This is a genomic window from Neobacillus sp. PVCKKU3 (assembly GCF_058323225.1).
The window spans coordinates 1-47,107 of sequence record NZ_JBLVQN010000049.1 but is presented as its reverse complement, the minus strand read 5'-3'; the positions used below and the strand labels follow the sequence as shown (position 1 = coordinate 47,107).

Annotated in this window: 43 protein-coding genes; 8 read left to right on the top strand and 35 right to left on the bottom strand. The window is 43.0% G+C overall.

The window, feature by feature from the left end; translation table 11 throughout:
- Nucleotides 1–81 precede the first annotated feature (81 nt).
- From ACNQGS_RS24945 to ACNQGS_RS24925, 5 genes are all read left to right on the top strand, one after another.
- The gene (locus tag ACNQGS_RS24945; protein WP_491489682.1) at nt 82–1,065 is read left to right on the top strand and encodes a Gfo/Idh/MocA family protein; all 984 of its coding nucleotides are present in this window, start codon (nt 82–84) and stop codon (nt 1,063–1,065) included.
- A gap of 109 nt (nt 1,066–1,174) precedes the next feature.
- A complete protein-coding gene (locus ACNQGS_RS24940) occupies nt 1,175–1,867 on the top strand; it encodes a response regulator transcription factor (RefSeq protein ID WP_491489681.1) in 693 nt (230 codons plus the stop codon).
- Nucleotides 1,864–2,871 carry a sensor histidine kinase gene (locus ACNQGS_RS24935; RefSeq protein WP_491489680.1) on the top strand — a complete coding sequence of 336 codons (1,008 nt, stop codon included), beginning with the start codon at nt 1,864–1,866 and terminating at the stop codon, nt 2,869–2,871. Before ACNQGS_RS24940 ends, ACNQGS_RS24935 begins: the two co-directional genes overlap by 4 nt.
- A 102-nt stretch (nt 2,872–2,973) precedes the next feature.
- The gene (locus ACNQGS_RS24930; protein WP_491489679.1) at nt 2,974–3,735 is read left to right on the top strand and encodes an ABC transporter ATP-binding protein; all 762 of its coding nucleotides are present in this window, start codon (nt 2,974–2,976) and stop codon (nt 3,733–3,735) included.
- Entirely contained in the window at nt 3,725–5,671 is a 1,947-nt protein-coding gene (locus ACNQGS_RS24925; RefSeq protein ID WP_491489678.1) for an FtsX-like permease family protein, read from the top strand. Before ACNQGS_RS24930 ends, ACNQGS_RS24925 begins: the two co-directional genes overlap by 11 nt.
- Nucleotides 5,672–5,719: 48 nt before the next feature.
- Here the strand turns inward: ACNQGS_RS24925 and ACNQGS_RS24920 are convergent, their stop codons facing one another.
- The 9 genes from ACNQGS_RS24920 to ACNQGS_RS24880 form a co-directional block, all read right to left on the bottom strand.
- Nucleotides 5,720–6,346 (bottom strand): histidine phosphatase family protein, encoded by a 627-nt coding sequence (locus tag ACNQGS_RS24920; RefSeq protein ID WP_491489676.1) that lies wholly within the window; start codon nt 6,344–6,346, stop codon nt 5,720–5,722.
- Nucleotides 6,347–6,366: 20 nt separating this feature from the next.
- Entirely contained in the window at nt 6,367–6,894 is a 528-nt protein-coding gene (locus ACNQGS_RS24915; protein WP_491489683.1) for a DinB family protein, read from the bottom strand.
- 132 nt (nt 6,895–7,026) lie between these two features.
- A complete protein-coding gene (locus ACNQGS_RS24910; RefSeq protein WP_491489675.1) occupies nt 7,027–7,644 on the bottom strand; it encodes a PepSY-associated TM helix domain-containing protein in 618 nt (205 codons plus the stop codon).
- A 97-nt stretch (nt 7,645–7,741) separates the two neighbouring features.
- Nucleotides 7,742–8,995 carry a sensor histidine kinase gene (locus ACNQGS_RS24905; RefSeq protein WP_491489674.1) on the bottom strand — a complete coding sequence of 418 codons (1,254 nt, stop codon included), beginning with the start codon at nt 8,993–8,995 and terminating at the stop codon, nt 7,742–7,744.
- A gap of 9 nt (nt 8,996–9,004) precedes the next feature.
- Nucleotides 9,005–9,676 (bottom strand): response regulator transcription factor, encoded by a 672-nt coding sequence (locus tag ACNQGS_RS24900; RefSeq protein WP_491489673.1) that lies wholly within the window; start codon nt 9,674–9,676, stop codon nt 9,005–9,007.
- An 85-nt stretch (nt 9,677–9,761) separates the two neighbouring features.
- Complete coding sequence (locus ACNQGS_RS24895) at nt 9,762–10,928, bottom strand: ABC transporter permease (protein WP_491489672.1); 1,167 nt, start codon at nt 10,926–10,928, stop codon at nt 9,762–9,764.
- Nucleotides 10,906–11,616, bottom strand: a complete 711-nt coding sequence (locus ACNQGS_RS24890; RefSeq protein ID WP_491489671.1) for an ABC transporter ATP-binding protein — start codon at nt 11,614–11,616, stop codon at nt 10,906–10,908. The genes ACNQGS_RS24895 and ACNQGS_RS24890 overlap by 23 nt, the downstream gene beginning before the upstream one ends.
- A 58-nt stretch (nt 11,617–11,674) precedes the next feature.
- Complete coding sequence (locus ACNQGS_RS24885; RefSeq protein WP_491489669.1) at nt 11,675–12,643, bottom strand: efflux RND transporter periplasmic adaptor subunit; 969 nt, start codon at nt 12,641–12,643, stop codon at nt 11,675–11,677.
- 146 nt (nt 12,644–12,789) lie between these two features.
- Nucleotides 12,790–13,647, bottom strand: a complete 858-nt coding sequence (locus ACNQGS_RS24880) for a YhfC family intramembrane metalloprotease (protein ID WP_491489668.1) — start codon at nt 13,645–13,647, stop codon at nt 12,790–12,792.
- Between the two features lie 171 nt (nt 13,648–13,818).
- Here ACNQGS_RS24880 and ACNQGS_RS24875 point away from each other — a divergent pair, with 171 nt between their 5' ends.
- On the top strand, nt 13,819–14,997 hold the full coding sequence (locus tag ACNQGS_RS24875) for an SLC45 family MFS transporter (RefSeq protein ID WP_491489667.1): 1,179 nt from the start codon (nt 13,819–13,821) through the stop codon (nt 14,995–14,997).
- Nucleotides 14,998–15,147: 150 nt separating this feature from the next.
- Complete coding sequence (locus ACNQGS_RS24870) at nt 15,148–16,119, top strand: NAD(P)H-dependent flavin oxidoreductase (RefSeq protein WP_491489666.1); 972 nt, start codon at nt 15,148–15,150, stop codon at nt 16,117–16,119.
- Between the two features lie 63 nt (nt 16,120–16,182).
- Here ACNQGS_RS24870 and ACNQGS_RS24865 read toward each other — a convergent pair whose 3' ends face one another.
- The 3 genes from ACNQGS_RS24865 to ACNQGS_RS24855 form a co-directional block, all read right to left on the bottom strand.
- A complete protein-coding gene (locus ACNQGS_RS24865; protein ID WP_491489665.1) occupies nt 16,183–16,638 on the bottom strand; it encodes a hypothetical protein in 456 nt (151 codons plus the stop codon).
- 27 nt (nt 16,639–16,665) lie between these two features.
- Entirely contained in the window at nt 16,666–17,160 is a 495-nt protein-coding gene (locus tag ACNQGS_RS24860) for a hypothetical protein (protein WP_491489664.1), read from the bottom strand.
- A gap of 103 nt (nt 17,161–17,263) precedes the next feature.
- Entirely contained in the window at nt 17,264–17,998 is a 735-nt protein-coding gene (locus ACNQGS_RS24855) for a sulfite exporter TauE/SafE family protein (protein WP_464492440.1), read from the bottom strand.
- Between the two features lie 177 nt (nt 17,999–18,175).
- Between ACNQGS_RS24855 and ACNQGS_RS24850 the strand changes: the two genes are divergently transcribed.
- Complete coding sequence (locus tag ACNQGS_RS24850; RefSeq protein WP_491489663.1) at nt 18,176–18,418, top strand: hypothetical protein; 243 nt, start codon at nt 18,176–18,178, stop codon at nt 18,416–18,418.
- 532 nt (nt 18,419–18,950) lie between these two features.
- Here the strand turns inward: ACNQGS_RS24850 and ACNQGS_RS24845 are convergent.
- From ACNQGS_RS24845 to ACNQGS_RS24735, 23 genes are all read right to left on the bottom strand, one after another.
- Nucleotides 18,951–19,520, bottom strand: a complete 570-nt coding sequence (locus tag ACNQGS_RS24845) for an RNA polymerase sigma factor (RefSeq protein ID WP_491489662.1) — start codon at nt 19,518–19,520, stop codon at nt 18,951–18,953.
- A complete protein-coding gene (locus ACNQGS_RS24840; RefSeq protein ID WP_491489661.1) occupies nt 19,486–21,468 on the bottom strand; it encodes a DUF6449 domain-containing protein in 1,983 nt (660 codons plus the stop codon). The genes ACNQGS_RS24845 and ACNQGS_RS24840 overlap by 35 nt, the downstream gene beginning before the upstream one ends.
- A complete protein-coding gene (locus tag ACNQGS_RS24835) occupies nt 21,443–22,342 on the bottom strand; it encodes an ABC transporter ATP-binding protein (protein ID WP_491489660.1) in 900 nt (299 codons plus the stop codon). Before ACNQGS_RS24835 ends, ACNQGS_RS24840 begins: the two co-directional genes overlap by 26 nt.
- A 5-nt stretch (nt 22,343–22,347) precedes the next feature.
- Nucleotides 22,348–22,725 (bottom strand): GntR family transcriptional regulator, encoded by a 378-nt coding sequence (locus tag ACNQGS_RS24830; protein ID WP_491489659.1) that lies wholly within the window; start codon nt 22,723–22,725, stop codon nt 22,348–22,350.
- Between the two features lie 221 nt (nt 22,726–22,946).
- Nucleotides 22,947–23,939 (bottom strand): LacI family DNA-binding transcriptional regulator, encoded by a 993-nt coding sequence (locus ACNQGS_RS24825; RefSeq protein WP_491489658.1) that lies wholly within the window; start codon nt 23,937–23,939, stop codon nt 22,947–22,949.
- A gap of 3 nt (nt 23,940–23,942) precedes the next feature.
- Nucleotides 23,943–25,001 (bottom strand): aldose epimerase family protein, encoded by a 1,059-nt coding sequence (locus tag ACNQGS_RS24820; protein ID WP_491489657.1) that lies wholly within the window; start codon nt 24,999–25,001, stop codon nt 23,943–23,945.
- Between the two features lie 24 nt (nt 25,002–25,025).
- On the bottom strand, nt 25,026–26,507 hold the full coding sequence (gene galT, locus ACNQGS_RS24815) for a UDP-glucose--hexose-1-phosphate uridylyltransferase (RefSeq protein WP_491489656.1): 1,482 nt from the start codon (nt 26,505–26,507) through the stop codon (nt 25,026–25,028).
- Nucleotides 26,500–27,501: a UDP-glucose 4-epimerase GalE gene (galE, locus tag ACNQGS_RS24810; protein ID WP_491489655.1), complete on the bottom strand. Its 1,002-nt coding sequence runs from the start codon at nt 27,499–27,501 to the stop codon at nt 26,500–26,502. Before galE ends, galT begins: the two co-directional genes overlap by 8 nt.
- The gene (locus ACNQGS_RS24805; RefSeq protein WP_491489654.1) at nt 27,498–28,682 is read right to left on the bottom strand and encodes a galactokinase; all 1,185 of its coding nucleotides are present in this window, start codon (nt 28,680–28,682) and stop codon (nt 27,498–27,500) included. Before ACNQGS_RS24805 ends, galE begins: the two co-directional genes overlap by 4 nt.
- 163 nt (nt 28,683–28,845) lie before the next feature.
- Entirely contained in the window at nt 28,846–31,998 is a 3,153-nt protein-coding gene (gene ebgA / locus ACNQGS_RS24800) for a beta-galactosidase subunit alpha (RefSeq protein ID WP_491489653.1), read from the bottom strand.
- A 35-nt stretch (nt 31,999–32,033) separates the two neighbouring features.
- A complete protein-coding gene (locus ACNQGS_RS24795) occupies nt 32,034–32,867 on the bottom strand; it encodes a carbohydrate ABC transporter permease (RefSeq protein WP_491489652.1) in 834 nt (277 codons plus the stop codon).
- The gene (locus ACNQGS_RS24790; RefSeq protein ID WP_491489651.1) at nt 32,867–33,733 is read right to left on the bottom strand and encodes a carbohydrate ABC transporter permease; all 867 of its coding nucleotides are present in this window, start codon (nt 33,731–33,733) and stop codon (nt 32,867–32,869) included. The genes ACNQGS_RS24795 and ACNQGS_RS24790 overlap by 1 nt, the downstream gene beginning before the upstream one ends.
- Nucleotides 33,734–33,856: 123 nt before the next feature.
- A complete protein-coding gene (locus ACNQGS_RS24785) occupies nt 33,857–35,134 on the bottom strand; it encodes an ABC transporter substrate-binding protein (protein ID WP_491489650.1) in 1,278 nt (425 codons plus the stop codon).
- Between the two features lie 210 nt (nt 35,135–35,344).
- A complete protein-coding gene (locus ACNQGS_RS24780; protein ID WP_491489648.1) occupies nt 35,345–36,343 on the bottom strand; it encodes a LacI family DNA-binding transcriptional regulator in 999 nt (332 codons plus the stop codon).
- A 393-nt stretch (nt 36,344–36,736) separates the two neighbouring features.
- Complete coding sequence (locus ACNQGS_RS24775) at nt 36,737–37,921, bottom strand: amidohydrolase (RefSeq protein WP_491489647.1); 1,185 nt, start codon at nt 37,919–37,921, stop codon at nt 36,737–36,739.
- 2 nt (nt 37,922–37,923) lie between these two features.
- Nucleotides 37,924–39,153 carry a Zn-dependent hydrolase gene (locus ACNQGS_RS24770; protein ID WP_491489646.1) on the bottom strand — a complete coding sequence of 410 codons (1,230 nt, stop codon included), beginning with the start codon at nt 39,151–39,153 and terminating at the stop codon, nt 37,924–37,926.
- Between the two features lie 15 nt (nt 39,154–39,168).
- Entirely contained in the window at nt 39,169–40,380 is a 1,212-nt protein-coding gene (locus tag ACNQGS_RS24765; RefSeq protein WP_491489645.1) for a hypothetical protein, read from the bottom strand.
- Between the two features lie 244 nt (nt 40,381–40,624).
- Nucleotides 40,625–41,380, bottom strand: coding sequence for an NRDE family protein (locus ACNQGS_RS24760; RefSeq protein ID WP_491489644.1), 756 nt, complete (start codon nt 41,378–41,380; stop codon nt 40,625–40,627).
- Between the two features lie 354 nt (nt 41,381–41,734).
- Nucleotides 41,735–43,360: an ATP-binding protein gene (locus ACNQGS_RS24755; RefSeq protein ID WP_491489643.1), complete on the bottom strand. Its 1,626-nt coding sequence runs from the start codon at nt 43,358–43,360 to the stop codon at nt 41,735–41,737.
- A gap of 115 nt (nt 43,361–43,475) precedes the next feature.
- Nucleotides 43,476–44,792 (bottom strand): sensor histidine kinase, encoded by a 1,317-nt coding sequence (locus ACNQGS_RS24750; protein ID WP_491489642.1) that lies wholly within the window; start codon nt 44,790–44,792, stop codon nt 43,476–43,478.
- Nucleotides 44,793–44,862: 70 nt separating this feature from the next.
- Nucleotides 44,863–45,537: a response regulator transcription factor gene (locus ACNQGS_RS24745; protein ID WP_491489641.1), complete on the bottom strand. Its 675-nt coding sequence runs from the start codon at nt 45,535–45,537 to the stop codon at nt 44,863–44,865.
- A gap of 171 nt (nt 45,538–45,708) precedes the next feature.
- On the bottom strand, nt 45,709–46,368 hold the full coding sequence (locus tag ACNQGS_RS24740; RefSeq protein ID WP_491489640.1) for a PspA/IM30 family protein: 660 nt from the start codon (nt 46,366–46,368) through the stop codon (nt 45,709–45,711).
- A gap of 1 nt (nt 46,369) precedes the next feature.
- Nucleotides 46,370–46,816 carry a hypothetical protein gene (locus ACNQGS_RS24735; RefSeq protein WP_491489639.1) on the bottom strand — a complete coding sequence of 149 codons (447 nt, stop codon included), beginning with the start codon at nt 46,814–46,816 and terminating at the stop codon, nt 46,370–46,372.
- Between the last annotated feature and the right edge of the window lie 291 nt (nt 46,817–47,107).

The following is a 47,107-nucleotide window of genomic DNA, read 5'->3' as shown; positions in this document are numbered from 1 at the left end:
CTCATTTCATGCCTGATTTGGCAAGTTCGCCAAAATACTTTATGATGTTAGAAGTATTTTGTTATTGGAGGAATTGAGCATATGAATATTGCTACTGTTGGAACGGGTTCGATTGTGGATACCTTCCTTTCTGCATTAAATAATATAAAAGACGCCCAATGTGTGGCGATGTATTCCAGAAAACAGGAAACTGCCCAACCGTTAGCCGAAAAATATCAAATCCCTGCTATCTACACCGACATCGAAAAAATGTACCAGGACCCAGGCATTGACTTTATTTACCTGGCTTCCCCAAACAGCCTGCATTACGAACAGGCAACACAGGCTCTCCAGCATGGAAAACATGTCATATGTGAAAAACCATTCACCTCGACCGTCGCAGAACTCGAAAGCTTGATAGCACTCGCCAAACAAAAAAAGTTAATGCTGTTTGAGGCCATCACAACGATTCACCTGCCCAACTACCAACTTATTAAAGATAACCTGCCGAAGTTAGGGCAAATAAGAATGATTCAATGTAACTACAGCCAGTACTCAAGCAGATATGATGCCCTGCTCGCCGGAGAGATGCCGAATGTGTTTAATCCGAAATTTTCCGGAGGGGCGCTTGTGGACATCAACATTTATAACCTCCATTTCGTGATGAATCTGTTCGGGACGCCGGAAACCATCCGCTATACAGCCAACAAGCACCCAAGCGGGATTGATACTTCTGGGGTTCTCGTTCTGAAATATCCTGACTTTATCGCTGAGTGTGTAGGCAGCAAGGATACACAGGGTCTCAATTTTGTCCTTATCCAAGGTGAAAAAGGATATATCCATGTTGAAAACGGGGCGAACGGTTGCCAAAATGTCATCTTACATACCGCTGGAACAACTGTCACCTTAAATGAGCAGACCAACACGAATAAGCTATATTATGAGCTACTGGCCTTCAAAGACATCTTTAAAAATCAAAACTTTGACCGCTGCTATGAACTGCTTGATTACAGTTACTCGGTTATGCAGGAGCTAGTCGAAGCCAGAATGGATGCCGGCATCAAATTCCCAGCCGATCAGCTATAATCTAGAAAAGAGCCAGTTAAAAAAACAGCCGGCTCTTTTTTTTAATAGATAAAAGGAAATTTTTGCTATATTATGAAATAGAGAAAACCGAAATAAGTTGGTGTAACCAATGTTCAAACTCTTATTAATTGAAGATGATGCCACACTATTCAACGAGGTAAAGGAACGGCTTACCGGCTGGTCCTATGATGTGCATGGAATTACAGATTTTAGCCAAGTCATGCAGGAGTTCACCACCATCAAGCCGGATTTAGTCATCATTGACATCCAACTCCCTAAATTTGACGGATTCCATTGGTGCCGGATGATTCGCTCCCATTCGAGCGTGCCGATTTTGTTCTTATCGTCACGGGATCATCCTTCCGACATGGTCATGGCAATGCAGCTTGGTGCGGATGACTTTATCCAAAAGCCTTTCCATTTCGATGTCCTGATTGCCAAAATCCAGGCGATGCTGCGCCGGGTTTATGATTACAGCAGCGACAGCCAAATTGAACTCAAGACTTGGTGCGGAGCGACAATTGATTATCAAAAAAATACAGTCACTAATAACGCTGGTGCTATCGAGCTGACCAAAAATGAGATGTTTATTTTAAGAGTGCTTATTAATCAAAAGAATAAAATCGTTACGCGCGAAGCGTTAATTAAAAGCTTGTGGGACGACGAGCGGTTTGTCAGCGATAATACCCTAACGGTCAACGTCAACCGGCTCCGCAAAAAACTTGATGAGATTGGAATTGGCCACTTTATCGAAACAAAGGTGGGACAAGGCTACATGGCGGTCGAGGTGCAGCGGCCATGATCAAAAAGTTTTTACTGGAACGGCTAAGCTGGATTTTGTTTATTCTTGCCTTGGAGTTTCTCGTCATGTCGATTTCCTTCCTTGATTCAGCAATCCCGTTTTTACCTGTTCTATATATTGTTTTTCTATCGCTCATCATCTTTGCCATTTTTTTAGCCGTACGTTATCACCACGAGACGAAATTTTATAAAGGACTGGCAGATTGGGAAAACAGCCTTGATTTAACAGGCTTTCCAGCCGCAAAAAGCCCTTTTGAAAAAATGATTGAAAGAAGTGTCACCAACCAAACAGAGTCCCTTAAAATAGAGGCGTCTGCCAACCGGACGATGCTTGAACAGGAAAAGGATGAACTGTTATCCTGGATTCACGAGGTCAAAACGCCGCTGACAGCGATGTCGTTAATGATTGACCGGATCGAAGACACCGAGCTTCAGGCCAATTTAAAATATGAATGGCTGCGCATTCATCTTCTGCTTGACCAGCAGCTCCATCAAAAGCGGATTCCGTTTATGGAAAACGACCTGTATATTGAAAATGTAAATTTAAAGGACATTATTTTTAAAGAGATTAAAGCATTGCAATCCTGGTGCATGCAAAAAGGGATTGGCTTTGAGGTGGAATTGGCGGCTGCCGAAGTATGCAGCGATGCGAAGTGGCTGGCGTTTATCATCAGGCAGCTGTTAACCAATGCCGTTAAATACAGCGGCTCCTCAGATATCCAGATTCGCAGCAGCTATGAACGGGATGGACGGACGATTCTGGAGGTAGAGGATTTCGGACGCGGCATCGACCAGAGGGATTTGCCCCGCATCTTTGACAAGGGCTTTACCTCAACAACCCAACATCAAGACAGTGCCGCAACCGGCATGGGGCTATATCTCGCAAGACAAGCAGCCAAGCCGTTGTTGATTCAATTTGGTGTGCACTCCAAACTAGGTGAAGGAACAACGTTTACATTAATCTTCCCAAAACAAAATGAATTTGTCCGGATTACAGGCATGTGACAAAAACGTCACATGCTTTCCTTTATTTGTTCGGTGAAACGAAGGAAGCAGCCCGCCCCCCAGCCCTATAATGAAGCTATCGAAATAAGGAGTGTGTCGATTATGCCTATTTTAGAAGCTAGCAAAATTGATAAAAGCTACGGTAACAAGTGGAATAAGCAGGATGTGTTAAAGGGGATTGATTTAAGTATTGAAAAGGGGGAATTTGTCAGTATTATGGGGGCTTCAGGCTCTGGAAAAACAACGCTGCTGAATGTTCTTTCCTCGATCGACAAAGCAAGCAACGGTTCCATCAAAATTGAAGGAAACGAAATCACCCGGATGAAGGAAAAGCAGCTGGCAGAATTCCGGAAACACCATTTAGGGTTTATTTTTCAGGAATACAACCTGCTGGATACCTTGACGGTTAAGGAAAATATTCTTCTTCCCTTGTCGATCACGAAAATGCCAAAACAGGAAGCCGATCAAAAATTTGCGGCGGTGGCCGAAGAGCTGGGAATTTACGAACTCAAGGACAAATATCCAAATGAAATTTCCGGCGGGCAGAAGCAGCGGACTTCAGCAGCGCGGGCGTTTATCCATGAACCGAGCATAATTTTTGCCGACGAACCGACTGGTGCGCTCGATTCCAAATCTGCTTCGGACTTGCTAAATAAGCTTAGCGGATTAAATCAAAAGCGAAATGCCACCATTGTGATGGTCACCCATGATCCTGTTGCCGCAAGCTTCAGCAGCCGGGTCATATTCATTAAGGACGGGCAGATTTATACCCAATTGAACAAGGGCGAACAATCCCGGCAGTCGTTCTTTCAAGATATCATGAAAACACAAGCGGTATTGGGCGGTGTTCAATATGAGCATTAAACACCTCATCCTTCGCAACCTGAAAAAGAATATAAAGAATTATTATTTGTACGTGTTTGCGTTGGTCTTCAGCGTCGCCCTTTACTTCTCCTTTGTCACGCTGCAGTATGACCCGGCGATGACGGAGGCGAAGGGTACTATCAAAGGGGCTGCCGCCATTCGGACCGCTTCGATTTTGCTTGTTGCTATTGTTTCCATCTTTTTGCTGTACGCCAATAACATTTTCATTAAGCGGCGCAGCAAGGAAATCGGTTTGTTCCAATTGATTGGGATGACCAAAGGGCGGATATTCCGGATTCTCAGTGCCGAGAACTTCATTCTTTACTTTGGGTCGCTCGTGGTTGGCATCTTTCTCGGATTTTCTATTTCACGCTTGATTCTGATGATTCTATTTAAAATTACCGGTGTTGACGCAGTCGCCAGCCTCCATTTTTCAACCCAGGCGCTCGTACAGACCATCATTGTTTTTATGGTGATTTACCTGTTTATCATGTTAATGAATTTTATTTTCATCAAAAGGCAAAGTATCTTGGCATTGTTCAGGGTCATTTCCTCAACAGAAGGAAAAGCACAAAAACTATCGACGGTCGGAAACATCATCGGCATTCTCGGTTTGTTGTTGATTGCCACTGGCTATTATATCTCATCAAAGCTATTCAGTGGTGATTTCACCACCATGCCGGCACTGTTTGCGGCGATGACAGGGATTCTCGGATCGGTCATTATCGGAACGTATTTGTTTTATAAGGGTTCGGTGAGTTTCATTTTTCAACTCATCCGCAAACGGAAAAACGGTTATTTGACCATTAAAGAAGTGATGTCACTATCCTCCATCATGTTCCGGATGAAATCGAATGCCTTGTTACTATCGATTATTACTACTGTATCAGCGCTGGCCATCGGATTATTATCACTCTGCTACATCTCCTATTATTCTGTTGAAAAAACAGCCCAGAATAATGTAGCCGCCGATTTTGCTTTTGTAAACGAAGGGATTGCAGAGAAATTTACAAACGCACTGGGTGCAGAGGGAATTAACTACCGTGAAAAAAGGATTGAGGTACTTCAGGTCAGCGCAAACTTAAAAAACCTCCTGGAACGGGATTTGGAAGGAATGATGGTAGACCCTGCCGATATGCCAATGTCGGTCATCAGCGAGAGGTCTGTAAAAGATGTCGATGTAGCCCCTGGGGAAACTATATTTACCGGCTATAACGATCTTCTCCAAAAATTTATGGGTTTAAAGGAGTCTGGAACGTTTCAATTAAAGGGACAAAATGAAGTGATTCCGCTAAAATACACGGGCCTGAAAAAGGAGTTCGTCATTTCCTGGTATTACACAGCAGGCGGTTCCCCCACTGCGATTGTTGATGATGCCGTGTTTCAGCGGCTTAAGCAAGACTTGGATCCAAAGATTCAACAAGACTCTTCCCTTTTTATCGGCATTAATTTAAAAACCGAGGAGCAGCTTGAAAAAGCAAATAAGCTATTCACCGATTTGGATTTTAGCAGGGAGCATGGGAATGATTCCCGCCTTGACCTTATCAATAAGCAGAAACAGTCAATGGGGCTCGCCATGTTTATCGTGGGCTTCTTGGGATTGACTTTCCTAATCACTTCTGGCTGCATTCTTTATTTTAAACAGATGGGTGAAAGTGAGGAAGAAAAGCCGAATTATACGATTTTACGTAAGCTTGGCTTTACGCAAGGGGATCTTCTCAGAGGGATTCAGGGGAAACAACTGTTTAGCTTTGGCATTCCATTGGCAGTTGGGTTATCACATGGTTATTTTGCGGTACAATCGGGCTGGTTCCTGTTCGGTACGGAGGTTTGGACGCCGATGCTGATTGTTATGCTGTTGTATGCGGCACTATACTCCATTTTTGGTGTCCTTTCGGTTGCTTATTACAAAAAGGTTATTAATGAAGCACTTTAATAAAGAAATGGCCCTCTGCCTTTTTTGGCCGGGCCATTTTTCATAGGATTAGATTTCAACCTTTGGCACAAATATTTTTTCGTACTGATAGTCCCCATCCGCTTCATCAATCTTGATGACTGAGGCATTTTCAATCGGCTTGAAATTGATTAATTCTTCAACAGGCGTTTCCATTAGAAAAGCCAGAAGCATATGCATAAAGGCTGCATGCGTGACAATTACGAGGTTATCATAGCGTTGCTGCCGCTTAAGGCGGTCAACCACCGTATTCATAAACATGGTCGCACGCAGGTATACATCCGCAAGTGACTCCCCATTTTGAAAGCGGAAATAAAATTGCCCCGCCGCTTTATATTCCTTTTTAGCCTCCGGAGTCCGGTTGTTGAAATCATAAAGATTGCCAAGCTCCCATTCTCTTAATAGAGGATTCTCGTAAAATGGAACCTCCCCCGGAAGCAAGGAATGAATCGCCTGGGCGGTTTGTTTCGTCCGCAAATAAGGGGAACTGTATAGTACGGTCTTTCCATTCACGTTTGTCTTCATAAAATCGGCCGTAACTTGGGCTTGCTTGTGGCCAAGCTCTGTCAAACTATGCTGGGAATCGTGCGTATGCGCCATCACGTTCCTGTCAACGTTATGCTCTGATTCGCCGTGACGGATAACATAAATATTCAACTATCTCCACCTCTAATTTCTTAGTTTTTTTCTTTTTTGATCATCTTTTTTATGAGCCGAATCTGGCCCCTATGATTCAATTCATCTTCAAAAACATGAAACCATTTAAAATAGTTATTGGCCGGAAGGTTCCACCAAAATGGAGTCTGCTCAAATAACCATTCGTCCGGCAAGGTTTTGAATTTTTCAATGGTGGCAGCCCGGACTTCTGCTAATTCCTTTAAGTAATAATCAATGGAATAACCTTTGATTTCTTGTGCGGGTCTTCCCAGATCTAGTGCTGGATTAAAACGGGCAACTTCTTCATCGGTTAAATCGTCCCGATTTTCAAAGGTAACGATTTGGTACACTTTTTCAACTGCTGCAAAATGCGCCAGCAGCATACCGATGGAATTGGCATCCTCGTCATAAAGAAAATCCAGCTCCTCGACGGTAAGATCCTTCACTTCTTCAATTGTTGTGGCCCTTGCGTAGTCCATCATTGAAACTAGTTTGCTGAATTCTGGACCCAGCCCATCCTTTTGATCAATGATTAATATTGACTCCATATCCTTTATCAAATCCGCTTTCCTCCACTGTCCGAAAATTCATTCTCCCTTTTATTCGGCATCTGACATTCGATTTCCTGTTAATTTTATGCAAAATAAAGAGACACATCGTTCAGACGTGCCGCTTCCATTTTAATAAACTATCATGTTTGCTTTTCCTAAATAGAGCACAGCATTATAAGGATCTTCCTCACGTCTTTTCCTTTTTCTCTCCGCACCAAGGACTTTTAGAGAAAGATAGATGCCTGAACCTGTTAGGAACATCATCGCAATGGCAGTCAGGTCGATCAGCCACTTGACATCGGTATTTCCGATTCGGCCTTCATGAAGTCCCCTGATGATGCCCATAGCGGATGTTTGGCCTATGCCTTCACCGCGGAACCCTCTGGTGAAGTTTCCGTTTCCGTTAAACCTGCCAGCTTCTCCTTGGAATTGGCCGTTTCTGTTCTGCCCCTGCATTTGGTTACCATCTTGCCCTTGCATTTGATTTCCGAATTGCCCATTTGTTTGCCCTTGGTTGCTATCGTTCGCTTGGCCTTGCATTTGGCGATTAAACCCTCGTTGAGTCTGTCCTGCTCCGTTTGTAAAACCTTGTCTAAATTGACCAGGCTGGAAATTGCCGCGCTCCCCCATCTGGGTCTGTCCGATCAACCATGGTTCATTCATAAGCAGCCCTGTGAGCGATTCCATAAAGATTAACACAGAAGCTATTAAACCAATCCATAAATGAGCTTTTCTCACTTTTTTCATTTAAAGTTTTCTCCCTTCAATATGCTTGTACCCATTAGATACCCTCATTATGAAGAGCTTTCCTTAAGATATTCTTAAAAAAATTAAAGAACCCATATTAATTTTTTTGGGTTCTTGGAAAGACAATTTCAATCAATGTTCCTTTACCAAGCGAGCTGTTCACTTTGACTTTGCCATGGTGCTTGTCGATAATCCATTTAGCAATGGATAAGCCAAGCCCCGTTCCCTCAGCAGAAGTCCGAGCTTTATCGCTTTGGAAAAAGCGGTCAAATATCCGCGGTATGTCCTGCTCCGGAATGCCAATCCCAGTGTCGTTTATGGTAAGCGTAATGCTTGAGTGGCTTTGCAGACAAGACAGCTTGATTTCCCCGCCTTCACTTGTATACTTCATCGCGTTGTCCAGTAATATAACAATGAGCTGGTGAATCCTTTCCTTATCCCCGCAAAAAGCAACAGGCTCAGGTGCCTGTAAATGTATTGTTTTTTCTTGATATAAAGCAATATCTTCAAATTGCAAAAGGATTTCTTTTAAAAGCTCATCGATTTGAAACTCTTGCTTCTTCATTTCCAGTTGATTGGAGTCAGACCTTGCCAGCGTCAATAAATTGGTCACCAGCTTGGAAAGTCTTCGCGATTCCTTTGAAATAGTTGAAATATCGTGAATTCTATCTTGAATGGTGGCCTTTGGATTCCGGAACAGCACATCGGTTTTCGCCTGAATGACCGCCAACGGCGTCCTCAGCTCATGAGAGGCATCCGAGACAAATTCCTGCTGTTTATCCCAGGCCTTCTTAATCGGGACAAGAGCCCGGCCAGCCAGGAAATACCCGGAAGCCAGCGCGCAAATGACACCAATACCGCAGCCGATTAAGATAATTAATAACAGCCTATCTAATAATTCTTTTTCCGAATTGACGTTACGAATGAATTGCACTGTGATTTTTCCTGCTGTAGTATTCACTTCAAAAGCGATATATCGGTAGGAAAACCCTCCTGCTACCACATCCTGTAAGGAATTTAGTTTTTTCGGCCGAATCTGCTCCTCTTTCCCCGAAAACAACTCGGTTTCACGACCTTGTTCCCCGATCAGCTGTTTACCTTCACTCTGCCACAATAAGATCATGATCCTTGGGTCCCGTTTCATGAACCTAGGGCCGGGAGAATCGTGGTCATCATCGTCAACGCCTGGCTGCTGTTGTAAGTGTTTAACAGATTCCATTAACGACCGGTTTACATCCTGATATAATCGATTATCCGTATAAAAATAAATAACGCTCCCAAGAATGCTGATTAAAACGATTAAAACCAGCGAATTTAACAAAGTCAGCCTAATATGTGTGCGCCTGAACATCCGCTGCCCCTATTCCTCGTTCAGCATATAGCCGACACCGCGAATAGTCTTAATATCGGAGTGGTAGCCGTATGGTTCCAACTTTTTCCGAAGATGATGCATAAATACCTCGACTATGGCGATGGTGGTGTCGGAATCAAACCCCCAGACACGGTCATAGATTTGTTCTTTTGTTAAAATCGCTCCCTTGTTCTGGATGAGAAATTCAAGCAGCTCGTATTGCTTGGCCGTGAGCTTAATGGGTTTGCCATCCACCACAATATCCCGTTCCCGGCCCAGTAATTCAATTCCCCGGTATCGAATGGTTTGGTTGGTCGTTAAGCTCCCGCTCCGTCTTAATAGCGCACGGATCCGCGCCTTTAATTCCGCTGCCTGAAACGGCTTCACTAAGTAATCGTCCCCGCCGCTGTCTAGTCCTTTTACACGGTCCTCCAAGGAGTCCCGTGCCGTTAGAAAAAGAACCGGAATTTTCAGGCCTTCCCTGCGAATGGTTTGGAGGACTTCAAAACCGTCAATCTCCGGAATCATCACATCCAATACTATTGCATCATGAATGTTTTGCATCGCTAAAAACAAGGCATCTTCTCCGTTGGCTGCCTGGTCCACTTCAAATTCATCGGATAATAGCTGGACAATGGATTCCAGCAAGGAGAGATTATCCTCTACCACTAATAAACGCATAAATGAACGCTCCCAAAATTTTTATTACAATCATTATATAGGAAACAAAGCGGCCGCAAAAGAAAGGCCGCTGAAATCCAAACTTTTATTCGTACCTTAAGGCTTGAATAGGGTTTAGTTTTGACGCTTTATTGGCTGGGAACACCCCGAAGATGACACCAACCACCAGCGAGAAGAGGAACGAACCAATCATCACCGAAGAGGTGAATGACACTGTTAAACTAAACAGCGATGACAGCAGCTTTCCTAATCCCACGCCGGCAAGGATCCCAATCAATCCCCCGACGCCGCTTAATACCACCGCCTCAATCAGGAATTGCAGCAGCACATCACGCCGTTTGGCGCCAATCGCCTTGCGGATCCCAATTTCCTTCGTCCGCTCGGAAACCGAAACAAGCATAATATTCATGATTCCAATCCCGCCCACAAGCAGTGAAATTCCGGCGATTCCGCCCAACATCATCGTCATCGTATTCGTTACAGAACTCATCGTATCCATCAAGTCCTTTTGATTGGTGACACTGTACGAATCGCTTTTGTTTGGATACATGCCCGCGAGTGCCAGCTTCACCTCGCTCATGACAGCATCCATTTGCTCTTCGCTTTTCCCTTGCAAATAAACTTGGTTGATGGTTGTGCTTTTCACTAGCCGCTGGCCGGTGCTGAGCGGAACGATGACCGTATTGTCGCCGCTTTGTCCCATCGAGCTTCCTTTTGATGCCAGCACTCCGACCACTTTAAAAGAAGTGCCTTCTATTTGGATGTATTGCCCGACAGGGTTTTCCGATCCAAAAAAGGTGGAAGCTGTTTCCGAGCCGATCACGGCAATTTTTTGGCGGTATTCAACATCAAGGTCGGTGATAAAACGTCCTTGCTTAACCTTTGTGTCGCGCACATCCGAATAAGCGGCATTGGTCCCCGTCACGGATACCTGCGAAGCGGTTTTATCCTTTTTTACATTGACACGGCCCGAAACAACTGGAGAAATGGCTTTGACACCATTCAATTTACTAAGTTCACTGATTTTGTCTTCCGTTAAAGCTAAATCCGTTCCAAACGTACTGATGGTTAACAGGTTTGTACCAAGCTGATTAATCCTGCTGGTAACGTTCTGGGCCGAACCCTGGGCAATCGACACAAGCACAATCACCGAGGATACCCCAATAATCATCCCCAGCATGGTGAGGGCCGATCTAAGCTTATTGCTCTGGATACTGCGGAGTGCCATTTTAATAGATTGCCATATTCCCAATCAGCTCACCCCCATTTTCCAAAAGCTGTCCGTCCTGGATGCTGACCATTCGGCCTGCTTGCTTCGCTATGGCCAAATCGTGTGTAATTAAAATGATGGTATGGCCTAATTCGTTCAGTTCCTTCATTAAATTAAGAATTTCCTTGCTTGTCTTGCTGTCAAGGGCACCAGTTGGCTCATCGGCAAGAAGGATGGAAGGATTTCCGGCCAATGCTCTGGCAATTGCAACCCGCTGCTGCTGACCGCCGGATAGCTGGGTAGGCAGGTGCCCGGCCCGCTCCTTCAAACCAACCTTGCTTAGGCTTTCCATTGCTCTTGCTTTCCGTTCCTTTGCCGGAACACCTGCATACAGCAAGGGCAGTTCCACATTTTCAATAGCCGTTAATTTGGTCAACAGGTTAAAGTTTTGAAAAATAAAGCCGATTTTTTGATTGCGGATTACCGCCAACTGGTTATCATTCATCTTGCCAATGTCCTTGCCGTCCAACAAGTATTTTCCGGACTGGGGACGGTCAAGGCAGCCAATCATGTTCATCAAGGTTGACTTTCCTGAACCGGACGGACCAATGATCGCTAGAAATTCCCCATTTTCAATTTTGATAGATACATTATTTAAGGCGTGAACTGTTTCGCCGCCAAGCTTATAGGTTTTCATTAGGTTGGTGATTTGAATGATTGGTTGACCCATTACTGACTGCTCCCTTCTGAGTCCGTAAAATTACGGAACGGAACCATTTGCCTGCTCATTATTTCCCGCTCCTTTCTCCGCCGCCGGACCGCCATTGTCCACCACCGTTGCCGCGATTAAATCCACCCATGCCGCCCATGCCTGCACCAAACCCGCCTTGCATCATACCGCGGGTATTAGTAGAAGACGAGCTATCTGTAGCTAATTGTGGCAACTGAAGGATATCACCTTCTGAAACACCTTCTGTGATTTCTACATAATCTTCATTTGCTAACCCTGTTTTTACCGTTTTTTGTTCTGATTGACCGTTAGAGTTATTTGAAGCCACGATGACATATTTCTCACCATTTGCTGTATGGACTGCATCAAGTGGAATATAGAGGGCCTCCTCTTTACTTGCAGTCAGAATACTCGCCTCTGTGCTCATGCCAACTTTCAGATTATCAATTTGATCAAAATGAATGGTGACATCAAATGTGGACACCCCATTGGATGATGTCCCTTCATTAGCCACCGCCGATACTTTTCCTGTGAAAGTTTGATCAGGCAGTGCATTTACCTTTATGTTTACCGCTTGTCCCACTTGAATCTTGGTTATATCCAGCTCATCGACCTGTACGACGGTTTGTAAGTCTTTATAGTTCGTTAAGTGGGCAACCACCTGCCCTTGTGTAACCCGATCACCTGCTGCAACGGAAAAAGAAGTGATCATACCATCTGCAAGTGCCGTGACAGGGTCGCTTCCATCTGTATAAGTGATTAATTCTTCACCTGCTTTTACTTCCTCACCGGGAGACCACAATACTTCATCGATTATTTTATTGTTTTCGTTTGACTTAATGTCAGTACTTGTCACCGGCTGGACCGCACCCGACCCGCTGATTTTCACTTCTAACTTACCTTTTTGTACGGTTGCAGTCCGGACTTGTGCCGATGCGGCTTGCGTGGCGTTTTTGGAGTTATACCACTGATAACCGACATACCCCACAATCAGCACACTAATTGCAATAAGGATCCATTTTTTCATCTTTGCTTACTCCTTTTCATATCCGGTAAAGCCCAACCGGAAACATATTTTTGGATAAGCCTATTATCAAATCCCTTCCTTAACTTTTCCTTAAATAAAAAAAGACTTGAGCCGCGCTGGGTCCAAGTCTTTCATTTTCTATTATTCTATTTTGCGTCGTCTGTAAACATCGTTTTGGATTTTTTGATAAAGATGATTGAGAATACAGCGATAACCGCCAAGTATCCTTCAATGATCCACAGATTAGTAATCTTGCCGACTTGAGCAAATATGATTGGAAAGTCTACTCCTGCATGGATGAGAACTGCCAAAATTACATATGAAAATTTCTTTTTTGTAACACCCAATAAAACTAATAAACTAAAAGCCATTTGCATAAAGACTGCTAAGAAACGTTCAAGGATGGCAAAGTAATAAAAGTCTGTTCCTTGACTTAGAATAGCATCTTTAATGGCTGCAACCTGATCGCTTGGCAGCTGAGCCATTGAGCTTTCAAACGTTCCAGCATTGAGCATAAAGGAAAAAACCAAAGCCTGACCGCAAACCACCAGCATAAGGAGAATTGCCTCAATGCCTCCCCAGCCAATTCCAAACGAAATACCGCCTTTATAGTCATGGAATTTTTTCAAAAGCCATGTAAATAATATGAATCTACCTAATTCTTCAAAAAGCCCTGCCGCCAAGGCGCCGTATGTTCCCCATGCCAAAGGATGGTCGGCGTAATTTGGGAAGCTTGTGATTACGACCACATGCAAAATCTTCTCGAGCACTTGGCTGAACACAATAAAACCAACTGCCCCTAAAATTACAGGCTTTGCAGACACCCCAGTTCTCTTTCTATAAAACAAAATCAATCCAATAAATAATACAAACGAAAAGATAATTGGAACAAACATCGCAATAATCTTTGCCGTACTTACCATTTCAATCTCCCCTTTGAACCCTCTGTTTTTATTATTATCATTCTCAATAATGATAATAATACCTTTTCTAATATCTGTCAATTGCTTATTGAAAAATTTATTTTATTGGGCCCTTCCCTATCAAGCTATGAAAAAATCAGGCAAAAGAATGAAGGTGCGGCATATGATAATAACATTCCTATTAATAGGTTTATGAGGCATGCTTTCGGATATGGGACAAAAGAATCAGCTGCCGAAGGGGGGGTTTTTCTCTTGCGAAAAACATGGCTGTTAGGGTTCGGATTTTTCAGCATTAGTATCGGCTGGTCTTTGTATAACGGCTTTGTCCCTTTCTTTCTGAACGATTATCTGGAAAGCACGGCTTTAATTGGCTTTCTCATGACGATTGATAATTATTTCGCCCTTTTTATACAGCCCTATGTAGGCAGCCTCAGTGACCGGACCCAGACACGCTTCGGAAGGCGCATGCCCTACCTGCTTATCGGCATTCCACTCGCAGCCCTCTTTATCGCGCTAATTCCTTTCCATCATAATCTTTTCACGTTAATCCTTTTCATGGTTGGTATGAACTTATCAATGGCCATTTTCCGCTCACCCACCATTGCCCTGATGCCCGACATTACACCAGAATATCAGCGTACCAAGGCGAACGGGATCATTAATTTCATGGGCGGCCTAGGGGCCATCTTGGCCTTCAGTGTGGGGGCATTTTTGTTTAATGTTCATGAATCCTTGCCATTTCTGCTGGTGGGGATGGTTTTAATCGTAACGTTATGGGTTCTGTTTAAAAATATTAAGGAAAACCGCGATTCTTTACCGGTTACCATGTCGACTGCTTCTAAGATAGATTACAAAGGCGAACTGAACTCACCCACGATTTTTTTACTGGCGGCCATTTTCTTTTGGTTTGTGGCAATCCAAGGGATGGAGGCGTTGTTTACCTTGTATGGGGTAAAAGAACTTGGCTTGTCGAGAAGTGATTCCGCCTTCTCGTTAGCATTCTTTTCATTAAGCTTTGTCCTGTCCTCTATTCCAAGCGGTTTTTTTGGCGCTAAATATGGGGAGAAAAAGGTGATTTTAATAGGAGTCATCGGGTTATTCTTTGTCTTTCTCTTCTTAAATTGGGTAGACTCCGTGTTTGTCTTGAGGTTCTTTCTCGTCGCCGGAGGAATGTTCTGGGCTTGCATCAATATCAATGCTTATCCTTATGTGGTTTCAACGGGGAGTGAACACAGAAATGGGACCCGAACCGGCTTATATTATTTGGTTTCCTCCCTTGCTGCCATCGTATCCCCGCCAGTTTTAGGTCTGCTGATTGACCACTTTGGATTTAGGATGTTATTCTTTGCAGCTGCGGTAAGTATGCTGTTTGCGTTGGCCTGCATACTAAAAGTTAAGAATCTGGAGTCGGTCTCTCATTCCGTTCATTAAGATTCCTGGTTGGATTGTCCGTAAATTTGAACATTCTGTGACAAACCATAAAAACATTATCAACCATTAGTACCAGGTGTTAATTAACTCACTGCATTATGGAAACCCTATTGCTACAATGAGAAGGTGTAAATTCCTTCAAAATTAAAAATGAAATGGGGTTTTTTCTTGAATTTCCCGCAATTGAAAATAGGTCACATGATGCCCAAATTTCCTATCATGCAAGGCGGTATGGGAGTAGGAATTTCTTTAAGTAAGCTGGCATCAGCAGTTGCAAACGCAGGGGGCATTGGAATTATCTCAGGAACAGGGATTACGGTCGAGGAAATGAGATTGCATATTAGAAAAGCGAGGGAAAGTATAGCGAGCACTGGTTATATTGGTGTTAATGTTCTATTTGCCATGAATGATTTTGCGGAAAAAATGAAAGCAGCCATTGAAGAAAAGGTTGATTTCATCATATCAGGAGCAGGAATTTCAAGGGATATGTATGCCTGGGGTAAAGAAGCTGGCATTCCAGTCATTTCGATTGTATCTACAGCAAGGCTTGCGAAGATGTCTGAACGCCTTGGGGCTTCCGCTGTTGTGGTTGAAGGCTTTGAAGCCGGCGGGCACCTTGGTACAGACAGGCCCTTATTCGATATCCTGCCAGAAGTAATAGACGCAGTGAAGATTCCCGTCATTGCTGCCGGCGGCATTTTGACAGGTGAGGACCTCGCTCGCGCCTTAAAGATGGGAGCATCAGGAGTCCAAATGGGCACTCGGTTCGTAGCCAGCGAAGAGTGTGATGCACCGTTATCATTTAAGGAAAAATATGTTCATGCCCGTCAAGAAGATACGATTTTGCTCAAAACCACAGTTGGCCTCCAGGGACGTATGATTAAAAACCATTTTACCGAACTCATTTCAGATGAGAAAAAGGTGAAAATAAAGCATTGCATTGATTGCCTGAAGAATTGTTCTTATCGTTTTTGCACACTGGATTCGTTGATTACATCCATGAATGGGGATAGTGAGAACGGCCTTGTTTTCGCTGGTGCAAGAGTCCATGAAATCAAAGAAATCCTGCCGGTCAAAACCATTATTAGCAACATTATGAGAGAATACGAAGCTTGTGTTTGAGTGCATGGGGACGGTTCTTCTGCCTCATTTTAAAAAATGAGGCAAGAGAACCGTCCCCATGTTTCACACCCGAATCACACCTAAAAAAGCATTCTTCTTATTTTCTATTTCCTCTAAAACCGTGTCATTTTCACGAAGGGTTTCGCGAATGCGTTGAACTATTGCGAGCGCTTCCTGCCCGCTGATTTGTTTGGCGACCCGCTCGAGAAGCACCTTTGTGTCGACTGAAAATCTCCTAGCAAAGCTATGGCATTTGACAATATTTTGGCGGAGGAATTCGGAAAACTCAGGTGTGAACGCTCTGCGAATGCAGCCTCTCATCCCCGCGTACCCATACGAAACCTCTGATGCAGCCCGATAAAACAAAATCATCCCATCGGCACGTCTTGACTCCGGATGCAGTCGGAGTTCTGTCACATACGACATCAGCCTTTTCACCAAAATTATCCCCCGTTCGGTTGCGTCCCACCATTCCGGCAGCCGCTGCCGTTCCCCTTCATTCATTTTAGCGCCAGGCATTCCCTTCCCTCCATTTCACAATTTTTATTAAAGACGCGGAACAGCCTGAACGGTTTGCACGCGTTTCAAGATGACATTCCATTCAGGGTCAAAAAGAGCCTTCCCATACTCAATTGCTTCGTTGATTTTATCAGCTATCTGCCGGTTTAAATGGCGGCTTTGTTCAATCAAATAATAAGTATCCGGCCCTGCCTCTTGGGCAACCAGCTCAAAATTGGGGCTCAATTGTTTTTCGCTGATTCGAAGCGTATCGAGGTCGAGGACCAGCATTTCTTTTACTAACGGAATTGCTTCGCCGCTTGTCATACGTGCGATTGTCCCCCTGACCGCATCAAAGCCGTAGCCGACATCCGCCACCGACGCATGATACGGATTCAAGCCAGGCGCATTACGAAGCGAAGGAATCACGCGAAAGCCAGTTGTAATCGAACAAACAACCTCCTTGGCTGCCATCCCCTGATTCAGGGCATCATCAATCGCATCAAGATAACCACTCCACTCAGTACTGCCACCAACCACCATATCACCCTCTCCACAAAATTCGGCTCCTTTAAAGTATTCATAAAACGCGAAGACGGTTCTTTTGTTTCATATAAGAAAGAAACAAGAGAACCGCCCCCATGCATCATATAACTTTATCTACGAATATTTGGAAAATCAGGCCGATTGTCACTACTCGTAAGATGGGTTTCACATATTTTGGTTTTAGTTTTTCGGCAATGCGGACGCCGATTTGCGCTCCGGAAAGGGAACCAAGCAGCAGCGCAATCGTCATTGGCCAAATGATTTTTCCAGTTGAGATATAGGAAATGGCAGCGCCAAAGCAGCTGGAAAAAGTCGCGATCCGCACCAAAGCCACAGCGCGAAGGTAGGCAATATTCAAATAGCCGAACAAATAAAGCATCAGCGTTCCTTGTCCCGGGCCAAACAGGCCGTCATACAATCCGATTCCAAACAAGCCTGGCACACTGACCTTGTTCATCTTTAACGGTTCCGTGCCTGCGAAATTCCCTTTCCCCTTAAAGGAAGCGATAAAAGCGAAAATAAGCAAAATAATAGCAATGATGTACATATTTTTCCCCGATATATGGGATGCGATGAAGCCGCCAGTGACCCCGCCGCCGAGGCTGACAGGAATAATCCAGATGGCTTCCTTTAGGGAAATTTCCTTTTTTCTATAAAGATGGTAAAAGCTCGAAAAGGAACTAACCGTGTTGGATACTTTGTTCGCACCAATAGCCGAGTGGATTGGCAGCCCTAATATCAGCATGGCAGGGAGGCTGATGAGTCCGCCCCCGCCCGCAAGCGTCCCAAGCGTTGTAGCACAGATTCCAATCATGTAAAGCAAGATATATTCCATCCTTGACACCCCCTTGTCACTTCACTACCAGTATATTCCTGTCCCCTCGATAAATAAATTTCGCAGTTTTTATGAAAAAGGATAAGAATTACTTATTGGAATAGGCAGCCGGGAACCCCGCGGGATTCGGCTGCATATAGTGTTTTAGTCCAATGCCCATGTTATGGAGGTACTATCATGAGAAATTATCCGATGTATCCTTACTATAGCAAGGAAACAAAATGCGAGGAGCAGCCACTTTCCTTTCCGCCGCAGCATCAGGACCAGCTGCCGGGACTTGAATACTTAATGAATCCGAAGCCGATCTCGGAAAATCGAGATTACAAAGGGAGCGGTAAATTAGCGGGCAAACCTTGCATGTTAATGGCGGGGACTTCATTTCTTCATAAGAAAATGGCCGAGGTCATTAACAACGTATGAAGTTTTGCGCTTTGAACCGTTGCTGGAACTCTATGAAGCTCTCATAACTACCGAAGCCCCACCTCTTCTTTTGGCTCGAGCGTTATGAACCCTCTCATAACTACCGATGCCTCCCTTTTCCTTCTCGTCCGGGTGTTATGAAGCTCTCATAACTACCGATGCTCCCTTTTTCCTTCTCCCCCGGGCGTTATGAACCCTCTCATAACTACCGATGCTTCCTTTTTCCTTCTCGGCCGGTAGTTATGAAGCCCTCATAACTACCGATGCTCCCTTTTTCCTTCTCCCCCGGGCGTTATGAAGCTCTCATAACTACCGATGCTTCCTTTTTCCTTCTCGCCCGGGCGTTATGAACCCTCTCATAACTACCGATGCTTCCTTTTTCCTTCTCGCCCGGGCGTTATGAAGCCCTCATAACTACCATACCTTCATATTTTCAGTCGGCTTAGTAGAAATAAAAAAAGGGTGTCCGCCCCACACGGACAATTGTCCATGCGTGGGGCCTGACACCCAACTAAAACCTATTCTCTGCACCTTACCCAGCCGCCAAAATCTGCCGCAACTGTTTCCTAGCCCGGTAAAGCCGGGTTTTGACAGTGGCGGATTTGAGGTTGAGGCGGCTAGCGATTTCGGTTTCTTTTAGTCCGTACTGCATTTTGAGTATCAGCACCTCCTGGAATTCCTTGGAGAGGTTCTCTATTGAGCCGCCAATCTCCTCTTGGAAAAGCCGGATGACGGCCGCCTCCTCTGTACTAGAACCGCTACCCGCTCCCGCTCCGACACCGTGCAATGGTTCCAGTTCGGCGTAGTCCATCGGCGTCCATTGTCGTCTTTTCTCTGACCTAAGGAAGTCAATCGCGGTTCTCGCGGTAATGGCCGAGAGCCATGCTCCTAACTTGCCATTGTCCTCTACCGTGTCCAATTTCCGGTACGCCTTTAAAAAGGATTCTTGGACGATATCCTCTGCCAAAAACTCGTCTCTAGTATACTGATAAGCAATATAATATAGCCGTTTTGCGTGTTTAGAATATACCTCATTAAAATTAACTGCGTTCATTTCTCGCTCCCGCTTATTTAAAATGATTTTTAATAAACTCAGGCACATGCTCCTCATCAAAATAAGTGACTTCATTAAAATGACCATCATTAAAATACACAATAGCCGCATATTCACTACGAGGATTTGTCCCGGCCTTCTCAAGTACTTGTTCAATTTGGCCTTTATCGGTAATTTTCAAGGTGTTCCCACTGTGTTCTATCGCTGATTCGATATCTGTCGAAAATTTCCCGCTGTCCTCAATGGAAGAGAAATCACCCTTTGCCACCAGGACATGTGAAATATCCTCTGCGGTTACCTTTGCCTGATCGAGCACTTCCTTTTCCTTCAACCAACTCTCAAATTTCCGATAAGTCGGCTTAAATTCAAACATAACAGACTGTTCATTCCCCAAATTGATTTCAATGGTTGATCCAAGTCCCGAATAATAAATACTATCATTATAGGATTCTGCCAGCACATCTTCCCTTAATAGCGACAACGCCTGCCTTACATCCTCCGGCTTTGAAAGGGTCACAAACTTGTTCACCGGCCCATTGGCCCTGATTTGCAGATAACTCACTTTCTTTTCATCCACCATAAAAATCTCTCTTGAAGTCATTTTATACTCCTTCGATTCGTAAATCGGCTTATATAAATCCTCGTAAAGACGCGTCATGACACGGTACTGGCGAATGACCTTTTTCCCGTTTTTCAATTCATACATGATAAAGAATTCTCTATCGGATTTATTCTTTTCCTGCTCATTGATTTTTTTATTGGCCAAGATTTGTTTATGCATCTTCAGGACGGCGGCGATATTCTCCGTTTCCTTCATTGGTTTAGGGTCAAAGACATCCCCGTAAAAGCCATCATGGCTCAGGTAAAAATTCGGATTATCCGTCAGCAGGACATTCTTAATGTCACTTTGTTCCGGGATTCTATTTTCATAAAATCCAAGCGCCTGAACCCCTACTACAAGAAACGCAATAACAGCTAGATAAACGACAAGACCCTTGATGCGAGTGAAAACCCGCCATGTCTTACGCAGCACCATCTCCGCCGCAAAGTAGCCGATAGCTGCTCCGATTCCATAACCAAACAGGGTCCAGCCAAGATTTTTAAAGGAAACATCGTTAAAATACGACCCGCCCAGAAGCATGAAGCAAAAGGCAGTCCCATATTTAAAGACGGAACGCAATTTCGGAAAGGCAATTGCTTCAGAGGCAAGCTCCAGATTTCTTTTTTTATAAAAAAACAGGGACAGCCCGTACAGGACAATTGTCAGGACAATATACAGCACAGCATCCTTCCATTGAAAAGCTCGGCTTTCAAGAACAGCCGTAAAGGTGATTGGTGATAATTTTTCCAACTGGCGGTTTAGGAAAAAATCGCCAGGGAATCCGTAGAGCAAGATTTTCAAATTATAGGACAGCAATACGGTAATCCCGATTGGGAAAAACAGAAAAACATACGCCAGTACGGCTTGAACTACCGAGATTCCCGTCATAATTCCAACAAATACGCTTGATATATACAGGAGCAGCGTAATAACGATGATTGTGCCTGACCAGTAGAGTAAATCATGGATCGTGAACAAGCTGCCGAGGTCATAGGTGAAATGCATGATGTAAACAATTCCTGTCACGATGGCTACCGGGAGAATGAGCAGCACCATTCCTGTCAGAGCATAATGGTGAAAAATTCGCTCCCTCTTTAACGGAAGACTATGCATGAGGTCCGCTGCTTGTTTGACATGCAGGAACCGAAACAAAAAGACAGCCAAAATGACAGGGGCAATCGCAATCAGGAAAACCTGAATCTCGTAGTCATATTGAAAAAGGTTGTTACGAGACTGATAGTATAAAAAATTATCAGAATCTGAATATAGAATTAATAGAATTCGAATCGGGAGCACAAACAGCAGACCAAGCAGGTAAATGACGGAAATCCAGCCTGTACTGCGTCCCATTTGCAGCATCAGTTCTTTATTAAACAACGACATTTTTGATGGCATAGCCGATATCCCCCATTTCGTAAATAAAGATTTCTTCAAGTGTTAGTGGGAGCAGGTCAAAAATGACGGGATGGGTCTCGATAATTTGTTTTGCTATTGCTGCCTCCTCACCCCTGACGATAAGCAAATGGACACTTCCCCGTTTTTCCGCATGAAGCGGCTTTAGTTTATCGAGCAGTCTATCCGGCAGGCCATTCTTATATGCAACTTGGACTTTGTGGACATTGGACTTTAGGTCATCCAGTTCTTTTTCGATTAAAAGTGACCCTTTGTGAAGGATGCCGATATGGTCGCAAATGTCCTCAATTTCCCGAAGGTTGTGGGACGAAACGAGAATCGTCATTTCCCTCTCTGCCACATCTTGAATCAGCAGATTCTTCACCTTTTTGCGAACAACCGGATCAAGGCCATCCATTGGTTCATCGAGGATGAGAATGTCCGGTTTTGCCGCCAGAGCCATGATAAAGGCAATCTGACGCTGCCAGCCTTTGGAAAAGGATTGAATTTTCTTATTTACATCCACCTCAAACGCTTGGGCTAGATTCTTGAAGCGTTCCTCATCCCAGCTTGGATAGCAGCTTCTGTAAAAGCGGGCCATTTGCTTGGTGGTGTATTGTGGGAAAACGTATGGATGGTCTGGTATGTAAAATATTTTTTCTTTGAGGTGGATATTTTCAAAAACGGGCTGCCCGTCAATCGTGACTTCCCCTTGATCCTGCCGGTAAATACCCGCGAGGAGCTTGATGATGGTGGTCTTACCTGCCCCGTTTGAACCGATTAATCCATATATCGAACCTTTTTGAATGGTTAGGTTGACGTTTTCGACCGCGACGTGTCGATCAAATTTTTTAATTACGTTTTTCATTTCAATCATTACTTTTAGCCTCCCCCGTTTGAAGCATCAAGGTCTTGGATGAGAGAAATCAGTTCCTGCGCCGGAATCCCGAGGTACAAAGCCTCTATGATTAATTTTTCCAGTTCCTTCTTCATTTCCGTGATTTTCTCCTTGTCTCTAGCTTTTTGGTTTGGATTGACAAAGCTTCCTTTCCCTTTAAGGGAATAAATAAACCCCTGCGTCTCAAGCTCTCGATAAGCCTTTTGAATCGTATTCGGGTTAATGGAAAGCTCCGTTGCAAGCTGCCGGACAGATGGAAGCTGTTCATCAGGCTTGAGCAGCTCATTCATAATCAGTTCCTTCATCTTGTCCACCAGCTGTTCATATATTGGCTTACGGCTCCTCATATCCAGCTCAAACATAACTGGGTGCCCCCAATCTGTATTAACTGTACTATCATACATAGTACACTATGATTATATTCCATCCCTTTCCAAAATGGAAGCCCTAATTTGGTATTTGCAGGAAAAAGGTGTCAGGCACCGCGCGTGGGTATTGTCCACCTGAGGCTGACAAAATGCAAAAAGCTGGATACCCCTGTTTTGGGTCATCCAGCTTTTGTACTTGTTTTATTGTTCTTTAGTTAGAAGCTGCTGTTTCTTATGATTAGTTTAGTTGGGAAGGTTATTTTTTTGGCGATGGTTCGGCCTTCGTTTCTTTCGAGGAGGGTGTCGACCGCCGTTTCTCCCATTTGCTCGGTATAGACTTTTACTGTGCTTAAGGCAGGAAAAACATATTTGGAAACGCTAATATCGTTTATTCCGATGATGTTTACCCTTTCAGGTACGGAAATCCCCGCTTCAAGCAAGGCCCTAAGTGCTCCAATGGCAATCGGGTCATTACCGGCGAAAAAGGCTGTCGGCAGGCGGTCACCGTGATCCTCAATCGCCTGCTTCATTAGAGCGCAGCCTTGGTCCACCGAAAATCCTCCGATGTACATGAATTTCTCATCCAAAAGCCCTTTTCCTGTCAAATACCGCTTAAAGGCCAGTTCCCGCGAATCCTCGATGACAGTGGCTTGGTCTTTATAAGCTTCTCTTCCCCCAATATAGCCAATTTCCTTATGCCCTTTCTCCAACAGATAATCCAAAATTTTCATAGTGGCTCTTTCCATATCAACCACAACGGAATCATATTGATCCTCATCGGGAGAATAATCGACAAACACGATGTTTTCCGTTACAGAAGCCAGCTCGCTGATCTGCCTGCTGCTAAATTTACCGATGGCAATCAGTCCGTGGATATCTTCTCCCTTCAATTCCTCAAAGCTATCCTGAAAGTATTTAATGACCTGAATCCCATGGTACCGGCAGCGATTTTCCACTCCAAGACGAATGGACATGTAATACAAATCCTCTAGCTCTTCTTTTTCTGTATACCATTGAAAAAGAGCAATCTTTCCAATTTCGGGTTTCCGAACAACCGCTTTTTTCTTATAATCCAGCTCCCCTGCCACTTCAAAAATTCTCTTTTTTGTTTCATCGCTAACTGAAAGAGTCGTATCATAATTCAGCACTCTTGATACAGTGGCTATTGATACTCCCGCTTTTTTTGCAATATCCTTAATAGTTGCCATAAATCAAACTCCTATTGTATTTGAAAAAAACCGATACTTCGTTTTTGAATAGTATACTTCCTCAGGATGTAAAATCACAGTAGGAAACCCCGGATGGTGAACAGCATCTGGAAGACCTTGCGTTTCAAGACACACACCCAAATAATTCCTTGCGCGGACACCTGATATCGAAAACGGACCTTCCAGTTGATTACTGGTATAAAGGACCACACATGGCTGGTCTGTTGTCACCCTAAGAGATCTGCCGCTTTCTTTATCACTTAACATGATTGTATTTTCTCCACTTTTTTTAAAAAGAAGCGGATGATCATAGCCGTTTCCAGCAAGCACAATTTGCGGATGGGAGGACTTCATTCCTGACAACAAGAAACGCCCCTGATTAAAATCAAATGGCGTATTCTTTGATTCCAGCATTTTCCCTGTAGGAATCAAATCTAGTCCAAGCTCTAAAAAGCGATCACTTTCCAATTGAAGGATGTGCTCAGAACAATCCCTTTTCAGATTGCCGCTTAAATTAAAATACGAATGGTTCGTTAAATTGATTAACGTCTTATGATCGGTTCGTGCTTCATAGCTGATGCTCAGCTCATTCGTATTGGATAAAAGATAGGTAACAGCAGTATCCAAATTACCTGGGTATCCCTCTTCTCCGTCCATACTTCGATAGAAACACTTCACCCCGACCACATTTTCCTGTTCGATTTTTTCTGTTTTCCAAATTACTGAACTAAACCCCTTCTGCCCGCCATGCAGGTGGTTGGGATAATCATTCGCTGCCAGCAGGTACTTTTCTCCATCCAATTGAAACTGGGCATCCTTTATTCTTCCAGCCACTATCCCAATTACTGCCCCAAAATAAGGCGACCATTCCAGGTAGTCCTCAAACCGATCAAAACCAAGGACAACATTTTCAAAATGGCCATTCCTGTCAGGAACAATAATTTTTGTAATAACGCAACCGTAGTTCAAACAAGAAACAGACATCCCAAAATCATTGGTCAATGTATACTCTATCACCAGCTCACTATCATAATTACCAAATTCCCGTTCAACTATTTTCATTGATTTACCACTCCATTTTCAAACTCAAGATATTGTTTGGATAAATCGATGAAACCCGCTTTCTCCCGCTTCATCCCGTTTAAAGACACCAGCGTCCTCTAATACTTTCAAAAACTTCTTGCCGACCTCTTCCCTAACCAAAGATTCTATGTTTGATTCGTTCGCAATTGGGGTTAATCGGTGTTTTAACTGCTCTGCCCATTCCAAATGGTAATCAGCTACTGCATTTGGCTTTCCGAGGATGTACTTTTCAACTTCGGACAGCTCATCCTTTAAACGGGCAGGCAATACAGCGAGCCCCATGGCCTCAATTAACCCAACGTTTTCCTTTTTAATATGATGAACATCTGCATGGGGGTGGAATATTCCGAGCGGATGCTCTACACTCGTCCGGTTGTTGCGAAGGACCAAGTCCAGTTCAAACAAGTTCCCTTTTTTACGGGCAATCGGTGTGATTGTATTATGAGGAGTCTCACTGGTCCAGGCGATGATACCAAGCGATTCGTCACTATAATTTTTCCACTTTGTTAAAATATGGACAGCAGCATCCGTCAGAGTGCTTATTTGCTCCGAACGAAGACGGATAACAGACATTGGCCATTTGACAACAGAGCCTTGAACATCCGGAAACCCAGCCATTTCAAAACTCCAATCATCAGTTGCTTTCGCCATCGCAAATTCATAATTGCCGCCTTGATAATGGTCATGAGAGAGAATGGAACCGCCCACTATCGGCAAATCGGCATTGGACCCTAAGAAATAATGCGGAAACTGCTCAACAAAGGTTAACAATTTTAAAAACGTCTCTTGATTAATTTTCATATCTGAATGGGTTTCAGATATGACGATGCAATGCTCGTTATAATACACATACGGTGAATATTGCAAGTACCATATTCTGTCCAACAGATTCACGCGGACCATGCGATGATTGGAACGGGCCGGATGACCAATCCTCCCGGCATAGCCTTCATTTTCTATACAAAGTAGACATTTTGGATAGGCTGTTTGTTGTATCTCGCGCTCGCGGGCAATGCTATTCGGGTCTTTTTCTGGCTTCGAAAGGTTGATCGTAATATCCAACCTTCCGTATTCCGTCTCCGCCTTATATTCGATATTTTTCCGAATCTGCTTCATCTGGATATAGTTACTGTTTTTGCTTAGATCATAAAAATACTGAGTCGCCGCTTCCGGACTCTGTCTATAATTTTCATAAAATTTCTGATTGACCGTCGATGGTCGGGCGATGAAACAGTTCATAATTTTACTAGTAAAAATCTCCTTTTCATCAAAAATATCTTCAATGATTCCTTTCTCGCAGGCGTAATCTACGATCTCCTCTAACACATCGGGAATCTCAAGATTTGTTTCTCCTTCACATTCCGTAAACTCATTTAATTGTAATAGCGACAGGATTTGGTTACGGGCATAGATTTCGTCATCCCTCTCGATTAAACGAACAGCCAGGGCTTTACCAATTAGTTGTTGAACAAGTTGATTAATCATATTGTTCACCTTCATAACCATTTGGGTGATGCTGATGCCAATTCCAAGCATCGCTGATGATTTGCTTGATTGATGTTCTTGCCGGGTTCCAGCCGAGTACTTGCCGCGCTTTTTCGGATGAGGCGATTAAGGTGCTTGGGTCACCTGATCGGCGTGCCCCAAATTGAACCGGAATATCAATACCCGTAGCCTCTTTGGCCGTTTCAATAATTTCATTTACGGAAAACCCTTGGCTGGAACCGAGGTTAAAGATATTGCTTTGTCCGTAATTTTGTAAATACTTGAGGGCTAAAATATGGGCAGCAATCAAGTCCTCGACATGGATATAATCGCGGATACAGGTTCCGTCCGATGTATCATAATCATCCCCAAAAACGGTAATCGCCGGCCGCTTTCCTAACGCCGCTTCCAATACAACCGGAATCAGGTGGGTTTCTGGATTATGGTCTTCTCCAATTTGTCCGTCACTTCTTGCTCCTGCCACATTGAAATACCTTAAGGATACATACTTCAGGTCGAATGCCTTCTCACACCATGCCATCATTTTTTCCACAGCCAGTTTGGTTTCTCCATACGTGTTAGTTGGCAGCTCCGCCGCTTCTTCTGCAATCGGCATTATTTCTTGTTCTCCATAAACGGCAGCTGTCGAAGAAAATACGATATGTTTCACGCCATATTCCTTCATCATTTCAAGAACAATTTGTGTCCCATGCACATTGTTGTCAAAATACTTCAGCGGTTCCAACATCGATTCTCCAACAAGGGAGTTGGCAGCAAAATGCATAATAGCCTCTACATTTTCCCTTTCAAAAACCGTCTTCATAAACTCCCCGCTGCGGATATCACCTTTATAAAAATGGGCTTTTGGGTGAATGGCACCTAGGTGGCCGGTTTGCAGGTTATCAATCACTGCCACTTCATAACCTTGGTCAATCAATTGGTACACAGCGTGCGAGCCAATATAGCCCGCCCCGCCTAAAACGAGAATACTCATTCCGCAACAGCCTCCATTTCGATTTCCTTTGCCCCCCCGCCAATGCCGGCAACATAGAAATCAGCCTTATAGCCAATCTTTTCAAAATATACCTCACCGACATTAGCGATAAAATTTCCAACCTCTTCATTAGCAACTATTGCAATCGCACATCCGCCAAACCCAGCACCTGTCATCCGAGCACCAAAGACCCCCGGCTGCTGCCATGCCGCTTCTACTAAACTATCAAGTTCAATTCCGGTCACCTCATAGTCCTCACGTAACGAGGCATGGGATTGGTTCATCAGCTGGCCAAAAGCTTCCAAGTTGCCGGCTTTTAATTCTTCAAGTGCCTTTAACGTTCTTATATTTTCATAGATTGCATGCTTTGCACGCTTTCGAACCACTTCATCGGTAATAAGATGTTTGTTATCTTCAAATTCTCGTTTAGACAGCTGCCCCAACGCATCAATTGGGAGTTTTTGCTGAAGCTGGCTCAGTGCCACTTCGCACTGGCCCAGGCGCTCATTGTATTTTGAGTCTGCCAACTCCCGTCGCTTGTTTGTATTCATTATGATAATTTTGTGATTTTCCAGCTTAATCGGCGCGTACTCATATTTTAAAGTCTGGCAATCTAACAGAATTCCCGTATTTTCTTTGCCCATGCCGACAGCGAATTGGTCCATAATTCCGCTGTTAACACCAATAAATTCATTTTCCACTCGCTTGCCAATCTTAATTAACTCAAGGCGGGGAATGTCTAATTCGTACAGGCCGTTTACTAAAACTCCTGTTAGGAGCTCTATGGATGCAGATGAGGAAAGACCTGCACCATTAGGAATATTTCCTTTAATTACACATTCAAACCCGGTCGGAATCATATAGTCAGCTTCCATAATAAAGTGGATTATTCCCTTTGGGTAGTTGGCCCAATGATGATCCTTTTCGTAATCCAGTTTGTTTAAGTTAAATTCAATCATCCCTTTATCCGGAAAATTTTCCGAGTATAAACGGACGAGCTGATCTTCCCGTTTCCGAACAGCCGCATAGGTTCCATACGTAATGGCACACGGAAATACATGACCGCCGTTATAGTCAGTATGTTCCCCAATTAAATTGATCCTTCCGGGGGCGAAAAATGCCCTTTCGGGTAAAGAATTAAATAATTCTTGAAATTTGTTAGATAGTACTTTGATAGTCATGTCCTTATCCTCCAGAAGCTAAGGTTTGATTCGTAACTTCATTTTACTCCCCATAGTAAAAACATTCAATATTTTAGTAAAAATTTAACTAAAATAAAAAACCTTCCATGAAGGAAGGCTCACTTAAATAAATATTCAATTTGGCAGATTACTAGCTTATTTGTCACACCAATTTACTTAATTCAACTGGCGATATTTCATTTTTTGAAAATGCTTTGAAACTTACTGTAAAGTGGAAATCTTTGTTTAACAGGCGATATTGTTCAAGCACTCCTGGTCCGCAGCTTGCGGATCCAAGTCCCTGCTGCTTATAATCTACATTAAATGTAATGAAGTCTTCTTTAACCAAATCATAGGTATGCTTTGCTCGCTCTAAACCATCTGTGGTGTACAAATGTGTACTAAAATCAAAGCTTGGCTTCCCTGCCGCTAATAAACCGGTCCCTGAAAGATTTGTCAAGGACACCCATCTTACCTCATGGCGGTTTCCATTTTCCTGTGGTACCACATAAGGAGTAAATAAACCATTAACCGTCGAAGACCAGATACCAAACCGTGCCGCTTGTTTACTATCGGCATACGATTCACCTGGCCCCCGTCCATACCAATCCACCTGGTCAAATGAACGTTTTAACTTCATTTGTAAGCCTATTTTCGGTAATGTGGCTGATGACACACCAAGTTTTTTACCGAACACATCGACAGACACCACACCATTATTCTTGATTTCATAGGTAATAACCGTACTAAGTCCCCAAGCATGAACAGGCGGTGCAAGTCTTGATTTTACAGTAATGGTGACTACATCCTTAGCCTGAGACAATTTATAGTCAAACGATTCAATGCGGTTTTGCATTTGGTGTAATCCATACTTTCGCCATTCAGGCTCTTCTTTTTTAACGCTAAATTCCTCTAGGCCAAGCCTGTCATTATCAGTCGGCGCCCGCCAAATGTTCACAGTTGGACCACTTTCTAATAGTTCCATCCCATAAACCTTCCAAGAATGAAGGACACCATATACACGGTCAAATGTAAGTGAGAAGGATTCACCAGTTACGATTAACTGATGCCCAGTTTCTTCTATTAAAAGCGGACAGAAGCATCGTGGATAAGCAATATCTTTATTACTCTTGACAGCCGAAGGCAGTTCGAATTGTGCCCAGGCAACTTCATGGCCCGCCTTTGCCCATTTTAAATCTTCTGCTTGAATAAATGAAATATTTAACCAATAATCTGTATTTTTACGTTTCACACTTGGCAGTACAAAAGGAATGGATACTTCATGTGATTCACGGGGTAAAATTTCAGGCATTTTCATTGTTCCATTATCAAGAATCTTACCGTCAGACTCTACCGTCCATGATAAACTAAGATGATTTAAATGAATAAAGTCATACAGATTATGAATACGAACTACACCGTTCTCGAGGGCAACTGCCTCCACGCGAACCGGCTCAATAACCTTTTTATATTCAAGCAGGGCCGGAGAAGGGGTTCTATCAGGCATAACAAGCCCATCAATAACAAAATTGGAATCATGAGGGGTCTCACCGAAATCGCCGCCATACGCAAAATACTCTTCACCATTTTTAGCAAATTGACGGATGCCATGATCCAGCCATTCCCAAACAAATCCACCTTGTAATCTATCATATTGATAAAAGAGATCAAAATATTCTTTTATCCCCCCGGGTCCATTCCCCATTGCGTGAGCATATTCACATAGAATATGCGGCTGTTTTAAATCTGTACGTCTACCCAGTCGTTTCATTATTTCATGAGGGGTGTACATAGTTGAAAACATATCAGCAGCTTCGTGCAGTCGTGTTGGATTATGATCTGATTCCGTCATGATAAAACGCGTTTCGCCTTCGTAATGTATGAGTCTGGTAGGATCCTTTTGTTTTGTCCACTTCGCCATTTGTATATGATTTTCCCCAAATCCAGATTCATTCCCTAAGGACCAGATAATAATCGATGGATGGTTTTTATCGCGCTCCACCATCCTCTTCATCCGATCAACATAGGCTTCCTTCCACTCCGGATCTTGGCTTAACTGATGAATATTGCCAATTCTATCAAAACCATGAGTTTCCAAATCTGTCTCATCTATGACATAAAGCCCATATTCGTCACATAAATCGTAAAAACGCGGATCATTTGGATAATGGGCTGTCCGAACAGCATTAATATTATGCTGCTTCATCAACTTAATATCTTTTTCAATCCAATCTATTGGAACAGCCCGGCCTAAGTCTGGATGATGATCATGACGGTTCACACCTTTAAATAGAATCGGCACACCATTCACTTGAATCAAGCCATCCCTCAACTCCACCTGCCTAAAACCGATTTTTGCCGGAATAACTTCGATGGCCTCACCATTTTCACCCTTTAAGGTTATCAGCAAATGGTATAAATACGGTGTTTCGGCCGTCCATTTGTTAGGGGAAGAAATCGGAATGGTGATATTTAAGCTTGATTCACCTATCCCATTCAGTACAACTTCCTGCGTTTTCTCAGTTACTATTCGATATTCACTGTCAAGAAGTTGTACCATAAACTCATGACGATTTATCCCGTCTCTATAGGAATGAATCCATGACTCAATCCGTAATTCAGCATCTGTATAGTCTTCATCAAGAATTGTCTTTACAAAGAAATCATGCGTATACACTTTGGGCTTTGCTACCAAATAGACATCGCGGAAAATACCGCTTAGCCACCACATATCTTGGTCCTCAAGGTAGCTTCCATCCGACCATTGGTAAACCTGTACCGCAATCGTATTTTTTCCCTCTTTAACAAACGGCGTCACATCAAATTCTGAAGGAAGGCGGCTCCCCTTGCTGTAACCAACCTCTTGGCCATTGATCCAAAGATGGAATGCACTATCCACTCCCTCAAAACGCAAGAACAGACGCCCCTCCAGCATTTCTTTTGATAAATAGAAATCTCTTCGATAGGAGCCTGTTGGATTTTCTGTTGGAACATATGGCGGGTCTACAGGAAATGGATACTGTACATTGGTATAATGCGGTCTGCCGTATCCTTGCATCTGCCAGTTAGAAGGCACCTGCAAATCTGCCCAAGCACTTACATCATATTCATTTTTATAAAATTGATTCGGGGCTAGTTCAGGTGTTTCAGCATAATGAAATTTCCACATTCCATTCAACAATAAAAATCCGTAAGCGCGGCCGCGCTCATAGCTGATTGCATCCTCCATATTCTTATAGGACATAAAATAAGAGCGATCTTTTATTCGATTTCTATGAAGTACAGAAAGTAATTCATAATCTTTTGTTTGTCTCATTCTGAACCTCCTGCATCTTCTTATTTAAGTGCTGCTTATTTCACCGCACTTCCTAACATACCTTGGATAAAGTGCTTTTGAAGGACTAAGAAGAAAATAATAATTGGAATAGTCGCAATCATGATTCCGACATTAATTTGCCCATAGTCAATAATCGAACTTCCTCTAAGACTTGATAACGCGACTGGGAACGTATACATCTCCTTGGATGTCGTGACAACTAACGGCCATAAGAAGTTATTCCATTGCTGCAGGAATAAAAAAATGGACGTCGCCGCAAGCGCTGGTTTCATAGAAGGCAATACAATCCGGAAGAAAATTCTCAACTCACCAGCGCCATCCATTCTAGCTGCCTCCATTAATTCGGTTGGAAACGCCATAAAGTTTTGCCTCATTAAAAAGATTGCAAACGGCGTACAAACAGACGGCAGGATAAGCGCCAAATACGTATTCAGCATATTAAAATCCGACATCATCCGAAATTGCGGTATCAACAGTGCCTGATGGGGAATCATCATCGATAACAAAAACGCCATAAAGATAAATTTATTTCCTTTAAAGTGAAACTTTGATAATGCATATGCCGCCATGGTCGAAACAATCAGCGCCAAAATCACATAGGAAATCGACACAAAAAGGGAGTTAAAAAGCACCCGCCAAATCCCGATTGATGCATTTAGATTATTTAAATTCGTTAAAAATTGATCTCCCACTACCATCGTCGGTGGATTGGAAAATATTTTACTTGTGTGATTGGTGGATCCAACAAGCATCCAATAAAAGGGGAAGATTGACATCACAATACCAATGAGCAATAGGAGAGGAAGAATCACTTTTTTAATCCGAGTGGAAGCTGTCTTTTCCTGCATTATTTTCCATCCCCTGTCGTTTTCATTTGAATAATTGAAAGAATAGCTACTAAAATCACCACTACATAGGCTATTGCAGATGCATAGCTAAAGTCATAGTACTTAAATCCATTAGAATAAATCATTAACCCAAGTGTCATCGTAGCATCCCCTGGACCACCTTTTGTCAGGTTAAACGGTTCATCGAATAACTGTAAGGTGGAAATAGTTGAGATCACAGACGTAAACACGATAATCGGTTTTAATTGTGGAATTGTAATTGAAAAGAACTGTCTGATTTTCCCAGCCCCATCAATAGATGCCGCCTCATAGGTTTCTTCCGGGATGTTTTGCATTGCCGCAAGATAAATGACCATATTATAGCCTGTCCATCTCCATGTCATTGCAAGAATAATTGAAACCCTCGCCCAGAAAGAATCTTTTAACCACGGAATGGGATCAATCCCTGTCAATGTTAATAATTGATTGACAATTCCTTTATCCATCAAAATGATAGAGAACAAGATTGAATAGGCTACTAATGATGTAACCGCCGGCATAAAGAATGCTGTACGATAAAGTCCTTTAAACTTTAACAGTTTACTATTTAAAAATGCTGCCAATATGAGAGCTAGTATTAGCATTACTGGTACTTGGACTATGAAAATAATAAAGGTGTTAAATAACGCCCGATAAAATGTCGAATCGTGTAATAATCGGATATAGTTATCTAAACCTGCAAAAACATAGGCGCCGCCTTCTAATTTTTGAAAACTTAAAATGAAAGAGGAAATAATCGGGTATATCGTAAAAAGAATGAAAAATATGACAGCTGGGGCTAAAAATAGATACGGCGTTATTTTTGCTTTATTTATTCGATTAATCATGCTGTTCAACCCCTTAAATGGTAATAAACGCTTCCGTACATTACCTCGCTAAAGTTTATAATTGGAACTATGGTTAATGAATAGCTTCAGCACCCGCCTGAAAAAACGGGCGCTTCCGCACTTTTACTTCAATCTGTTTTCAATATTCTTCTTGGTATTTTTAATTATATCTTCTGGATTAGCCCCATTTATAACTTCCCCTAAAGCTTTGACAATTTCATCTCGAACAATCGGGTCATTTTTTGTATACGTAATGCTAGGGATTTTATCCATTTCACCAGCAAAGAAACGCCATATTTTTTGATTTCCAAAGAACTCTACTTCTTCATCAAATAGCTTTGATTCAAACACTGGGTTATACGAAGGGAAAAGTCCGCCTTTCATGGCAATTTCCTGAGCTTCGAAGCTAGTGGTAAACCATTTTAAGAATTCATACGTTTCTTTTACATTTTTACCTGTAGACGGGATGACAAATGAACTTCCTCCCTGAAGTGATGAACGTGAGCCGCCTTCTTCGAATGCAGGCAACGGCATTACTCCCCATTTACCTTTTGTATCTGGTGCTTGCTGTTCAATGGTTCCTGTCAACCATCCGCCGGCAACTACGGATGCAGTATCAGAATTGGCAATGCTAGTAACCCATGAATCCCAGCCTGTTACACCTAACAATAATCCTTTGTCGTTTAACGCTTTCATCACTTTCATGGCTTTAATCGATGCATCACTGCCAACCGTTAATTTATTGTCTTTATCAAAATATCCTTCGGCTTGTTGATTTAACAAAATCGTATAAACATTTGAATCTGCTTGGTCAAAGGCTAACATTGCTTTACCAGTTGCTTTCTTAACTTTTTCACCTGCTGCGAGGAAATCATCCCATGTTTTAATTTCTTCCGGATTTACCCCGGCTTTTTTGTATAAATCTGTTCGGTAAAAGACACCTGCCGGACCAGCATCAAATGGCATCCCATATATTTTTCCATCTTTTGATACTGCGTTCATTTTAAACTCTGGGAAATCCTTTTTATACTTGTCATATCCTAATTTACTTAAGTCTTCAAATGCGTTCGGAAAAGCTTCTAATTTCCCATTAAGGTCATCATCTGATTGTAGTAAGCCATCTGGCAGACCTTTGCCCCCAGCTTGCAAACCAGTTGTGGTTTTTTGAATAATGTCTTTTCCGCCAGTTTCAATCACATTTACTTTAAAATCAGGATGATCTTTCTGATAGATTTCTGCCGCCTTTTCAAGGACCGGCACATTAATATTGTTTGCCCAAATCGTGATGGCTCCGTCTTTCGAGGCTCCATTCTCCCCGCTGGAACCGGAGCCGGAACCGCATGCTGCGAGGAGCAGAGATAATGCTGCAACTGATGAAAATAACTTTAGCTTTATTTTCATAAAATAATCACCCCTGTTTTAGTGTTTTGTTTACTAAAAAATAGTAACATGGTTTAGTTAAAATGTAAACGCTATTTTTATCAATTTTTTAGTAAATTTGTATATTTCAATTGATCCCTAGGTTTAGTTTTTTACCTTCCCAGTTTGGCTATTGTTAATCTCTTCTAAAACACACAAAAAAAAACGAGCTGGTTTGCTCGTTTTTTTGGTTTATTTAGCTGGAGTACTTTTGCGGAAAATCGGTGTACCTTGTATATATACCGTTTTTGCTGTGGTTCGATTCTTAAATAGTCTCTCGGTTATAAGATCTAATCCGGTTTCACACATCGTAGGAATATCAATATGGAATGTCGTTAACGGAGGCGACACATATTTGGTGACACTGATATTATTTATACTGAAAAAGGCGACCCTTTGAGGAATCGGAATCTGCTTTTCATTAAACGCCTGCAATGCTCCGATTGCAAGTGGATCTGTCGCCACAACAAATGCCTCCGGCAGGTCATCCCCCATCTTCTCAATTACTTGCAATGCAATCTGATAGCCATTTTTTACTGTACTAGAGGGAACAATTAATATATCTTCTTCTCTTAATTTATTTCTATCCCTTTGATAGTTCCGAAAGGTGATTTCCCTTAATTGTGGAATTGGCTCTTTCGTTTCAACGTCATAGTCCATTGCGCCAATAAAACCAATCCGTTCATATCCGCATTCTTCAAAAAATTGAATCATATATTCTGTCATCAGTTTTAAATCTGGGAGCACCGAATCCAAATTCTGCGGATCCCTGCTTGTATTTAAAAACACACCATGGGGTGTAATTTCTTCCAAATACTTTATTTCTCGATCCGTTAATTTTCCGATCGCGATAAAAGCCGATGAATTTTTATCAATTTTCTCAATACCATCTTTTTGATGGTATCGTATTAATTCTATTTTCCTTTGTTCTGCCTGCTTTTCTAACTCTGTACGAATTCCCTTAAAATAAACATCCTCAAGCTCTTCCTCATTAGATATCCAATATAAAAAAGCAACATTATTCAATTGAGTTATCCCTTGTTTTTTCTTATAGCCCATCTCTTCTGCAATCGCTTTTATTTTCTCCCGTGTATCATCACTTACTGATAAATTGTTATCATTATTAAGAACTCTTGAAACGGTTGTGATTGAATATCCTGATTTTTTGGCAATATCCCTAATGGTTGCCATTCTCTTCCACCCCCTATTCTTCGCTCCATTTTTATTTTATCCAAATGAGCTAGCAAAGTAAACAAGTTTACTAAACGTTTTATTCACTTAAATTGGGAAATACCCATATTCCCTTTAAAATAAAGGAAGTTTTTTCGCTTATATTATCCAAATCTTTGGATTTTGTCTTATTTAGAGCAGTTAATCGGAATATCTTCGCTTATATCTGCTTCTTAAGCTTCTTCTTTATACATTAGTCGGAAATTCTCCGCCTATGAATTACATAACTAAACGGATATCAACAATGAATAATAACAGAGCCTAAATAAACAAGGTGTCAGGCACCCTCCGTGGACAAAATCCCATTTTGTCCATGAAGGGTGCCTGACACCTTTCCTCATTTTATTCCATTTCCTATGCTTTCTTTTCATTCAAATATGCCCATGCATATTGTGCGTAGAGTTCGGCGCCGGTTGCAAGGGCGTCTTCGTCGATGTTGAATTTGCCATGGTGGTGGGCCCATTGTGTGTCTTTTTCAGAGTTGCCGCAGCCTACAAGAGCAAAGCTGCCAGGGGCCTCCATCATGTATTCACTGAAGTCTTCACCGCCCATGGTTGGCTTTTCGAAGTAGATGGACTCCTCGCCAAACGCTTCGGAAGCGGTCTTTTGAACAAGCTTTGCACTGTACTCATCGTTGTTGACTGCTTGGGTGCCGTGAACATAGTCGACCTTTGCAGTTGCCCCGTAAATGGCAGCCACTTGTTCCGCATATTGCTTCAGCTGGGTTTCAATATGGTCTCTCACTGCCGGGTCAAAACAGCGGACCTTTCCCTCAATGTACGCATTTTCAGCAATTACGTTAAACCGCGTCCCAACGACCATTTTTCCAACCGTTAGAACGGCTGGTTGCTGCGGATCGACGGTGCGTGAGACCACGGATTGCACATTCATCACAAAGGAGGAAGCCACAACCGCTGCATCAATACAAGCTTGTGGAATTGCTCCATGACCGCCTCTGCCTTTAAAAGTGACGGTAAATAGGTCTGCGGACGCAAAGGATGGACCAGGATTGCAGGAAACCTTTCCTGTTGGCATCTGTGACCAGATATGGATGCCGAAAACATTATCGACCCCATCCATCGCCCCTTGCTTCACCATTCCTTTCGCACCTGTCGCCACTTCCTCGGCCGGCTGATAAATCAAACGGACATTTCCGGGCAGTTCTTCTTTTATATCATTCAGAGCCTTGGCTGCAATCAACAGCATCGCTGTATGAGCATCATGGCCGCAAGCATGCATTTTGCCATCTTCTTGGGACGCATACGGAAGTTCCTTATTTAATTCCTCCACTGTCAAGGCATCCATATCACCCCGCAGCCCTACGGTTTTACCAGGCTTCCCGCCTTCAATTGTAGCAATAACACCGGTCGGTTCTGTCTTCCGGTACGGAATACCAAGATTCTCAAGATACTCGCAAATAAAGGCGGTTGTCTTATATTCCTCCCAGGACAATTCCGGTTCACGGTGAAACTTTCTGCGCAACTCTACTAATTCTTCGTTATATTTTTGAATCGCTTCTTTAATTTTTCCATGAATCATAGCTATTCTGCCTCCGTTAACGTTTTTGCTGCTTCGTATAGAATCTCAACTGCATTGGCGATATCCTTACTGCTGGACCACTCTTCCGGACAATGGCTAAGCCCGTCCTTACTAGGAATAAACAGCATCGCCACGTCGGTCACATCAGAAAGGACCATTGCATCATGGCCGGCACCGCTGTTGATTGAGCAATAGGAAAGGTTCCGTTCGCTACATTTCTGTTTTAAAAGAGAGACAATCTCTTGATTCATCACTTTCGGCGGCATGTATAATTGCTGCTGTACTGCCGTCTTAATTCCATGGCCATTATAGGACTTTACCCATTCCGTTACTTTCTCGACCGCATCAAGGACGCGTTCTTCTTTTCCGGAACGGATATCGACGGTAAAAACAACCTTATCAGGAATCACATTCGCCCCGTTAGGCCAAACGTTAAGACGGCCGGTGGTGATGACTGTTCCATCCCCTTCCTCGCAAGCGAATTCCGGGAATTTAGCAATCATTTGTGCAGCAGCTACTAAGGCGTCTGCCCTTCGGTCCATTGGGGTGGTGCCCGCATGCCCTGCACGACCTTCAACCGTTACTTCCAATTGGGTTAATCCGACAATGGCTTCGACCATGCCAATCGGAATGCCCTTTTCTTCAAGGATTGGCCCCTGTTCGATATGCAGTTCCAAAAAGGCCTTCAGCGTTTTTGGATTCCTTTTTTTCGGCAAAGACGGGTCGAGGCCAATTTCCGTCATCGCTTCTACAGTGGTCTTCCCGTCTTTATCGGTAATCTTGAAAAATTCTCCCTCTGTCAATAAGCCGGTTATCCCTCTCGACCCCATCAGACCGCCGCCAAATCTAGAACCCTCTTCTTCTATCAGGGCAATCACTTCCAATGGGTATTTGGGTGTCAGGTTATTTTTCGAAAAAAGACCCGCTACCTCAAGTCCTGCCACCACACCGGCAGGACCGTCGTAGGACCCGCCATTCGGCACAGAATCAAAATGGGAACCAACTAGGACGCTGGGAGCATCCTTTAACGTGCCTTCGAGTTTACCAAAGATGTTGCCCAATCCATCTTCACGGACCTGGAGCCCGTATTCCCTCATTATTTCTTTGATATAATTCCGAGCTTGCAAGTCCTCTTTGCTATATGTCAGCCGGGTTGTCCCTTTTCCCGGTGTCGCTGTGAATTGATTCAAGACCTCAATATGTTTTTCAATTCTCTGCTGTAAATCGCTCATTGTTTTTCCCTCCTATTACTTCAAGAATCCAACGAAGATGCCTGCTAGAATGACCGATACAATTGTCACTGTAATGAAACCTCCCACTAGCATTGGCGGTAGCATATGGCTTGTCAGCATTTCTCTTTCTTCCTCGTCATCTGTTAGCGACTTGATTACCTCATTGGTAATGATATAGTCAGCCGGAAATCCGTATAAGGCAGTCAGGGAAACGGCAAACGCCATATCTTTGCTCACCTTCAAAATCTTGCCGGCGATAAATGAGAAAATATACATCCCGATGACTGCTAAGATGATGGTTCCCACCAATGGGAATAGAATTTCCATCATCATGCTTGGTGTCGCTTGTTTTAAGCCGTCAAATATAAACAGCATCAGCGCCATAATGGCTAAACCAAAACCGTTGGCTTTTTGAAGAACCTGTTTTTCCAAAAAGCCAGCACTTGAGGCGATAACCCCAAACAGCAAACATAGAACAAACGGACTGATCGAAACAACTGGCGCTGCCAACGCTGAAACTTGGTAGGCAAGGTAAGCAACTAATGCAAGTCTAAAAAACTTAAAGAAGTCGGTGTTGTATTTATCAGGTAAATTTTTAAAGAGCTTTAGCTCTGGCTTAGCAACGGCGGAAGCGGCCGCAACCTCTGTTGCAGCAGTTGCCTGTTCCTTAACTGCCGCAATTTCCCCGCTTCGGTACTGCTTCAAAAGCCTTTTTCCTTCTTTTTTCAAAACGATTGAAGTGATCGGGTAACCTGCAAACCCCTGAACAACATAGATAACGATAGCAAAAACTGATAGAGTTGCAAGGCCTGCTTCCTTTGCCCCCTCGGACATGATTAACGCAGAAACCACTCCGCCCACTAATGGCGGAATCGCCACAACGACTGTTTGAAAACCGAAGATAAGGCTGCCTACTGTCATCAATATGGCAATAATCCCAAGGATTCCAGAAAGGGCAATGACAATCGTTTTCCATTGCTTTTTCAATTCATGAAGAGATAGCAATGTACCCATATTGGTGATGAGCAAGTACATCATCATCGTCGCAACAACAGGCGGTACGCCGGAAATGGCTACGATATCTTTCGGAAAAAAGGTCCAGTAACCAATAAGGAATAACACAGCACTGACAAATATCGATGGTATCCATGCTTTCGTCCGTACGGCAACAAGGTCTCCTACTAATAAAATGAATACTACTATAACTAAGGCTAGCATTTGTGACATAAAATCACTTCACTTTCTCTAAGATGGAATATTAATATTTCGCGTTGCTAAATTATTGTTATTATTAGAATAATAATATAATTTTATTTTTCAGTCAATTTATAATTTTTCCAATCATCAGGTAACCGTTTTCAAAGTATTTATCCAACTATCTGCAAATTAATTGTTATTTTAGTAGTTTTATAAAATTATTCCAAAAATATTTATAACCAAAAAAAATACAGCAGATGCATGATCCGCTGTATTAATAGGAGATGATATATTTTTGATCATTGGTACCTTCAGTTGAAAAAACTCGTTCTATATATTTGATTCCATTATTGGACATAAGCATAACCGTCGAACTTCTTGTCCCGTAATTCCCACTTTTGATAAACATCGGTGAAAGCATTCTTTCCATCTCTAATGACACGCCCGTATTCGGCAGTCGTTCATCCGGAGCAGGGTCTGCATTATTGAGGAGAGTCATAAGCTGCTCTTCGAGGTCCTTTGAGTCTTCGGTTACGATGTTTGACAGGCCTGCCTTCCCTGTTATCACCTTCGGCCACTCGGTATTAAGAAGATGGTTACTGACCCCATAAATGCCCGGCTCAAGCTTTTGAAGCTCTTGTCCAATGTTAGAATAATAATAAAGCCCCGCGGCATCTCCGGCCAGCAAGTTGTAGCCGGGATACTGCTCCTTTGTTTCTGACAGCTTTTGCATGTAGCTTTCAATGGTCCCATTATAATTCAAGGCATCGGCCACCAATTCCCCCCGTGACCGTTTTCCCTCGGCAACCTCTTTTGGATTGCGATAGTTGGTCAATGCGGCAAACCGCCCTCCCCGGGTAACGCCCATCCAAGTTCCCATTTTCTCCAGGTCCCTTCCGGCAAGGATATCTGGCTCATCTTTCCAAAAATGGGCAGGGGCAGTCGGTCTTTTATAAAACTCATCTCGATTGGCAGCCACAATCAACTGATGCTTAGGGTGGACTTTATACGCAAAAAGAATTAAACACACGAATCATCACAGCCTTTTTGAAAAATTTCCCTTCTCCTATTTTAACGGTTTATCACCTTATCCGCCATGTTCTTGATAAAACTCAATTAAACGTTTGATTAGTTTCACAAAGCCTTATGTATCAAGTATTCCGGCGTTTCAATCAAACGTTTGGTTAGTTTTTTTCTCTCTTTCCCAAGTTTTAATCAAACGTTTAATTAGTTTTTCCATCTTATACCTAAAAATCCAATCAAATGTTTGATTAGTTTCCCCATCCCTTATGCGCCAAGCATTCCAGCATTTCAATCAAACGTTTAATTAGTTTTTCCCACAAAAAAGAGACTCCCTGAATAGACAGTCCCTTATACCAATCTTTTATTCTGCCAGCGGCAGTTTAATTACCACTACTGTTCCTTCGTTTTGTTTGCTTGAGTACGAAATACTTCCTTTATGCTGCTTGATGATCTTGTGGCAAATCATGACACCAAGTCCGGTTCCTTTTTCTTTTAAACTATAAAACGGTTCACCTAACCGCGGCAAAAGCTCTTCCGGGATCCCGTAGCCATGGTCCCTGATTTGGACAATACATTCGTCGTCATCCCCTTTACGGAGATAAATCTCGATATTACCGCCCTGGGGCATTGCCTCCATGGCGTTTTTTAAAATGTTCAGGAATACCTGCTTCAATTGGTTTTTCTCACAAATAATCGGGAATGGTGCTTCCTCGAACAAAGTGTTCATTTGAATACCGTTCATAAGAGCCTGAGGAGATAGAAATTCAATCGTATTTTCAATCAATTCCCGTAAATCTGCCTGGCTGAGTTTGACCGCCTGCGGTTTACCTAACGAAAGCATCTCGCTTGTAATCGTTTCAATCCGTTCAAGTTCACTCAGCAGCAAATCACTATATTCAAGATTATTGTTACCAGCCTTATAAAGCTGAACAAAGCCCTTAATGGTCGTAAGGGGATTCCGTATTTCGTGGGCTACCCCTGCAGCCAGCTCTCCAACAATTGAGAGCTTCTCGGATTGCAAGAGAATCTCTTCGGCCTTTTTCCGTTCTGAAATATCCCTGCTGACAATGACAAGGTGCTCGATTAAATTATTTTTTCCTCTAACAGGCATACAGCGGGATTCAAACTCAATCCAGCGGCCGTCCTTGTGAAGGAAACGGACCTCCATTGACTGTGCTTCTTCTTTTTCAAACAGCCTTTGGACGTTTTTTCTAAAAAATCCAACATCATCAGGGTGAATGAATTGGCAGAGTTCTTTCCCTTCCAATTCTGAAAGCTGATATCCAAGTACAAGTTCATGAGATGGCGAAAAATATGTAATCGAGTGATCTTTCCACATTACTTTAATCAGGTCAGACGTATTTTCTGCGATCAATCTATATTTTGACTCGCTCTCCTCAACCATCTTATACATTTCTATTAACCGGCTATTCATTCGGTATAGCTTAAGATAGGATTCGATTAGCAAAACGCCGGTTATGACACCAAGCATGACGAAAGCTACATACTCAATGTGGAAAAGCGGCTTATCTCTAAAAATATGAAATATAATGGGTACTTCTATAAAATAAATAATGGCATAAAGGACAAAGAAGATAACACTTCTTTTTACTGCGGTAAAGCGTGCTGTAAACACATGGGCTATGCAAAAACCGACTATAATGACTAACCAGCCGATGATAGGTGTGATCAACTGGCCACCAGCTAGCAGTCTTGCACCGATTGAACAGATTGCAGTAATGACGCCGCCCACTGGCCCAAAATAGGCAAAACTGATAATCACTGCGGCATAACGGATATCGTAGACATACCCGTCCCGTTGAATGGAGAGGGTAACAAGAATGGCGGCAACAATTCCTCCATATAGCCCCACAAATAACCGGTAATGTTTAAGCGGTTTAAAATCCCTAAACGAACCCGCGACAATTGGTAAAAATATCAAAAACGCAAAGATTGCGAGATTAACAATGTAATCTAATAGAACCAACCGGCCTCCCACCTAAACCTTCAAGTATATTCCTATCATAAACTAGACGTTCTTTTATTGGAATAGGTTCCTTTAATTGGAATCTAAAAAAATATCGGCGGCCGTTTATCGAAAGTTATAGCTGGGGAATAAAAATAGTAAACTTGCTTCCTTTCCCCAGTTCACTATCCACTTTTATAATCCCTTGATGGGTTTCAACAATCCATTTGGCAATCGAAAGCCCTAAACCATGCCCTCCCATTTGCCGGGTTCTAGATTTATCAGCCCGGTAGAAGCGTTCAAAAATACGTGGGATCTCTTCCTTTTTCATCCCTATTCCCGTGTCCTGGACCATCAACCGCAGTCCCTGCCCATCCTTTTCAAGGATCAGATTAACCTGCCCACCATTAGGGGTGTATTTAATGGCATTGTCCAATAGAATATATAGAAGCTGGGACAATCTATGGGAATCACCTATACATAGCAAATTTTCCTGCGCCTCCATCTTGAGCGCAATTTGTTTGGCAGCAGCAAGGGCTCCAACTGATTCAACGGCTTTCCCCGCAAGCGGTCGGAAATCAAATTGTTCTGCCCGCAGTTCAATGGTATTGGAGTCGGACCTAGCCAATGTTAGCAGGTCACTGACCAGATGATTCATCCGCTTGCCTTCCCGCCTCATGTTGGTAAGGAGTTTTCCCAGAAACGCCTCTCGCTGCGGTTCAATTGTCATTTCCATTGCATCAATCGAGGACAGCAAAACGCTTAAAGGTGTTCGCAGTTCATGGGAAGCATCGGCCGTAAACTCCTGCTGCCTTGTAAAGGCTCTGCTGATGGGCACCATGGCTTTTCTAGACATATTGGCACTAATAAACAGAGCTACTACGATAAAAATTATCCCTAATACACCAAACACAATCAACAGCCAATGAAACATTTGATAGGCAAATGTGATGTCTTTACCAATATAAAGCTGCCCGAAATACTGCCCCTTTACGTAGAGGGACTGGCTCGCTACCATTAGACGGAGATCTTCCACTCCTTGAGAAGGTCGGAATTGACCAGTTTTTCCTCTCCCGCGCATATTACCGTCCACATGGAGCTTTATATTGCGAATGTCACCTGTCTTATCGAATTCATTACTCACCACCCGCAGCAAATCTGGGTGGAGTCGGTAATCTGATTCATTCCCCATAATCAATTCATCATTAGAATTGACTACATAATAGAACGATTGACTGGCACCGGCAAAGACAATCTCTTGGTTTTGAATCCCTTGAAGGCCGTTTTTCCCATTCTGCTCTAAATAATCCTCAATATAGGATCCTTCCTGTCCCGCTAATGTTTGCAGTTCACGTTCCTGGGTTTTGAGAATGACAAGATAAAGAACAGAGAACACAATAATGATAAAAATAGCAAGAAATAGAATCAACAGCCCGCTATAAATCCGTGCCAATTGCCCTTGTGTTTTTTTAAAAACATTCTTCTCGTTTCGGCTGGTGAAAAGGCTAATAAATGAAAGGAAATTAGTGTACAAGCTTATAACCTACCCCTCTTACACTTTGCAGCAGCTCCTGTTTGCCAATTGGATCAAGCTTCTTACGGATTAATTTCACGGTCGCATCAATTGTTTTTGGCGCGACATCCGCATCATAGCCCCAAATCCGTTCAAGGATCACCTCGCGCGGCAGGACCTGTCCCTTATTTTGCACCAATAAGTCCAAGAGCTGAAATTCACGGGGGCTGAGCTGAATTTCGCCGCCTTGGGAGCGGACGGTATGACTGTTTCGGTTCAGGACCAAATCTTGAATCCGGGTTTCCTCTTCCAGTATTGGCGCATAGTTGCGACGAGAAAGAGCCCGCAGCCTGGCTAAAAGCTCATCAATTTCAAACGGCTTCACCAAATAATCATCGGCGCCTGAATCCAGGCCTTCAATCCGATCCTGAACGGAATCTTTTGCCGTTAACATCAAAATGGCACCCGGATAGCCTTGTTTCCGAAGACGACGGCAAACCTTGACTCCGTCCCCGTTCGGCATCATCCAATCTAGGATTAACACATCATAGTGGGCTGCGGTCGCATAATAAAACGCGTCTTCCCCTTCTTGAACCCATTCAACCTTGGCGCTGCCCTTTTTTTCTAACATATAGACAACCAGTTCTCCTAGATTAAAATCATCTTCGGCTAATAGAATATTCATTGGTAATAAGAGCCCCTTTCGAGTTTGATAGGAAGCAAATTTCTACAGCTTGAATCTACTATCGAAACCTTAACTTTTACTTAAAATCGAGCAAGGGGTTTTTTTGCATTGCGACATAAAAAAGAAGCACCCGGACTGCCTAAAGCCGATGGTACTTCTTTCCTGCCTGTACTATACAAGCAGTTCTTTTTCCGTTTCGAGTTTTTCGATTTCTTTATTCAGTTCATCCTCGTTAACAAAGCTATTGAACTGAGTGACGGACGGGGCAAACTGGCTGCCGGCTTGTACTTCTGCTTCCATTAAGAGAATCTTGTCCTCAGCGCGGGCAATTCCTCTTGCAATCGTGTCGGTTTGGAAGGATACCGTTGCTTTTTGAATTTGTTTCATAGACAGAGCTACATTCGCACGGGATGCCAGCACAATCTTCTTTTGCTGAAGATCATGATAAAACTGTTGCAACTCCTGAATTTTCCCTTTCAGAACTTCAGTCTGGCCTTTCAGGGCTTCATATTGCTGCTCATACAGGTTTTGCTGCTTTTCTTGGGTTAGTTTTTCCTGCACGGCTAATTTCGCCATCGTTTCCTCGCCTTGCTCAATCGCAAGCTTTGCTTGGCGGGTTCTTTTTTCAACTAATGCCTTCGTATCAAGAATTAGAACCTCAAGTTTATTTTCCGCAAAAATTTGCCGGGACAGAGCCTTTTGAGCTTTAACCAATTCTTGTTCGATTTCTCTTGAATATTCGTTTAACATGGCAATTGGATCCTCAAGGCCGTCTAACAAACCATTGATATCTGCCTTCGCGATTGTTTTAATTCTTTTAAAAATACCCATTTTACTGATCCTCCCTTTTGCTAGTAAGATTTTTTTCCCATTGGTCTAAAAGACTTGCATTTTGGCTGCTTAAAGGTTCATGTGAACTAATTAAAGATGTATCTATAAACTGCTGCATCGAAGCAGCCTTAGCTCGTTTTCTTAGCCATTTCACTAAGAAGTATACGGCCGCTAATACAATCGCGATGAATAATAGTGTGCCAAGCCAGTGGAATCCGCCACCGTGATGAGGACCGTTCATGAAATGCCCATGTCCGAAACCGCCTTGCGGGTTCATTCCGGCCATGCCTCCGCGGCCGCCTGACCCTCCTTGTCCCATTCCTGGTCCATGTGGACCGCGGGCCATGGCGCTGGCACCTCCAAACAGATAATGGAGGACATTTACCACAAACACCATTGCAGCAATGATCACACCCCAGAAAACTCCTTTTTTCACTTTCGTATTCATCAATTTTTTGCCTCCTTTCGTTCTTGATGATTGAAGTTTAAAAGAGTTTGGTGAAAACTTGGTGAAAGAATGGTCATGCATAAATTCTTTTTTAAAAAAATATGACTCCCTGCCACTAAATTCCTAAGACAATTCACATATGGTTTGAAGACTAAGTTTAATAGAGCATTTTGGTTTCTAAAGGAGGTTATTGGCTACCGTAATGGTGGACCATGAACAATTTGGTTAGCCAATGGAAGCTATTGGCGACCATAATGGTGGACCATGAGCATTTTGGGTAACCAATGGAGG

Excerpts from the sequence above, each read along its gene's own strand:
- ACNQGS_RS24945 (WP_491489682.1), top strand. The coding sequence starts at position 82 with ATGAATATTGCTACTGTTGGAACGGGTTCGATTGTGGATACCTTCCTT.
- ACNQGS_RS24940 (WP_491489681.1), top strand. The coding sequence starts at position 1,175 with ATGTTCAAACTCTTATTAATTGAAGATGATGCCACACTATTCAACGAG.
- ACNQGS_RS24935 (WP_491489680.1), top strand. The coding sequence starts at position 1,864 with ATGATCAAAAAGTTTTTACTGGAACGGCTAAGCTGGATTTTGTTTATT.
- ACNQGS_RS24930 (WP_491489679.1), top strand. The coding sequence starts at position 2,974 with ATGCCTATTTTAGAAGCTAGCAAAATTGATAAAAGCTACGGTAACAAG.
- ACNQGS_RS24925 (WP_491489678.1), top strand. The coding sequence starts at position 3,725 with ATGAGCATTAAACACCTCATCCTTCGCAACCTGAAAAAGAATATAAAG.
- ACNQGS_RS24915 (WP_491489683.1), bottom strand. The coding sequence starts at position 6,894 with ATGGAGTCAATATTAATCATTGATCAAAAGGATGGGCTGGGTCCAGAA.
- ACNQGS_RS24910 (WP_491489675.1), bottom strand. The coding sequence starts at position 7,644 with ATGAAAAAAGTGAGAAAAGCTCATTTATGGATTGGTTTAATAGCTTCT.
- ACNQGS_RS24905 (WP_491489674.1), bottom strand. The coding sequence starts at position 8,995 with ATGTTCAGGCGCACACATATTAGGCTGACTTTGTTAAATTCGCTGGTT.
- ACNQGS_RS24900 (WP_491489673.1), bottom strand. The coding sequence starts at position 9,676 with ATGCGTTTATTAGTGGTAGAGGATAATCTCTCCTTGCTGGAATCCATT.
- ACNQGS_RS24890 (WP_491489671.1), bottom strand. The coding sequence starts at position 11,616 with ATGGGTCAACCAATCATTCAAATCACCAACCTAATGAAAACCTATAAG.
- ACNQGS_RS24885 (WP_491489669.1), bottom strand. The coding sequence starts at position 12,643 with ATGAAAAAATGGATCCTTATTGCAATTAGTGTGCTGATTGTGGGGTAT.
- ACNQGS_RS24870 (WP_491489666.1), top strand. The coding sequence starts at position 15,148 with ATGAAATGGGGTTTTTTCTTGAATTTCCCGCAATTGAAAATAGGTCAC.
- ACNQGS_RS24865 (WP_491489665.1), bottom strand. The coding sequence starts at position 16,638 with ATGCCTGGCGCTAAAATGAATGAAGGGGAACGGCAGCGGCTGCCGGAA.
- ACNQGS_RS24860 (WP_491489664.1), bottom strand. The coding sequence starts at position 17,160 with ATGGTGGTTGGTGGCAGTACTGAGTGGAGTGGTTATCTTGATGCGATT.
- ACNQGS_RS24855 (WP_464492440.1), bottom strand. The coding sequence starts at position 17,998 with ATGGAATATATCTTGCTTTACATGATTGGAATCTGTGCTACAACGCTT.
- ACNQGS_RS24850 (WP_491489663.1), top strand. The coding sequence starts at position 18,176 with ATGAGAAATTATCCGATGTATCCTTACTATAGCAAGGAAACAAAATGC.
- ACNQGS_RS24845 (WP_491489662.1), bottom strand. The coding sequence starts at position 19,520 with ATGTGCCTGAGTTTATTAAAAATCATTTTAAATAAGCGGGAGCGAGAA.
- ACNQGS_RS24840 (WP_491489661.1), bottom strand. The coding sequence starts at position 21,468 with ATGCCATCAAAAATGTCGTTGTTTAATAAAGAACTGATGCTGCAAATG.
- ACNQGS_RS24835 (WP_491489660.1), bottom strand. The coding sequence starts at position 22,342 with ATGATTGAAATGAAAAACGTAATTAAAAAATTTGATCGACACGTCGCG.
- ACNQGS_RS24830 (WP_491489659.1), bottom strand. The coding sequence starts at position 22,725 with ATGTTTGAGCTGGATATGAGGAGCCGTAAGCCAATATATGAACAGCTG.
- ACNQGS_RS24825 (WP_491489658.1), bottom strand. The coding sequence starts at position 23,939 with ATGGCAACTATTAAGGATATTGCAAAAAAAGCGGGAGTATCAATAGCC.
- ACNQGS_RS24820 (WP_491489657.1), bottom strand. The coding sequence starts at position 25,001 with ATGAAAATAGTTGAACGGGAATTTGGTAATTATGATAGTGAGCTGGTG.
- galT (WP_491489656.1), bottom strand. The coding sequence starts at position 26,507 with ATGATTAATCAACTTGTTCAACAACTAATTGGTAAAGCCCTGGCTGTT.
- galE (WP_491489655.1), bottom strand. The coding sequence starts at position 27,501 with ATGAGTATTCTCGTTTTAGGCGGGGCGGGCTATATTGGCTCGCACGCT.
- ACNQGS_RS24805 (WP_491489654.1), bottom strand. The coding sequence starts at position 28,682 with ATGACTATCAAAGTACTATCTAACAAATTTCAAGAATTATTTAATTCT.
- ebgA (WP_491489653.1), bottom strand. The coding sequence starts at position 31,998 with ATGAGACAAACAAAAGATTATGAATTACTTTCTGTACTTCATAGAAAT.
- ACNQGS_RS24795 (WP_491489652.1), bottom strand. The coding sequence starts at position 32,867 with ATGCAGGAAAAGACAGCTTCCACTCGGATTAAAAAAGTGATTCTTCCT.
- ACNQGS_RS24790 (WP_491489651.1), bottom strand. The coding sequence starts at position 33,733 with ATGATTAATCGAATAAATAAAGCAAAAATAACGCCGTATCTATTTTTA.
- ACNQGS_RS24785 (WP_491489650.1), bottom strand. The coding sequence starts at position 35,134 with ATGAAAATAAAGCTAAAGTTATTTTCATCAGTTGCAGCATTATCTCTG.
- ACNQGS_RS24780 (WP_491489648.1), bottom strand. The coding sequence starts at position 36,343 with ATGGCAACCATTAGGGATATTGCCAAAAAATCAGGATATTCAATCACA.
- ACNQGS_RS24775 (WP_491489647.1), bottom strand. The coding sequence starts at position 37,921 with ATGATTCATGGAAAAATTAAAGAAGCGATTCAAAAATATAACGAAGAA.
- ACNQGS_RS24770 (WP_491489646.1), bottom strand. The coding sequence starts at position 39,153 with ATGAGCGATTTACAGCAGAGAATTGAAAAACATATTGAGGTCTTGAAT.
- ACNQGS_RS24765 (WP_491489645.1), bottom strand. The coding sequence starts at position 40,380 with ATGTCACAAATGCTAGCCTTAGTTATAGTAGTATTCATTTTATTAGTA.
- ACNQGS_RS24745 (WP_491489641.1), bottom strand. The coding sequence starts at position 45,537 with ATGAATATTCTATTAGCCGAAGATGATTTTAATCTAGGAGAACTGGTT.
- ACNQGS_RS24740 (WP_491489640.1), bottom strand. The coding sequence starts at position 46,368 with ATGGGTATTTTTAAAAGAATTAAAACAATCGCGAAGGCAGATATCAAT.
- ACNQGS_RS24735 (WP_491489639.1), bottom strand. The coding sequence starts at position 46,816 with ATGAATACGAAAGTGAAAAAAGGAGTTTTCTGGGGTGTGATCATTGCT.